The sequence below is a fragment of the Bacteroides sp. 43_46 genome (assembly GCF_001915455.1).
Classification (GTDB): Bacteria; Bacteroidota; Bacteroidia; order Bacteroidales; family Bacteroidaceae; genus Bacteroides; species Bacteroides caccae.
Genome location: NZ_MNQN01000113.1, coordinates 1 through 57,671, shown reverse-complemented (window position 1 = coordinate 57,671; position 57,671 = coordinate 1). Strand labels below are relative to the sequence as shown.

General features: G+C 43.0%; 38 protein-coding genes, 2 pseudogenes and 1 riboswitch (1 of these 41 running past the window's edge). Of the genes and pseudogenes, 12 read left to right on the top strand and 28 right to left on the bottom strand.

Translation table 11 applies throughout. The features are described 5' to 3' along the window. The 7 genes from BHV72_RS11350 to BHV72_RS11320 all read right to left on the bottom strand — a co-directional run. Positions 1-1,089: the 5' end (the start) of a TonB-dependent receptor gene (locus tag BHV72_RS11350; RefSeq protein ID WP_195414482.1), read on the bottom strand. 1,326 nt of this gene lie to the left of the window's left edge; the window shows 1,089 of its 2,415 coding nt (coding positions 1-1,089); its start codon is at positions 1,087-1,089; its stop codon lies beyond the left edge, outside the window. A gap of 183 nt (positions 1,090-1,272) precedes the next feature. Continuing rightward, a complete protein-coding gene (locus tag BHV72_RS11345; RefSeq protein ID WP_286856001.1) occupies positions 1,273-2,124 on the bottom strand; it encodes an SDR family oxidoreductase in 852 nt (283 codons plus the stop codon). After that, entirely contained in the window at positions 2,121-3,344 is a 1,224-nt protein-coding gene (locus tag BHV72_RS11340; protein WP_022042890.1) for an NADH:flavin oxidoreductase, read from the bottom strand. The genes BHV72_RS11345 and BHV72_RS11340 overlap by 4 nt, the downstream gene beginning before the upstream one ends. A gap of 32 nt (positions 3,345-3,376) precedes the next feature. Further along, positions 3,377-4,138 (bottom strand): DUF1295 domain-containing protein, encoded by a 762-nt coding sequence (locus tag BHV72_RS11335; RefSeq protein WP_005678865.1) that lies wholly within the window; start codon positions 4,136-4,138, stop codon positions 3,377-3,379. Between the two features lie 194 nt (positions 4,139-4,332). Then, entirely contained in the window at positions 4,333-5,676 is a 1,344-nt protein-coding gene (locus BHV72_RS11330) for a citrate/2-methylcitrate synthase (RefSeq protein ID WP_005678864.1), read from the bottom strand. A gap of 25 nt (positions 5,677-5,701) precedes the next feature. Beyond that, positions 5,702-6,892 carry an NADP-dependent isocitrate dehydrogenase gene (icd, locus tag BHV72_RS11325; RefSeq protein ID WP_005682746.1) on the bottom strand — a complete coding sequence of 397 codons (1,191 nt, stop codon included), beginning with the start codon at positions 6,890-6,892 and terminating at the stop codon, positions 5,702-5,704. 47 nt (positions 6,893-6,939) lie between these two features. Further along, a complete protein-coding gene (locus BHV72_RS11320; RefSeq protein ID WP_122295374.1) occupies positions 6,940-9,183 on the bottom strand; it encodes an aconitate hydratase in 2,244 nt (747 codons plus the stop codon). A 66-nt stretch (positions 9,184-9,249) separates the two neighbouring features. Between BHV72_RS11320 and BHV72_RS11315 the strand changes: the two genes are divergently transcribed. Beyond that, positions 9,250-11,193: an AAA domain-containing protein gene (locus BHV72_RS11315; protein WP_182426374.1), complete on the top strand. Its 1,944-nt coding sequence runs from the start codon at positions 9,250-9,252 to the stop codon at positions 11,191-11,193. Positions 11,194-11,607: 414 nt separating this feature from the next. Here the strand turns inward: BHV72_RS11315 and ilvC are convergent, their stop codons facing one another. From ilvC to ilvD, 5 genes are all read right to left on the bottom strand, one after another. Further along, the gene (gene ilvC / locus BHV72_RS11310) at positions 11,608-12,651 is read right to left on the bottom strand and encodes a ketol-acid reductoisomerase (protein WP_005678860.1); all 1,044 of its coding nucleotides are present in this window, start codon (positions 12,649-12,651) and stop codon (positions 11,608-11,610) included. Between the two features lie 65 nt (positions 12,652-12,716). Continuing rightward, on the bottom strand, positions 12,717-13,460 hold the full coding sequence (locus BHV72_RS11305; RefSeq protein ID WP_022042887.1) for an acyl-[acyl-carrier-protein] thioesterase: 744 nt from the start codon (positions 13,458-13,460) through the stop codon (positions 12,717-12,719). Further along, positions 13,460-14,023 carry an acetolactate synthase small subunit gene (ilvN, locus tag BHV72_RS11300; RefSeq protein ID WP_022042886.1) on the bottom strand — a complete coding sequence of 188 codons (564 nt, stop codon included), beginning with the start codon at positions 14,021-14,023 and terminating at the stop codon, positions 13,460-13,462. Before ilvN ends, BHV72_RS11305 begins: the two co-directional genes overlap by 1 nt. A gap of 35 nt (positions 14,024-14,058) precedes the next feature. Then, entirely contained in the window at positions 14,059-15,756 is a 1,698-nt protein-coding gene (gene ilvB, locus BHV72_RS11295) for a biosynthetic-type acetolactate synthase large subunit (protein ID WP_005678856.1), read from the bottom strand. A 25-nt stretch (positions 15,757-15,781) separates the two neighbouring features. Next, positions 15,782-17,584 (bottom strand): dihydroxy-acid dehydratase, encoded by a 1,803-nt coding sequence (gene ilvD, locus BHV72_RS11290; RefSeq protein WP_005682741.1) that lies wholly within the window; start codon positions 17,582-17,584, stop codon positions 15,782-15,784. Between the two features lie 481 nt (positions 17,585-18,065). Here ilvD and BHV72_RS11285 point away from each other — a divergent pair, with 481 nt between their 5' ends. Beyond that, a complete protein-coding gene (locus BHV72_RS11285) occupies positions 18,066-18,659 on the top strand; it encodes an FKBP-type peptidyl-prolyl cis-trans isomerase (RefSeq protein ID WP_005682740.1) in 594 nt (197 codons plus the stop codon). Positions 18,660-18,760: 101 nt separating this feature from the next. On the opposite strand, the gene BHV72_RS11280 is transcribed toward BHV72_RS11285, so the two are convergent. After that, entirely contained in the window at positions 18,761-20,047 is a 1,287-nt protein-coding gene (locus BHV72_RS11280; RefSeq protein ID WP_005682739.1) for an L-cysteine desulfidase family protein, read from the bottom strand. A 134-nt stretch (positions 20,048-20,181) separates the two neighbouring features. Here BHV72_RS11280 and BHV72_RS11275 point away from each other — a divergent pair, with 134 nt between their 5' ends. Genes BHV72_RS11275 through BHV72_RS11265 form a run of 3 tightly spaced genes read left to right on the top strand, consistent with a single transcriptional unit; the run spans position 20,182 to position 22,323 of the window. Next, on the top strand, positions 20,182-21,273 hold the full coding sequence (locus BHV72_RS11275) for a PCMD domain-containing protein (RefSeq protein ID WP_022042884.1): 1,092 nt from the start codon (positions 20,182-20,184) through the stop codon (positions 21,271-21,273). Positions 21,274-21,302: 29 nt separating this feature from the next. Then, positions 21,303-22,088 carry a porin family protein gene (locus BHV72_RS11270; protein WP_022042883.1) on the top strand — a complete coding sequence of 262 codons (786 nt, stop codon included), beginning with the start codon at positions 21,303-21,305 and terminating at the stop codon, positions 22,086-22,088. Next, on the top strand, positions 22,078-22,323 hold the full coding sequence (locus BHV72_RS11265; protein WP_122295372.1) for a hypothetical protein: 246 nt from the start codon (positions 22,078-22,080) through the stop codon (positions 22,321-22,323). The genes BHV72_RS11270 and BHV72_RS11265 overlap by 11 nt, the downstream gene beginning before the upstream one ends. A gap of 2 nt (positions 22,324-22,325) precedes the next feature. On the opposite strand, the gene BHV72_RS11260 is transcribed toward BHV72_RS11265, so the two are convergent. After that, positions 22,326-22,886 carry a calycin-like domain-containing protein gene (locus tag BHV72_RS11260; RefSeq protein WP_005678849.1) on the bottom strand — a complete coding sequence of 187 codons (561 nt, stop codon included), beginning with the start codon at positions 22,884-22,886 and terminating at the stop codon, positions 22,326-22,328. A 158-nt stretch (positions 22,887-23,044) separates the two neighbouring features. Between BHV72_RS11260 and aroC the strand changes: the two genes are divergently transcribed. Then, positions 23,045-24,121, top strand: coding sequence for a chorismate synthase (aroC, locus tag BHV72_RS11255; protein ID WP_005678848.1), 1,077 nt, complete (start codon positions 23,045-23,047; stop codon positions 24,119-24,121). Between the two features lie 13 nt (positions 24,122-24,134). Continuing rightward, on the top strand, positions 24,135-25,499 hold the full coding sequence (locus BHV72_RS11250) for a dipeptidase (protein ID WP_005678846.1): 1,365 nt from the start codon (positions 24,135-24,137) through the stop codon (positions 25,497-25,499). 104 nt (positions 25,500-25,603) lie between these two features. Here the strand turns inward: BHV72_RS11250 and BHV72_RS11245 are convergent, their stop codons facing one another. Next, positions 25,604-26,662 (bottom strand): linear amide C-N hydrolase, encoded by a 1,059-nt coding sequence (locus BHV72_RS11245; RefSeq protein WP_005678845.1) that lies wholly within the window; start codon positions 26,660-26,662, stop codon positions 25,604-25,606. Between the two features lie 199 nt (positions 26,663-26,861). Here BHV72_RS11245 and BHV72_RS11240 point away from each other — a divergent pair, with 199 nt between their 5' ends. Continuing rightward, positions 26,862-27,761 (top strand): formylglycine-generating enzyme family protein, encoded by a 900-nt coding sequence (locus BHV72_RS11240; protein WP_050396696.1) that lies wholly within the window; start codon positions 26,862-26,864, stop codon positions 27,759-27,761. A gap of 132 nt (positions 27,762-27,893) precedes the next feature. On the opposite strand, the gene BHV72_RS11235 is transcribed toward BHV72_RS11240, so the two are convergent. The 7 genes and pseudogenes from BHV72_RS11235 to mutA all read right to left on the bottom strand — a co-directional run bounded on the left by BHV72_RS11235 (position 27,894) and on the right by mutA (position 42,702). After that, a complete protein-coding gene (locus BHV72_RS11235) occupies positions 27,894-28,907 on the bottom strand; it encodes a BT_3987 domain-containing protein (RefSeq protein WP_005678842.1) in 1,014 nt (337 codons plus the stop codon). A gap of 31 nt (positions 28,908-28,938) precedes the next feature. Further along, the gene (locus BHV72_RS11230; RefSeq protein ID WP_005682726.1) at positions 28,939-30,954 is read right to left on the bottom strand and encodes a RagB/SusD family nutrient uptake outer membrane protein; all 2,016 of its coding nucleotides are present in this window, start codon (positions 30,952-30,954) and stop codon (positions 28,939-28,941) included. 11 nt (positions 30,955-30,965) lie between these two features. After that, positions 30,966-34,046, bottom strand: coding sequence for a SusC/RagA family TonB-linked outer membrane protein (locus tag BHV72_RS11225; RefSeq protein WP_286855987.1), 3,081 nt, complete (start codon positions 34,044-34,046; stop codon positions 30,966-30,968). Positions 34,047-34,067: 21 nt separating this feature from the next. Further along, complete coding sequence (locus BHV72_RS11220; protein ID WP_005682724.1) at positions 34,068-35,348, bottom strand: IPT/TIG domain-containing protein; 1,281 nt, start codon at positions 35,346-35,348, stop codon at positions 34,068-34,070. Between the two features lie 986 nt (positions 35,349-36,334). Continuing rightward, on the bottom strand, positions 36,335-38,509 hold the full coding sequence (locus BHV72_RS11215) for a DNA topoisomerase 3 (RefSeq protein WP_022042877.1): 2,175 nt from the start codon (positions 38,507-38,509) through the stop codon (positions 36,335-36,337). Between the two features lie 164 nt (positions 38,510-38,673). Beyond that, positions 38,674-40,821 carry a methylmalonyl-CoA mutase gene (gene scpA / locus BHV72_RS11210; protein ID WP_005678836.1) on the bottom strand — a complete coding sequence of 716 codons (2,148 nt, stop codon included), beginning with the start codon at positions 40,819-40,821 and terminating at the stop codon, positions 38,674-38,676. A gap of 1 nt (position 40,822) precedes the next feature. Continuing rightward, positions 40,823-42,702 (bottom strand): annotated as a pseudogene (mutA, locus tag BHV72_RS11205) (methylmalonyl-CoA mutase small subunit). 269 nt (positions 42,703-42,971) lie between these two features. On the opposite strand from mutA, the pseudogene BHV72_RS11200 reads away from it, so the two are divergent. Continuing rightward, positions 42,972-44,563: pseudogene (locus tag BHV72_RS11200) on the top strand (putative transporter). Between the two features lie 94 nt (positions 44,564-44,657). Here BHV72_RS11200 and BHV72_RS11195 read toward each other — a convergent pair. The 6 genes from BHV72_RS11195 to BHV72_RS11170 form a co-directional block, all read right to left on the bottom strand. After that, entirely contained in the window at positions 44,658-45,293 is a 636-nt protein-coding gene (locus tag BHV72_RS11195) for a cytidylate kinase-like family protein (protein ID WP_022042874.1), read from the bottom strand. A 52-nt stretch (positions 45,294-45,345) separates the two neighbouring features. Continuing rightward, a complete protein-coding gene (locus BHV72_RS11190; protein WP_022042873.1) occupies positions 45,346-48,102 on the bottom strand; it encodes a TonB-dependent receptor in 2,757 nt (918 codons plus the stop codon). Between the two features lie 251 nt (positions 48,103-48,353). Further along, positions 48,354-49,658: a DUF5074 domain-containing protein gene (locus BHV72_RS11185; protein WP_055173180.1), complete on the bottom strand. Its 1,305-nt coding sequence runs from the start codon at positions 49,656-49,658 to the stop codon at positions 48,354-48,356. 31 nt (positions 49,659-49,689) lie between these two features. Beyond that, positions 49,690-51,006, bottom strand: coding sequence for a PKD-like domain-containing protein (locus BHV72_RS11180; RefSeq protein WP_022042871.1), 1,317 nt, complete (start codon positions 51,004-51,006; stop codon positions 49,690-49,692). Positions 51,007-51,022: 16 nt separating this feature from the next. Then, a complete protein-coding gene (locus BHV72_RS11175; protein ID WP_005678829.1) occupies positions 51,023-52,183 on the bottom strand; it encodes a YncE family protein in 1,161 nt (386 codons plus the stop codon). Next, entirely contained in the window at positions 52,180-54,186 is a 2,007-nt protein-coding gene (locus BHV72_RS11170) for a TonB-dependent receptor plug domain-containing protein (protein WP_286855981.1), read from the bottom strand. Before BHV72_RS11170 ends, BHV72_RS11175 begins: the two co-directional genes overlap by 4 nt. A gap of 210 nt (positions 54,187-54,396) precedes the next feature. Beyond that, positions 54,397-54,608, bottom strand: a riboswitch (cobalamin riboswitch). Positions 54,609-54,735: 127 nt separating this feature from the next. Between BHV72_RS11170 and BHV72_RS11165 the strand changes: the two genes are divergently transcribed. From BHV72_RS11165 to BHV72_RS11155, 3 genes are read left to right on the top strand one after another with little or no spacing between them, the layout of a single operon-like run. Beyond that, a complete protein-coding gene (locus BHV72_RS11165) occupies positions 54,736-55,869 on the top strand; it encodes an ABC transporter substrate-binding protein (protein WP_286855980.1) in 1,134 nt (377 codons plus the stop codon). Continuing rightward, positions 55,866-56,882, top strand: coding sequence for a FecCD family ABC transporter permease (locus BHV72_RS11160; RefSeq protein WP_005682715.1), 1,017 nt, complete (start codon positions 55,866-55,868; stop codon positions 56,880-56,882). Before BHV72_RS11165 ends, BHV72_RS11160 begins: the two co-directional genes overlap by 4 nt. Continuing rightward, entirely contained in the window at positions 56,879-57,640 is a 762-nt protein-coding gene (locus tag BHV72_RS11155) for an ABC transporter ATP-binding protein (RefSeq protein WP_005678824.1), read from the top strand. The genes BHV72_RS11160 and BHV72_RS11155 overlap by 4 nt, the downstream gene beginning before the upstream one ends. Positions 57,641-57,671: the final 31 nt, after the last annotated feature.

The following is a 57,671-nucleotide window of genomic DNA, read 5'->3' as shown; positions in this document are numbered from 1 at the left end:
ACCGAACACGACATCTTGATAAACACCAGTTTGTATCTCTTTATAGAAATAGGAATAATTGAAGCTCAGAGCCAATCTGTCCGCCCATTTTTTTCCAACCACACCGATTTTTCCAATCACAGCTTCATTATGGTATTGGTCATTGAAACGTTTCAGATGGTAAATCTTACTTTTGTCGAGTGGCGGAAAACGCACACTTCCATCTTCTCTGATTTCAAAGTCACGTACATACGTATCTACATAATAATCATTATCCGAAAAATTCTGAAAAGCGTTCACTTCATACATAAAACCATTCTTGAATATTTGTCCGAAACGTACGTATGACTTATGAGTGTTAAATGAACCGTAAGAATAAGAAGCATCCAGAAACCACTTCCCGGGTTGTTTGTTAGTGACAATATTAACCACTCCCCCGATAGCATCCGTACCGAATCCTACGGGAACCACACCTTTGTACACCTCTATGCGATCTGCATAATTAATAGGAACATTATTCAAATCGAATGCAGCACCGGCCCCTTCTTGCGGTATTCCGTCAATAAAGATTTTCACATGCCGCCCGCTAAAACCGTCAATATACAACTGCATATCCGATCCTACTCCGCCTGACTCACGGAGTTTTACCCCCGGCACCTTAGTCAGTGCGCCGGCTAAAGTCTGTGTACTGTTATGCAACTTCTTCGCGTCAACGGCTACCGCATTAAAGGCTGACTTATTTACCCGGCCAACTCCGGAAGTTGTTACTACGACCTCTCCCAACTCTTTCACTTTCGGTGCAATGGTGACATTGACCTGTATCCTTTCTCCTTTAGCTAATTTAACCTTCTTTTCTACTGTTTGATAACCTACAGCCGAAACGACAAGTATATATTCACCTTCCACAGTTTTCAAGTGATAAATTCCCTTTTCGTTCGTATAACTGCCATAGTTCGTTCCTTTCAGATAGACCGTCGCAAAATCTACGACCTCCTTTTCTGTAGATATCACTCTGCCCGAAATCATACTAGTATAATGACGCTCGTGCTGTGAATATGCTGATACAGAAAATAAGAATACTAGAAAAACCAAAAAACATTTATTAATCATCTCCTTTTTACTTTATACCTATTCATTTACTTTAAAAGCGATGCAAAGGTAAGTAGAAACAGGAGTGCAAAACAATCCCTATCTATTGGTAAAAATTAGACAACAAAAACTAAACATATAGATATACACAATACCTATATATAAGTAATTACTAGATAAATTAAATAAAAAGAGAAAAAAATCCTACTCCAACCATTGCGCCAGCAAACGCTCCGTTATTTCCCACAACTGCTCTTTCCGTACATGGTTCACATACTTATCGGATAAGCTTTTCCGGTGATTATTGACATAGAGTTGCCCTGTCACACCGGCTTCTTTTTTGTCCAGCAACAGACCAATTGCCGTAGAAGCTCCTTTCTTCGGCTTACGAATAAAAGGACGGAAGAATATATCTGTCAGAGGGTCGAACCACTTATGCATCGTGATGATATCAGTAGAGACAATTCCCGGATCGGCAGCATTGACGGTGATTCCTTTCTCCCGAAGTTGCTCGGATAGTTCGAAAGTAAATAATAACAAAGCCAATTTTGTGTTACTATAAACAGGTATTCTCCAAAAGTTTCCCGTTTTCCCCCTGTGAAAGAAATCAGGAAAATCAAGACGGCCGATTGCATACGTACACGAAACCATATTTACAATACGTGCTCCGGATGCCATAGTCGGAACTAATTTACGAGTCAGCAGGTAAGGACCAACATAATTTACACTGACCGTCCGTTCAAATCCATCGTTCGTAATAGAAAATCCGGTTTCCATTGTCCCGGCATTATTCATCAACAAGGAAATGGAAAGTTTACGTTCCAAAATCCGATCAGTAAAAGAGGCTACGGAGTGCATCGAAGACAGATCAATAGCGAGTACTTCCAAATTCGGATTTCCGGTTTCTTTCATTAAACGTTGGCACACGTTTTCCGCTTTTTGCGGGTTATAACAAGCCATTATGACATGATAGCCGGCTGTGGCCACGGCACGGGTTATCTCCGTTCCCATGCCTCCGTCAGCTCCGGTAATGATCGCCCATTTCACTTCATTCATTGTTTTTCCAATTTTTCAATCTCCTTTTGCAGACAAGGAGGCAGTTCTTCATTCAAATGTTTATGACAAGCCATTTCGATCGTGTACATACGGCCAATGCAATAATTGCTATGCCCGCAATTACAACGTGCACGGTCTTCACGTGCCATACGGTTCACAAATCCCGGTTCATTCAGCAGGGCACGTGCCATTTGAACAGCATCAAAGCCGGCATCCAGCACTTCATCAATTTTCTCACGAGAAACAAGGCCGCCTACATAAATTAACGGAGCACCCGGAAGGGCCTCACGGAACTTCAGCGCATCTTCGAGAAAATATGCCTCTTTGAAAGGAACAGTCGGAATCATCCATTTTCCGAACATCCGAATGCCATATTTCAGCCACCAGCAATTCATATAATAAGCCATAGAACGGATAGGCATCGCCCCTCGCATCACATACATCGGCGCACGACTGACGAAACCACCGCTCAATACCAGCCCGTGAGCACCCAGTTCGAGCAGGCGTCGGGCTACTTGTATCGTTTCCTCCGACTCCATTCCACCTTTGAAACCGTCGCGCATATTCATTTTCACAAGAACCGCCATATCGCTACCGGCAGCTTTCATCACTTCTTTCATCACTATATCCATAAAACGCATCCGGTTTTCCAACGAACCTCCGTATTCATCCTTCCGGTGATTCGTGTAAGGGGAAAGGAACTGGCTAATCAGATATCCATGTCCGGCGTGAACCTCAACAGCGTCGAAACCAGCTTCTCTAGCCAGATTGACAGCCTTTCCATAAGCACGCGCCATTTCAGGAAGTTCTTCTTTCCTCATTCCGCGCACAAAGGTCGGAGAGTAAAGATTGAAACCGGAAGAAGCAGAGATAGGAGTTACTCCACAAATGTTCTTGTGGGACATATTACCGCAATGACCGATTTGTATACCTGCTGCGGCACCCTCATCGTGTATGGCGTCGGTCACTTCGCGTAAACCGGGAATTATGGAAGATCGTAACCATAATTGGCGGTCAAAAGAAAGCCCGCTTTGTGTCACGGCAGCATAAGCAACCGTCGTCATGCCAACCCCGCCTGCGGCTACCGAACGGTGATAATCCAACAACATTTGTGAAGGGGCGTTTCCCGGACACATACTTTCAAAAGCTGCCGAACGAATGGTCCGGTTGCGAAGTGTCAAAGGTCCAAAAGTGACCGGGGTAAATAACTTTGATTTCATAGTAGTATGATATATTTTGTCAAAAGATAGCCTTAATACAGAAAAGGGAATACACGTTTCCTATTTCCCACCTCATCACCGAATTCCTCGCGGTAACGGTGCCAGATTGCGTTGGCACGCGGGACAAGGTTAGCGATCGTCCACCAAAGAAACACAAGTCCGGAAAGTGAACAGGTGAGTATCGCCCAGCCTGCCCACTCTACTATTTCGCCGAAGTAATTGGCGGAAGTAACGTAGCGGTACATCCCTTTTTGAGGCAGATAGTGGCGGGTATCTCCCGGCTTTCGCAAATGCCGGATGATATAATCCGAGTGCCAGTTCACCAGCATACCAGTAAAAAAAAGCAGAGTTCCGAGAATAAACCATGGTGACATAAACCAATCAATGCCGTACATTCCTTCAGGCGCAAGATGAAATATCCATTGTCCTTGCATATATCCGTTCAACAAATTAAAAAGAATGCCCATTGACATAATAGCTAACGGCATTTTACTCTTTCCGGTCAGCAATAGAGGAAAAACGAATGCACGCTGGAAATAATGAATCTGGAAGAATATGAAGAACATCAGTATGACGGGATCAAAACGGCGTTCCGAATGCACCCACATCCAACACATAACTAAAAATACAGGGGCCTCCATTAATATCCAAGCCAACTTATTGGAAATAGCCACACCCCACGAAGCGGTACGAAAAATACCATATCCGGCTTTCACAAAGTAAAGGGCAATAAAAACAATCAGAGCGATCAGGCTCATTATGCCCAAAAACAGATTAAATGCATTCATAGTCATACAGATATTCTTTTACAATGTGCAAAAGTAACAAAAAAGAGGAAAATTGCAACGCAAAACTCCTTAAATAAAAACTCGATGACACACAGAAAGTTTTCTCTAAAAAACACTTATCCCCAGGCATACCTCCGGAAATGATCGGAATATACACCTGGGGACTACACTTATCTATTCAATAAAAGGATTGTTTCCTGTCAGCGTTTCTTTATTGGGATATAAGCCAGATCATCAAGCACGTTCTTATAAGCCGGACGGATAATACGTTTGCCTTCGAAGTTCAATTCTTCATTGCGGTGGGCACACCAGCCTACGATACGTGCCATTGCAAACAAAGGAGTGAAGATTTCCTGCGGCAATCCGATCATTTCATACACAAAGCCCGAATAGAAGTCAATGTTGCTCGATACTGTCTTGCCGTTATTCTTGATGCGTCCGAAAGTCGCGATCGCCCGTTCTTCCAAAAGTTCGAGGAAGGCAAACTCACGTTCCTTGCCTTTTTCACGTGCCAGATCACGTGCCAATTCTTTTAGTAAAAGTGCACGCGGGTCGGAAATCGTGTAAACGGCATGACCAATACCATAAATCAATCCGGTCTTATTATAAACCTCTTTATTCAGCATACGAGTAAAGTAGGTGTCAATCTCATCAACATTTGTCCAGTCCTTGATGTTCTCCTGCAAATGATGGAACATATCAGCAACCTGAATATTTGCACCTCCGTGAAGCGGGCCTTTCAGAGAACCGATACCTGCGGCAATGGCCGAGTAAGTATCTGTTCCGGTAGAAGAAGTGACACGGACAGTAAAAGTCGAGTTATTACCACCACCGTGTTCTGCCTGAAGAATCAGAAGCAGGTCAAGAGTACGTGCATCCAGTTCGGTATAGTCTTTTTTCAGCATATACAGGAAGTTTTCAGCGATAGAGAGTTTCTCCTGCGGATGTCGGATATGCAGCGAACGTCCGAAAGTAGCATGACGCAGCATATTATAAGCATAAGCAATAATGGTAGGGAATTTTGAAATAAGGTCGATACTTTGACGCATCAGGTTATCACGAGAAGTGTCGTCCGCATCCGGATCGAAGCGATACATTTCGAGTACGCTGCGTGCAAGGATGTTCATAATGTTGTTACCTTCCAACTCGATGATATTCATCTTCGTTTTCTGCTCCAGTGCCATATTATCATTAATCAGTTCGCAGAATGAAGCTAGTTCCTCCTTGTCCGGCAGACGACCGGAAAGTAACAGGTACGCCACTTCCTCAAAACCGAAACGTTTCTCTTTGATGATTGCATGAGAAATATCTTCCACATCATAACCGCGATAGAACAGTTTGCCGGGAATCGGTTTCAGTCCGCCGCCCGGAATACGTTCGTAGCCTACTACATTACCAATTCTGGTCAGACCTACCAGTACACCTGTGCCATCTTCATTACGTAGCCCGCGTTTCACGTCGAACTTGGGGAACAATGCTGTATCAATCCGGGTAGCTTCCTTCATTTCTTCGGACAGCTTGTAAATCAGGTACTCTTTCTTCATATTCGTATGTTTTTAATCATTATTCTTATTTTTCGATTCTTTCCACTATTTCACGGGTGAAATCTGTGGTTGAGAGAGAGGTTCCATTCGGCATAAAACGGGCAAGATCATGAGTGGCACGGGCTTCCAGAAAACTATTTTCAAGAGCTTTTTCGATAAGAGCGGCAGCTTCCGTCCAACCGAAATATCCGAGCATCATCACTGCCGAAAGAATGATCGAACAAGGATTCACAACGTTTTTACCTGCAATGTTAGGAGCAGTCCCATGCGTTGCCTCAAAGATAGCATGGCCGGTTTTATAATTGATATTTGCTCCCGGAGCAATGCCTATGCCACCTACCATTGCAGCCAACTGGTCAGAAACATAATCTCCGTTCAGGTTCAAAGTGGCTATTACCGAATATTCTTCGGGAATGAGCAGTGTATTTTGCAAAAATGCGTCGGCAATGCAGTCCTTTATCACTAGCCTACCATCCGCCAAAGCGTCACCAAACTCACGTTGCGCCAACTCATAACCCCACTTTTTGAATCCTCCTTCAGTATATTTCATAATGTTTCCCTTATGTACCAATGTCACGGAAGGCAGATGATGATCGAGCGCATATTGACATGCAGCACGCACAAGACGTTCCGTACCTTCGCGTGAAACAGGTTTCACACCGAAAGAAGACGTTTCGGGAAAACGGACTTTCGTCACACCCATTTCATCTTTCAAAAACTTATAAAACTTCTTTGCCTCCGGAGTACCTGCTTCCCACTCAATACCTGCATAAATATCTTCCGTATTCTCACGAAACACACACATATTCACCTTCTCGGGAGCTTTCACCGGAGACTGTACTCCCTGATACCAACGAACAGGACGAAGGCAGACATATAAATCAAGTGTCTGTCGCAAAGCAACATTCAACGAACGGATTCCACCGCCAACAGGTGTAGTCAACGGACCTTTGATTCCTACCAGATATTCCTGAAATGCCTGCATCGTTTCTTCCGGAAGCCACGAACCTGTTTCATTGAAAGCACGTTCTCCAGCCGGCACTTCCAGCCATTCAATATGACGTTTACCCCCATAAGCTTTCCGAACGGCTGCATCTACTATAATCTGCATAGAAGGAGTCACCTCAGCCCCTACCCCGTCTCCTGTAATGTAAGGTACGGTAGGCACATCAGGCACTAATAGCGTACTATCTTTTTGTATGGTTATTTTGCTCATTTCTTTTTTCTTTATAAATAACAGTTTTAAAAAGATTTACTTCAATTTTATCTCGCATTCAAGGCGGAACCAGCACGGAACCAACCTATCTGTTGTTCGTTGTATGTATGTTGCACTTCAAAACTTTCTTTTGTTCCGTCTTCGTGGTGAAGAACGACTGTCAGATTATGTCCCGGCATAAAGTCTACCAAACCAGTGACGGAAAGCATATCGTGTTCCTGAATTTTATCATAATCCGCCTTGTCAACAAAAGTAATGGCAAGCATTCCTTGCTTCTTCAGATTCGTTTCGTGAATACGGGCGAAACTCTTGGCTAGGATCACACGGACATTCAGAAAGCGCGGCTCCATTGCTGCGTGTTCACGACTGGAACCTTCTCCATAGTTTTCTTCAGCGACTACAATAGAAGAAATCCCTTCGGACTTATACATCTTTGCCGTTCCGGAGACTGTTCCATAAGTATTTGTAGAACGGTTCCAGACCTTGTTCGTTTCGCCATTGAAGACATTGACAGCTCCCATTAACATATTATCCGAGATATTTTCCAAATGACCACGGAAACGGAGCCATGGTCCCGCCATAGAAATATGGTCGGTTGTACATTTACCCTGGGCTTTTATCAACAGAGGCATATTAAGCAAATCAGTCCCGTCCCAAGCGGGAAAAGGTGTTAAAAGTTGCAGGCGCTGTGAGTCCGACTTCACCTTGATTTCCGTTTTAGCTCCACCCGGCGCGATATATCCGACATTACCCGGCGTAAATCCTCTCATCGGGAGTTCGTCTCCCACAGGTTCGGATAGTTTCACTTTCTCACCGTCATGATTGACTAATCTGTCCTTCAAAGGGTTGAAACAGAGGTCGCCGGCAATAGTCAGTGCCATTGTCAATTCAGGAGAAGCAACAAAGGCATAAGTATTCGGATTACCATCCGCACGCTTGGCAAAGTTACGGTTAAAGGAAGTCACGATTGAATTTTTCCGTGTCGGGTCATCGGTATGACGTTTCCACTGACCAATGCAAGGACCACAGGCATTTGCCATAATCGTTGCACCGATCTGTTCAAAAGTCTCAATCATTCCGTCTCTTTCGGCGGTAGCGCGAATCTGTTCTGAGCCCGGATTTACAATCAACGGAGAAGCAACACTCAGTTTTTTTTCCGCTACCTGTTTTGCCAAAGAAGCAGCACGACTCAAATCCTGATAAGAGGAGTTAGTACACGAACCAATCAGTCCGACTTCCATTTTACGAGGATAACCGTTCAACAATACTTTTTCCGCAAACTCGGAAATAGGAGTAGCCGCATCCGGCGTGAAAGGTCCATTAATATAAGGTTCAAGTTCGGACAGGTCGATTTCAATGACACGGTCGTAATATTTTAAAGGTTCATCCGTCACAACTTCGTCGGCACGGAGATCAGCTTCCACAGACTCTGCCAAATCGACAATACGATCTCTTCCGGTAGCTCGTAAATAAGTCGCCATACGCCCGTCGAAAGGGAAAAGTGAAGTAGTAGCTCCTACTTCCGCTCCCATATTACAGATAGTAGCTTTTCCGGTAGCGGAAAGTGATTCGGTTCCCGGACCGAAATATTCAATGATTGCATTAGTACCTCCCTTTACGGTCAATATTCCTGCCAGCTTCAAAATAACATCTTTCGGAGATGTCCATCCGTTTAGTTTTCCGATCAGACGAACACCTATAATTTTCGGCATTTTCAATTCCCACTCCATACCTGTCATTACGTCTACGGCATCTGCACCGCCTACACCGATAGCCACCATACCCAAACCACCGGCATTAGGTGTATGTGAGTCTGTTCCTACCATCATGCCGCCAGGAAAAGCATAGTTCTCGAGTACTACCTGGTGAATGATACCCGCTCCCGGTTTCCAAAAACCAATGCCATAACGGGAGGATACGTCGCGGAGGAAATCATACACTTCTTCGTTTGTTTTAGTCGCAGTAAGTATATCCTCTTTTGCGCCCTTATAGGCCTGTATCAAGTGGTCACAGTGTACGGTAGAAGGCACAGCCACCTTTTCCTTGCCCGCATTCATAAATTGGAGCAAAGCCATTTGGGCAGTTGCATCCTGCATAGCCACGCGGTCAGGACGAAAGTTTACGTAGTCTTCTCCCCTCTTGTAGTCTTTCACATCGGCGGCATCATAAAGATGCGCATACAGAATTTTCTCGGCTAACGTCAGGGGGCGTTTCAAGATCCCCCGCACATGCTCTACTTTCCCTTTATAGGCTCTGTAAAATGCTTCTAGCATAGTCATATCATATACCATATTACTTTTTGTTTTTTTAGTCTATCTATTAAAATAACGAACGGCGTTCGAGGATTGTTTAACAAAATGAAATATTTTTTCTATCCAAAAAGAAGATTCGTTACCTTTGCACTTATTATGAATAATAATTCGAAAAGCCCGGTCTCCGACCTTCAGTACCAGCAACTCCTGCTACGCATGGAGTATGAATACGAGAAAGAGGAATTCAAGCGACAAACCGAAACAATGGGTATTGCCCGTAAAGTGAAACGCGGTCTGTGCTGGTATCCCGTCTCTCCCGGTCGAAGCTACTACAATTCTCTGAATCAACTTGTAATAGATATTACACGGACCGAAAATAAAGAGATAGAACACTCTTTCGAGTTTGGTCGCCCCGTCTGTTTTTTCCACCAGTCTTTCGATGGAAAAGTGAAATATATGAATTTTATTGCTACCGTCAGTTACGCAGACGAAGAAAGAATAGTAGTGGTTTTACCTGGTGCAGGGGCAGTTATAGAGTTACAAGCGGACAGTTCATTAGGTATACAACTTTATTTTGATGAAACATCCTACCGGACAATGTTCGAAGCATTAGAAGATGCAATCCGCGCCAAAGGTAACCGCCTCTCAGAACTGCGTGATATCTTGCTGGGAACGCAAAATCCCGGATTCCGTGAATTATACCCTGTCCGTTTTCCATGGCTGAACAGTACACAGGAGACAGCCGTCAACAAAGTATTATGCACGCGTGATGTCGCCATTGTCCACGGCCCTCCGGGAACAGGAAAAACAACCACGCTCGTCGAAGCGATTTATGAAACGCTGCACCGGGAACCGCAAGTACTTGTCTGCGCTCAAAGCAACACTGCTGTAGACTGGATAAGTGAAAAACTGGTAGACCGTGGCGTACCAGTTCTCCGCATCGGCAACCCTACACGAGTAAATGATAAAATGTTATCATTTACTTACGAGCGCCGTTTCGAAAGTCATCCCGCCTATCCCGAGCTTTGGGGAATCCGAAAATCAATCCGTGAAACGGGCAGCCGGATGCGCAAAGGTAGTTATTCCGAACGGGAGGGTATGCGCAGCCGCATGAGCCGCCTCCGTGACCGTGCTACTGAACTGGAAATACAAATTAACACCGACCTTTTCGACAGTGCCCGTGTAATTGCTTCAACATTGGTCAGTAGTAACCACCGCCTACTCAACGGCCGACGTTTCCCTACCCTGTTTATAGATGAAGCTGCCCAAGCACTCGAAGCAGCCTGCTGGATTGCCATTCGCAAAGCTGACCGAGTGATTCTTGCCGGAGACCACTGTCAACTCCCTCCTACTATCAAATGTATCGAAGCCGCCCGTAGCGGACTGGATCACACACTAATGGAGAAAGTGGTACATAAGAAACCTTCTGCTGTCTCACTGCTCAAAATGCAATACCGAATGCACGAATCAATCATGCGTTTTCCATCCGAATGGTTTTACCACGGAGAATTGGAAGCTGCACCGGAAGTGCGTTACCGGAGCATTCTCGATTTCGACACGCCTATGAACTGGATAGATACCTCTGAAATGGATTTTCACGAGGAATTTGTAGGTGAGAGTTTCGGACGCATCAATAAACAGGAAGCCAACCTGCTTCTCCAGGAATTGGAGGCATATATCAACCGGATCGGAAAAGCAAGAATATTGGACGAAAAGATTGATTTCGGATTGATTTCGCCTTATAAAGCACAAGTACAATATCTAAGGAGTAAAATTAAAGTAAGCAGCTTTCTACGTCCTTTCCGTAGCCTTATCACGGTCAACACAGTAGACGGCTTTCAAGGACAAGAACGGGATGTTATCTTTATCAGCCTTGTTCGTGCAAACGAGGACGGACAAATAGGATTTCTGAACGACCTGAGGAGGATGAACGTGGCTATCACCCGTGCCCGTATGAAACTGGTCATTCTCGGAGATGCCGTCACACTTACCAAGCATCCTTTTTATAAGAGATTGATGTCATTCATAAAAAAAGAGGATTATGAGTAATCCTCTTTTTATCAAAGCCCCTTTTCTCACGAGAAAGAACTTTTTTAACACAAACAAAACAAACAATGTTTTCTGTCTTATATACCCTTTTTATCTTTCGCCACATCAGACTCAAGTCTTGGAATTAAAAATTCGAGATATTCTATCAATCGGCTTTTTCTTACCAGCAAAGGACTGTTGGTCTAACAGACACTTATAAACAGATATTGGGATATAGGAAATATATATATTTTACGTTCTTATTCCGGTATTTCATTTTTATAGTAGTTCTTCATTATTACAACTTGTTTTATTTTGTTGCCACAAAGATAACAACAAACTTGCATTATTTCTCTATAAAGACGGGGATATTTTGAAAAAAAGACGGAAAGAGTGTTTCTTCCCGTCTTTTTACGACATATATATTCAATCTGATTAGTTATTTTCAGGGCGAAGTTTGCGTACTGTTACAGCAGTCTGCCACATCTCGCTTTCGCGCAATGCTTTCAGTTCCACTTCCAGTTTCTCACGATAATCCGGTTTAGAGTTGGAATCAATAGAAATCTGTGCTTCGTTACCAGTCTTAACACTGTGATACAACTTTTCAACTACCGGTTTGATAGCATCGTGGAAGGGCCCCATCCAGTCGAGGGCACCACGTTGAGCAGTAGTAGAGCAATTAGCGTACATCCAGTCCATACCGTTCTTTGCAAACAACGGCATCAAGGACTGAGTCAGTTCTTCCACTGTTTCGTTGAATGCTTCAGAAGGAGTGTGACCGTTTTCACGTAATACTTCGTATTGTGCCAACAGCAAACCTTGGATTGCACCCATTAGCGAACCACGTTCACCTGTCAAATCGGAAGTAGCTTCTCGTTGGAAAGTTGTTTCGAACAGATAACCAGAACCGATACCAATGCCCAAAGCGATTGTCTTTTCATAAGCTTTGCCCGTAGCATCCTGATAGATAGCGTAAGAAGAGTTCAGGCCACGACCTTCGAGAAACATAGTACGCAATGAAGTTCCTGATCCTTTAGGTGCGACCATGATTACATCGATATCAGCAGGAGGAACTACACCTGTACGATCGTTCCAAGTGATAGCAAAACCATGAGAGAAATAAAGAGCTTTTCCTGCAGTCAGATAAGGCTTGATAGTAGGCCATACAGACATTACTGCTGCGTCAGACAACAGACACATTACGATAGTACCTTTCTCGCAAGCTTCTTCAATGCCGAACAAAGTCTCTCCCGGAACCCAGCCGTCTGCTACTGCTTTATCATATGTTTTTCCCGGACGTTGACCAACGATAACATTGAAACCGTTATCACGCAGGTTCAATGCCTGACCGGGACCTTGTACACCATAACCGATTACAGCGATTGTTTCATCTTTCAATACTTCACGAGCCTTTTCCAAAGGAAATTCGTCACGGATTACTACATTTTCAATAGTACCGCCAAAATTCAACTGTGCCATTTTCTTTTTTGTTTTTAGTTTTGGGGACTTACGCCACCCGTTATTAATTGATTTTATATTCTATGTTATTCAAATATCACTTTCGAACGACAAACGACTTCACTACCGTTTTTCTTCACTTCTACATGAAACTCGTTTGAATTAGCCTCGTCGCAGAAAAAAGAGAGTTCATCACCGAAATAACTTTCGGCTACGTATGCCATTTCAAAGCGGCGGATTCGTTTCGTCTTGTACAAGTCAATCGGAAACAAATCGAGGATATGCTCGATATAGCGGATACTATTTACATGACCGTTAATGTCAATGTCACTGTACTTTGCCGTCAGGGTAGCTACCGGTCGGTCGCTCGTCACTTTGATGCGCGAAGGTTTTTCAATAGGGCAAGGTTCGTCACATACGTAGTCTACGATACTTCCTCCGTGTAAGGTCAGCAAATCTGCCGGTTTGCGGGTATTGAGACTAATCATTGCCCATACGGAACGTGCGTATCCGATCTTTTTCCCATCTTTATCAATAATAGCGAAATTACGGTCAGTAAACAGACGATAGACATTTTCCACCCATGTCTGAACCGAGAAGTTCTCGTATTGATAAGGCATTTCGTCTAATTCTACAGCCAGGCGCGAGAGCACCCATGTGTAGTTATCTTCGTTCAGTGTCGCAATACCAAAGCCACGGTCACTTGCATGAAAACCTGCACAATTCAGTAGATGATTTCCCAACACCCCCATAGTCAGGCGACCGTTAAAGTCTACATGGAAAGGTTCCGCCACAAACTGATAAGTTCCTATTTTATTTTCTTCACTCATTATTCCTGCAGGTTTTTACTTTCGTTATATTTTGCCTCCCGTCCGTCGAGGAACTCATTCACCCGTTCAAAACAACTGGTGGTAATCGCCACACGCCCCGAACGAACAAACTGCAAAACACAATTCAATACCCGGAGTTCACCGTAAAGCGAGGTTATATCTTCACTCATCCCGTTCTTCTCAACAATGGAAAACACCGGGTTTACTTCCACTATACGAGCATTGTATCGACGGATTAACTTGGACGCTTCCGGATTCTCCTGAAAAGCAGGAGTAGACACCTTATATAATGCGATTTCATGGAAATATATTTCATCTTCCGTGAAGTAATGCGCCTGAATCACGTCGATTTTCTTCTCTATCTGTTTCACTACCTTCTCAATAGTGTCCTTATCTGTCCAAGCTGTGATTGTATATTTATGCACACCTTTGATAGATGAAGCAGAAACATTCAAACTTTCGATATTGATCTGCCGACGGGTAAATACAGCCGTCACCTGATTCAGCAATCCGGCAATATTCTCAGAATGAACAATGATTGTATATAATGTTTTATCACTCATAACTTTAAATTTTAAATACGAACTCTCAACTTCCCCTAACATTCCAACAACATTTGATTCACCGAACCGCCCGGAGGAGTCATCGGCAATACGTTGCCTTCTTCTATTACGCAGGCTTCAAGCAGGAACGGTCCGTCCGTTGCCAGCATTTCATCGATAGCCACTTTCAATTCTTCACGGGAATAGACACGTTTGGAAGGAATGTCATATGCGGAAGCTATTTTCATGTAGTCCGGATTCAACATCGGAGTAAATGAATAACGGCGGTTGAAGAACATAGCCTGCCACTGGCGCACGTTTCCGAGGAAGTTATTATTCAGGCAGATGATTTTCACCGGAGCTTTCTGTTCCATGATAGTTCCGAGTTCCTGGATATTCATTTGAAGTCCGCCGTCTCCCATAAACACGCAGACGGTACGCTCCGGTGCACCGAAAGTGGCTCCGATAGCTGCGGGAAGTCCGAACCCCATTGTTCCAAGCCCTCCGGAAGTAATAATACTGCGTTCTTTCGAATATTTAAAGTAACGAGCAGATATCATCTGGTTCTGACCGACATCCGTCACCAATACTGCTTCATGGTGGGTTGCCTCACTTACGGCACGTGCTACTTCGCCCATGGTCAGTGAATCCGTAGCCGGATAAAGTTCGGGACGAATTACTTTTTCTTCCTCCACCTTCTCATATTCTTTAAAACTATCGTTCCATTCGGTATGCTTGTTCTCTTTTAGTAATCCGGTTACGGCAGCTAATGTATTTTTGCAATCTCCCAGAACAGCGATATCTACTTTCACGTTTTTATTTACTTCCGCAGGATCTATATCAAAATGGATTACTTTTGCCTGTTTGGCATAAGTAGCCAGATTACCTGTCACGCGATCATCAAAACGCATACCGACAGCAATCAGGACATCACATTTGTTGGTATTGATGTTCGGACCTAAATTACCATGCATTCCCAGCATACCTTTATTCAAAGGATGATCGGTAGGCAAAGCGGAAAGTCCGAGCAATGTACATCCGGCAGGCATATCAGCTTTTTCAATAAAGGCTCTCAGTTCACTTTGTGCATTTCCGAGTTCTACCCCCTGTCCTACCAATACAAGCGGACGTTCGGCATTATTTATCAGTTCGGCGGCTTCCTTCACAGAATCTTCATCGGTATCAGGCACCGGAACATAACTACGTATAAAATCCAGCTTCGCCGGCTCGTATTTTGTCTTTGCATTCTGTGCATCTTTGGCGAAGTCCAATACTACCGGACCGGGACGACCGCTACGGGCAATATAGAATGCACGTGCCACCGCCCAAGCTACATCTTCTGCACGGCGAATCTGATAACTCCATTTAGCGATAGGCTGGGTGATACCTACCAAGTCGACTTCCTGAAAAGCGTCTGTTCCGAGAAAACCCGTCCCTACCTGTCCGGCAATAACTACGATAGGTGTACTGTCTATCATTGCATCGGCAATACCGGTGATTGTATTCGTTGCTCCGGGACCGCTTGTCACCAGACAAACACCTACCTCACCCGATACGCGGGCAAAACCTTGCGCTGCATGAGCAGCTCCCTGTTCGTGGCGAACCAAGATATGGTTCAATGTATTTTGATGATCGTACAAAGCATCGAATACCGGCATGATAGAACCTCCGGGATAACCGAAGATAGTAGTCACTCCCTGATGTTCCAAGGAACGCATCAATGCTTCCGCACCTGTTATTAAGTCTTTACTCATTCTTTATTTATATTGAAGATGAATATCAGTCGATGATTCTCACTGCTCCCTTATCGGCGGAACTTACCATGCTGGCGTATGCTTTCAGACTCTTTGGCACGTAACGGTCGCGAGTGACGGGAGTCATCGGGCGTGCAACCAGTTCTTCATCTGTTAGTCGCACGTTAATCGTCCGGGCGGGAATGTCAATTTCGATAATATCTCCGTCTACAATTTTTCCGATATTACCTCCGGCAGCCGCTTCGGGAGATATATGTCCGATACTCAATCCGGAAGTTCCACCACTGAAACGTCCATCGGTAATCAAAGCACATTCTTTGCCGAGGTGACGAGATTTTATATAAGAGGTAGGATACAACATTTCCTGCATACCGGGGCCACCCTTCGGACCTTCGTGCGTAATGACGACAACATCGCCACTGACGACTCGGCCCCCAAGGATACCTTCACAGGCTGCTTCTTGCGAATCAAAGACTTTGGCAGGTCCGGTGAATTTCCAGATACTTTCGTCCACACCTGCTGTTTTTACTACGCAACCATCTTGTGCTATGTTTCCTTTCAATACCGCCAGTCCGCCATCTTTGCTATAAGCGTGTTCGAAATCACGGATACACCCATTAGTGCGGTCTGTATCCAACTCTTTATAGTACATACCTTGCGAACCGAGTACAAGATTAAATTTATTTGCAGCTGCACTCGAATATTTCCTGATTGCTTTTTCGCTCACATTCGGGCTGGTGATTGAATATTCGTCGATAGCTTCCCCCAGCGTCATTCCATCTACCCGGCGAACGGAAGTATCCACCAAACCGGCTTTCGCCAGTTCATCCATAATAGCGATGATACCACCGGCACGGTTTACATCCTGAATATGATATTTCTGTGTATTCGGAGCTACTTTGCAGAGACAGGGAGTTTTGCGTGAAAGCATATCTATATCATCCATTTTAAAATCAACTTCCGCTTCGTGAGCTACCGCCAACAGGTGAAGAACTGTATTGGTGGAACCTCCCATTGCTATATCCAATGTCATAGCGTTCAGGAATGCCTGCCGGGTGGCAATGCTACGGGGAAGTATACTCTCGTCTCCTTCTTCATAGTATTTCATAGCGTTTTCTACAATCAGTTTGGCTGCATCTTTGAAAAGCTGTGTACGGTTTTCGTGAGTAGCTACAATAGTTCCGTTGCCCGGCAACGCCAAACCGATTGCTTCATTGAGACAGTTCATAGAGTTAGCAGTAAACATGCCGGAACAACATCCGCAAGTAGGACAAGCATTTTGTTCGATATTCGCTACTTCCTGATCGCTTACGCTTTCATCGGCCGATTTAATCATCGCATCAATCAGATCGAGGTGCTGACCGTTCCATTCGCCAGCTTCCATTGGCCCGCCTGATACGAACACGGTAGGAATATTCAGACGCATAGCCGCCATTAACATACCCGGAGTGATTTTATCACAGTTGCTGATACATACCATTGCATCCGCCTTATGTGCATTGACCATATATTCCACGCTGTCTGCAATGATGTCACGTGAAGGAAGTGAATAAAGCATTCCGTCATGCCCCATAGCAATACCATCATCGATAGCTATTGTATTAAACTCCGCAGCGAAGCATCCCAGCTTTTCAATTTCCGCCTTCACCTGCTGACCGATTTCATGTAGATGTACATGCCCCGGAACAAACTGTGTGAATGAATTTACGATCGCTATAATGGGTTTTCCCATCTGACTCTTCTTCATACCGTTGGCTGCCCACAATGCACGGGCTCCCGCCATCCGACGGCCTTGCGTACTAAACGAACTGCGTAATTGCTTTTTCATTTCAATCTATCTTTTAATTAAAGAGCCTCTCTCACATCAGTGAGAAAGGCTCTAAATTCTATCTTTTATGGTACGAACACATACAACACAAAACCTTTCTCACGCTCTTGATGGGACCACCACGACGCGAATAATATGCAAAACTGCTAGGTTAATAGATGTATGTAACATATTCATATCTTCTTTTCTTTATTTTCGTGATGCAAAGGTAAGGGCTTTTTTATTATCTCCAAACAAATCGAAGAAAAAAATCACTCAAAAACTAAAAATTGTAAGATAAGAGCGGCATTATTTCTCTATTTTATCACTTAACAGTTGAATTTGCAACTATTATCCAACCGTACACTTCTTCCCGTCTTTCTGACAAAAGCACTTAATAATCTGAAATTTACCTTCCCCATACCGGAGAGCAAGCAAATAATTCGTATCTTTGCCCACCTATCTTTTTAGGAATTTATTAATTTAGAAATAAAAATATCAAATGGAAACAGCAGAAAACAAGTACATTACCGTTGCATACAAACTATATACAATGGAAGATGGAGAAAAAGAATTGTTCGAAGAAGCAAAAGCTGAACATCCTTTTCAATTCATTTCAGGCTTAGGTACAACTCTCGAAGACTTCGAAAACCAGATAACTTCTCTTGCCAAAGGTGATAAATTCGATTTTACCATTCCGGCAGATAAAGCATACGGACAATATGACGAACAACACGTTATCGACCTTCCGAAACATATCTTCGAAATTGACGGTAAATTCGATAGCGAACACATCAAAGAAGGTAACATCGTACCTTTGCAGACTGGCGATGGCCAGCGTGTGAACGCCAGCGTAGTGGAAATCAAACCGGACGTTGTAGTAGTTGACCTCAATCACCCGTTGGCCGGTGCCGACCTGATTTTTGAAGGTGAAATCATCGAAAGCCGTCCTGCTACTAACGAAGAAATTCAGGAACTGATTAAATTGATGAGTGGCGAAGGCTGCGGTTGCGGATGCGACAGTTGCGGTGGCGGCTGTGGTGACAATGAATGTGGCGACGACTGTGGCTGCGAAGGCGGCCACTGCCATAAGTAAGAATTCACCGCCATTACCCAATGGTAAATAAATAAGAAATGGAGAATGAACTCATACAGTTTCATTCTCCATTTTTCTTTTCTAATGATCTAATTTTCCATTCAACATCCCTTATGCGTCATGATATCCAACACCATTTTATCCGTCTCATTCATGGCTTGCGAACCGATTCTTGTTAGATTACGGATACTCTGATCTACATCTTCGTCGATAATTCCTTCAACGGAAGTCACGCAACGGTCTTCCATTGCCATAATTGCTGATAATACGGCTGTTGAAACTCCTGTGGTTACTTTCAGAGCGCAGCTTGGCTTCGCCCCGTCACAAATCATTCCTGTCAGATTGGCAATCATATTTTGGACAGCGAAAGCTACTTGGTTGTAGTTTCCTCCCATCAGCCACGTAATCCCGCAACTGGAGCCGGTGGCAGCTACCACACAACCGCACAGGGCAGAAAGACGTCCCAAACTTTGTTTGATATAAATTACGGTGAGGTGACTTAACATTAAAGCACGAATAAGTTCTTCTTCTGTCTTACCATTCTCCTCGGCAAAGACAACAACGGGAAGTGTGGCGGATATTCCCTGATTGCCACTGCCTGAGTTACTCATTACAGGGATCATTGCACCTGCCATACGTGCATCACAAGCAGCCGAAGTATAAGAAAGAATATGGGAGAAAACACTGTCACCCATGACTTTATGTTCATAAGTTCCACGCAGCATCTTTCCGAGGGAGTGTCCGTAGTTGCCTTTAAAAGCTTGTTCGGCTGCCGCTTTATTGAGGCGGGCTGTATCGAGGATAAAGCGTATTTCATCCAGAGGAGCTGTCAGGGCAAAATCATAAACTTTGCGAAGATTCAGTTCGGGAGAGGTTTCTTCTTCCTCCTCGGCGGTAGCCTGCTGCTTGTCGAGCAGTACATTTTCGTTCATCGCTATATATATAAAGGTAGTATGTCCGCCGGAAATCACGGCTTTCGCAGTTTTGTCACCGGACTTACAAATTACTTCGATATACAGTTTTTCCGTAATATCTTCCTTTAAAGAAATACGAATTCTTTTTTCTGCAATAAATTGTTTACCCTGTTCCACCGCTTCCGGAGTACAGTCTCTCAACACCTCCAGTTGATAAGCTGACCGACCGATCAATGCACCCAAAGCAACGGCAATAGGAAGTCCCACCATGCCTGTGCCGGGAATACCTACTCCCATTGCATTTTTTAAGATATTGGCACTCAATAACACTTCAATTTTTTCGGGCTTCACGCCCAATGTCTCTGCTGCTTTGGCTACACAAAGTGCCACAGCAATAGGTTCCGTACACCCAATAGCCGGAATTACTTCTTTTTTTATCAGCTCTATAATTTGCTGTCTTTCAGATTCAATCATGCACTTCTTTAGTTTTGTTCCTACAAAAATAGGAAATTCTTTTTTATCATACATTCAATAATGAACAAATAAATTTCCATATTGTTATTACTCCTCGTGAGAACCAAACTTTAACTGAAAGAATAAGTAGAAAAATGAAAGCAAAACACGTGATTATCTATTTGCTGCTGGTTATTGTTACATCTTCTTGCATTCGCGACGAAGCTCCCAATGCAGAGGCAGACATTCTAAGTTGCCGGCTACCGGGAATAACAATGACGACTAGTCCTATCATCAATAATAATTCCGTAACCCTCTTTGTCACTCCGGGAACGAATATCTCCGCCCTTGCACCGGAATTTACACTTACTTCGGGAGCTACGATCACACCCGCCAGTGGTACAGAACGCAATTTCAATTCGCCGCAGGAATATCAAGTGACAGCCGCTGACGGAATTTGGAAAAAGACTTATGCCATATCAGTCATTGATACGGAACTTGCTACAATTTACAATTTCGAAGATACCATCAGCGGAAAGAAATACTACATATTTGTGGAAAGGGAAAATGATAAAGTCATCATGGAATGGGCCAGCGGCAACGCCGGTTACGCCATGACCGGAGTAGCTAAAACAGCCGACGACTACCCTACTTTCCAAATAGCAAACGGGAAAAATGGAAAATGCCTTTCGCTCGTGACACGCAGTACCGGATTTTTTGGCGGATTGGTCGGAATGCCTATTGCCGCCGGCAACTTGTTTATCGGTTCATTCGACGTGAACAATGCCATGAGCAATCCCCTGCAAGCAACGAAGTTCGGCCTTCCTTTCCGGCACGTGCCGACTTATCTGGCAGGTTACTATAAATACAAGGCGGGAGACCAGTTCACCGAAGGCGGCAAACCTGTCGAAGGGAAACGTGATATATGCGATATATATGCTATCATGTACGAAACGAGCGTATCCGTCCCCACTCTCGATGGGACGAATGCATTCACCAGTCCTAACCTGGTTTCTATGGCACGTATCAAAGACGCCAAGGAAACAGACGAATGGACTTACTTTAAACTCCCGTTCACAACCCTTCCGGGAAAATTCATCGACAAGGAAAAATTGACAATGGGAAAATATAATATATCTATCGTATTTACATCCAGTCTGGAAGGAGACCACTTCAACGGAGCTATCGGAAGCACCTTATTAATTGATGAAGCTGAATTGATTTACCGCTCGGACTTGGACCATTAAACCATAACGACTTTATACCGACAATGAAGATGAAAATTTATCCATACCTATTTAGTTTGCTTGCCTGTATCGGAATAACGCTACCCGGCTATTCACAGGTCGATAGAAACAAGACCCTTATCCGTTCCGCCCTTCACGGACTGGAATACGAAATAAAAGCGGGATTCAGTATTGGCGGCACAGCTCCGTTCCCTCTTCCGGTGGAGATTCGCTCTATCAATGGTTACAATCCGACACTTGCTATCAGTATCGGAGGAGAAGTAACAAAATGGTTTGCCGTTCAGAACAAGTTAGGTGTTATTGTAGGACTACGGCTCGAAAATAAGGCAATGACTACCAACGCCACCGTAAAGAACTACGGTATGGAAATTCTGGGACAGGGAGGCGAAAGAATCAGCGGCGTATGGACAGGAGGCGTAAAAACAAAAGTACACACTGCCGGACTCACCATTCCTCTAATGGCTACTTATAAACTGAACAATCGCTGGAATATAAAAGCCGGTCCTTATTTCTCATACATCCTTTCAAGAGAATTTTCGGGACATGTATACGACGGTTATTTACGTGAAGACAACCCGACGGGACCTAAAGTAGAGTTTACCGACAACAAGGTTGCCACTTACGACTTTTCGAACGATTTGAGACATTTCCAATGGGGATTACAGGCAGGTGCCGGATGGAGAGCCTTCAAACACCTTAATATATATGCTGATCTCACCTGGGGACTGAATAATATCTTTAAAAATGATTTTCATACCATCACTTTTGCAATGTATCCGATTTACCTCAATATCGGATTCGGATATGCGTTTTAATAAACAAGTAACAGTTATTGCTGAATTACATTCCCAAAAGAATATATCAGAAGAAGAATGCCTGAAGTTACTACTGGATTTCCGACGAAAGCACCTATGCATCAACCGGACTAACTATTGCAGTATCACCGGAGTAAACAAAACACATGCCATACTCCAATTGAACTCTTTCATCGAAAAAGGAATGATCCATAGACATGGAAGCGGAAAAGCAGTAGTATATATTCAGAGATAAAATTAGTCGTTACCGGATTCTTCCACCTGCTTCACTCCGGAATAAGTAACCTTTACGGTCTGTTGCAATGTAGCTACTTTTACATTGATATTCATAGTGAGAGCTCCACTTTCCACTGTTCCTTCTACTGTGGTGGCACAAGTGCCGAGAGCGGCAGCATCTCCCGAAAAAGTCAAATTCTGTTGACCTGTGAAAGTCGAGGCGTCAGTCTCTTTTTTCACCGTACATTTGTCTATTACAATATCGCCGAACTTCATGATCGTTCCGTTGAGAAACAATTCAAATTCTTTCAGTTCCATTTTTACTTCCGTATCGCTGACCTGGGAAATGGTGATAAACTTGGCTATCCCATTGCCAATCACTGTTTCCTGATCGGAATTATCCGGCTTCATTGATATATCCAGATTACCCCAATAAGTGCCCACTACATCAGGAGCTGTAACAACTGCTTCTTCTTCAGGAGGATTATTACCACTTATATCATTATCATCATCACTGCTACAAGCTGTAAAGAGAGCGACTGAACAGATTAATGCCCATAAATACAATAGATTCTTTTTCATACATTGTTGGTTTAGTTATTAAATAATCGTCAATTATAAACTAAAAAGGAGAAAAAAGGTTCAATTTGGTTCGTTTTTTGAAGATATTTTGAGATCGCAACATTCTTACCGAAAACTTTGTTATATTTGCATAGAGTAATTTTAAAAAAGCCACAACTATGTTTAATTCATTTGGCAATATCTTTCGACTCACAAGTTTCGGTGAGTCTCATGGCAAAGGAGTTGGTGGAGTAATTGACGGATTTCCCTCCGGAATTACTATCGACGAAGAATTTGTACAACAAGAGTTGAATCGCCGCCGTCCGGGACAATCTATCCTGACCACCCCACGTAAGGAGGCTGATAAAGTCGAGTTCCTTTCCGGCATTTTTGAAGGAAAATCAACCGGATGTCCCATCGGTTTCATCGTATGGAATGAAAATCAACATTCCAACGACTATAATAATCTGAAAAACGTATACCGCCCTTCACACGCCGATTACACTTACACCGTAAAATACGGAATACGCGATCATCGCGGCGGCGGGCGATCATCGGCACGCGAAACGATTTCGCGTGTGGTGGCCGGTGCGCTGGCTAAACTGGCACTTCGTCAATTAGGAGTCAGCATTACCGCTTATACCTCACAAGTAGGCGCTATCAAGTTGGAAGGCAGTTATTCAGATTACAACCTCGACCTGATAGAAACTAACGACGTGCGTTGCCCTGACCCTGACAAAGCAAAGGAAATGGCAGACCTTATATACAAAGTAAAAGGCGAAGGTGATACAATCGGCGGTACGCTGACCTGCGTTATCAAAGGATGTCCTATCGGACTGGGGCAACCCGTTTTCGGTAAGTTGCACGCTGCACTGGGCAATGCTATGTTAAGTATCAATGCCGCCAAAGCATTCGAATATGGCGAAGGATTCAAAGGACTGAAAATGAAAGGTTCCGAACAGAACGATGTTTTCTACAATAACAACGGACGGATTGAAACACATACCAACCACTCCGGAGGTATTCAAGGAGGACTCAGCAACGGACAGGATATCTACTTCCGTGTTGTATTCAAACCGATAGCCACTCTGCTAATGGAACAGGAAACGGTCAATATCGATGGAATCGACACAACACTGAAAGCCCGTGGACGCCATGACGCCTGCGTACTGCCCCGTGCCGTGCCTATCGTCGAAGCAATGGCCGCTATGACTATACTTGATTATTATTTGCTGGACAAAGCCACCCAGCTTTAATTATTATCTTTATATGAACGAAATTCAGAAATACATCGCAGCAAACGAACCTCAAATAATGGAGGACTTGTTCAGCCTCATCCGTATTCCCAGTATCAGCGCCCTGCCCGAACATCATGACGATATGCTGGCATGTGCCGAACGCTGGGCACAGTTATTACTCGAAGCGGGAGTGGATGAAGCATTAGTAATGCCCTCCCAAGGCAATCCGATTGTCTTTGCACAGAAGATTGTGGACCCAGACGCAAAAACCGTATTAGTTTACGCACACTATGACGTGATGCCTGCCGAACCACTCGAATTATGGAAAAGCCAACCATTCGAACCGGAAATACGGGACGGATATATCTGGGCACGCGGAGCAGATGATGACAAAGGACAGTCTTTCATCCAGGTGAAGGCTTTCGAATATCTCCTTAAAAACGGGTTATTGAGGAATAACGTGAAGTTTATCTTCGAAGGAGAAGAAGAAATCGGTTCTCCCAGCCTAGAGGCATTCTGTGAAGAACATAAAGAGTTGCTGAAAGCGGACGTTATCCTTGTTTCGGATACCAGTATGTTGGGTGCCGACCTTCCGTCATTAACCACCGGCCTGCGCGGACTGGCTTATTGGGAAATCGAAGTAACAGGACCGAACCGCGACCTGCATTCCGGACACTTCGGAGGTGCGGTAGCCAATCCTATCAATGTGCTTTGCCGGATAATCAGTAAGGTGACGGATACAGACGGAAGAATCACTGTCCCCGGATTTTACGATGACGTGGAAGAAGTACCGCAAGCTGAACGTGAAATGATAGCCCATATTCCTTTCGATGAAAAGAAGTATAAGGAAGCAATCGGCGTAAAAGAACTTTTCGGAGAGAAAGGATACAGTACACTGGAACGCAATAGCTGCCGTCCGTCTTTTGATGTATGCGGCATTTGGGGCGGGTATACGGGAGAAGGTTCAAAGACCGTGCTCCCTTCAAAGGCTTATGCCAAAGTATCTTGCCGACTGGTTCCGCATCAGGATCATCATAAGATTTCGCAAATGTTCACTGATTACATTCTCAGTATTGCTCCAGAAACAGTTCAAGTGAAAGTAACACCGATGCACGGCGGACAAGGTTATGTCTGCCCGATTTCACTTGCAGCCTATCAGGCAGCCGAAAAAGGTTTTGAAATAGCTTTCGGGAAAAAGCCGTTGGCAGTACGCCGTGGCGGCAGCATTCCTATCATTTCTACTTTTGAACAGGTACTGGGAGTGAAAACCGTACTCATGGGATTCGGTCTGGAATCAGACGCTATCCATTCGCCGAATGAGAACTTCTCACTGGATATTTTCAGGAAAGGCATTGAAGCTGTGGCCGAATTTCATCAGGAATATGCCGGACGGTAAAGTGGACACAAGAACCATTATTATAAACGGTATAAACAAAACGGCGGGCAGGCTTACAATCAAGCATCTGTCCACCGTTTTATTTTATAGATAACAAGAAACTACTACATGAGCGGAGTCTCAAAAAGGAACGTAAATGACTCACTATCTTTCAAATCCTTCACCGCATCTCCTGCATAAATCTCTCCCTTCGTCAAAGACAATTTCTTTATACCGGCTTTCGGGCTAAAGTCTATCTTTTTCAAATCAAGCCAAAACAAATTCGGCGTCAATGTGGATTCAAAATAATAGACCTTATTCTTCTGGTCGGAGACGGAACGCCAACGGGTAGAAGAAATATGAGGTTTCTCCGGAGTATTAATGCCAAATGGAACTGAAACATTACGCATCACACTCAGCACACTGGGAACAGCAATTTTTGCATCGGCAGTCTGCGGAATGGCATGAATGTAGAAAGAGGCACGGACAAAACGGTCGCTCGAACGGTTCGTTCCCGGCAACATCTGCAATCCGCCGACTTCTTTCCAGTAATCGTTGATAGCTAACTGGTATTCATACCGAGGAGAATTTGTCATTACCTGATATTCTTTCCCTTCGTGAATGCTTAACTTTCCATCCAGATATTCCAGCACAGCCGTATTGCCTGTTTCGTCGGTGATGGCCATGTGCAAAGTAGATTCCGGTCCTCCATTCGGCATACGGGGAGCGTCAATCCGGAAAGTCTCCTTTTTCAGTTCATCAACGGCCTCACGTACAGTGGCAAAGTTATCAAGCACGTATTGCGTCCAAATACTGATTCCCATTGCCGGACGGATATCACCGGGAAGCGAATAAATAGATTCGGGCAAGAAAAGTAGACTAGCCACCAAGCCCTTTTCATTCATACCGTCGCAAGTTCCTATATCATAACCGGTTGCAATCACACTTCCATACTTGGAAGTCCAGTTCACCGTTTTTTCCTTATTATGCCCAACACGCTGAATGCCACGCGGGAAAACATAGATATTCGACATAATGTCTTCTTTCCAGTCCATTGTACGCCCCGTTATCACCAACTGTTCCGGGCCGAGGTAAACGGCACGTGTACACGCCTCTACCGGCTGTATACTCATCAAAGAGAGAGCAGCCAACATCAATATAACCCCTGTCTGTTTCTTTTTCATATTCTTTTCAAATTAAATAATTGATACTCTTATCTATAATAACAAATATATAACGATTATTGCCGAAAATAAAGATGATTTTAATGAAAATAAGGGATTTGTCCAAAGAAGACTCCCAAAGAGATATTAAATAAATTTAAGACTAATGATTGCAGTTATTCTCATCTTCTATCGTCAAAAAGATAAACATAGAACTATCATGGAAAGAAAACAAACTAAGCGGATTATAATATTCCTTCTTCTATTGCTGGGTATTATATTACCCAATATGGCACAGAAACAAAAGATATGGAAAGCATTTTGCGATAAATGCCGGAGAGAAAAAACCATTGTCGGTGCGCTTCCTTCGCAGTTAGAGAAAGCTCTACGCTGGTCGCCCGGCATTAGTAATGAGCAAAAAGAAGTGATACGTTACATATTATGGAATATGGTTTACGTAGAAGGAGGGACAGCCAATCTCGGAGAAAACAACGATTATCCTGTGAATGTGGGCTCTTTTTTCATCAACCGCTATGAGGTAAGTCAGGATGAATGGTACGTCATTATGGGGGAGAATCCTTCCAACCAACACAGACGTAACTATCCCGTAGATCAAGTTAACTGGTATGACACTCAACGATTCACCCGAAAACTCTCTCAGTTATCCGGCCTCCCCTTCCGTCTGCCGTTCGAAGCAGAATGGGAATATGCCGCACGTGGAGGCTTGAATACCCAAAACTACATTTATGCCGGTAGCGATGACCCGACACAAGTCGCTTGGTTTAAAGAAAAATACTCCAATGAAAACACATATGTATCCAACGATATAGGAACCAAAAAACCCAACGAACTCGGACTTTATGATATGAGCGGAAACATCTACGAATGGTGCATGGACTGGTATGATAAAAAAGTTCCTTTCACCGGAAATATTGATCCTGACCTGAAGGGGATTGATCTACATAAAGTGCTACGCGGAGGAAGTTATTATACTATCGCCAAATACTGCAAAATCACCAACCGTTATGGAGTCAATCCACTGCGTTGGGACATTGACTACGGATTACGGCTAGTAATATCCTTTCAGGATAACACGGAGGAAAAGAGAGTAGCCCAATAAAAATATTCTACACTAATCATACACATAAAAAATCCCGTATACGTTGTTTTGAATACTCAAACTATCACATATACGGGATTTAAAAGAACAAGCCTTTACCTTGTTTAAACTAATCGTTCATTATAAACAAGCTTAATCGTCAGTAGGAACTTTCATGTTCTCATAAACCTCAATCCATGAGTTCCATTCGGCAGGTGCGTCATTGGTCGCAGCAGTTTTCAGTGTACGATATTTATAGGAAAGATAAAAACGGGTGACTCCGTCTACGGTGATGTATCTGTTTGCCTGCTGGACAGACAATGCTTCATCATCATCAGTTGTACCGGGTAATTGTACTACCTCTATCAATTCTGATTTATAAGGTTTTAGTATAAGAGTATTATATTTGGTACCATCGATATAAGTCAGTTCCTCCTCACCGATTTCCATGATAAGGCTCGACTTGTTTATTAATTCCTCTTCTGCTTTATTGGCACTGTTTTCAATGCCGGCATTCAATCTCACACCCCGTTTCGACAAGGGATATAGAATCTTATTCGCTGATATCTGTGTAGGCTTTGTATCATCTTCCCGCAGCTGAGTACCCCTCATAAATAATGTCAAAGGACTTTTCTGACTGGTAAAATCATTCTCAATATACACCTTATACAACACCCGCGACTTATCTTTATTCACTTCATAAGGAGTGCAACTGGCAATCCGTAAAGGAATCAGATAAGTGGAATCGGGAGACAATCCCTCGGTCCTAACTTCAATAGGCAACTTTACATAGGGGTCCTGATCGCCAACTTTCATCACCGCAGTATAACTTTTAATCGTATATCTGGAAGGATCCAGTTCTTTCGCGTACTTATCCTCATCCAAGTCAAAGTTATCATGATTATACTTATCAATCAAGTCAGGATCTTTTTCCAACGTTACGGTCACGTCCTGGTCAATAGCCCGTGTACCACCTGCGTAAATGGTTATATATCCAACGGAAACCGGAGTATTCAGCGAATGAGTGACCGGAAACGTCAAGTCCGTTTCACTCAACACATACACCACCTTCTTGTATAGCTCACCTTCAAATATTGAATTTTCATTGCACGCTGTCAATCCCATTAACACGGCACAATACATCATATATTTTGTTATTGATTTCATTCTCATATCAAATTTTAATTTATAGTTCCCGTTAATTATCCCAACCCGGATTCTGATCCATTAATGGCACTTTCCGCAATTCAGCACGGGGAATAGGCAAGAAGACCATTTTCTTATCGGCCACTCTGGTACGTGCAAAAAGATGATTGACCGTTGTTCTTTGGAAAAATTCATCTTCAAACCCGTCCGTATTCATACCTACAATCGGTTCTTTTTCCGTATCCAAATAAATACCCCAACGACGGACATCATAAAAACGTCTGTTCTCGTGAAGGAACTCAATCATGCGTTCTCTCACAATGATGTCAAACATTTTATCAGCAGAACTTAACTCATCGGTAGTCAAGCCCGGCAAACCCGCCCGATAGCGAACCATATTAAAGTATTTCGCCATTTCGTTCATATCGCGAGTATAAGTGCCCGTGCTTTCATCGCTGAAAGTCACCGTATGAGATCCGGTCAGATTATTCAATGCTTCTACATACGAAAGTAATATTTCCGCATAACGGATAATGGGGAATGATTTAGGTAATACGGTTGCATCGGTACCACTCCAAGCATCATCATTATGGACATATTTCTTCATCACATACCCGGTCACCGGATAATTGTTGGCGTCACCGGAACCTACCGCTTTATCCTTTCCGGAAGCCCCATAGCCACTCGCACCTTTCCAATAATAGACATAGACATTTTTCTTCACAGCTTCACTTGTAGAAGCACAAGGCCAGAAACAACCGCTAAAACCAATCGATGCATAGAAGCGCGGTTCACGGTTTATATACATATTATAAACACCGCTCTTTAACTGGTATCCGGAGAAAGACTTCACTTCAGAAGTGAATCCGTCTTCCAGATATGGATATTCATCGCTCGAATTGGTACGATCTCTACCATCAACCATATAGTAAGCATCAATAAACTTCTGAGGGACAGCCATTCCATTATATCCTCCCATTAGCCCCACCGGAAAAGCGTGCCGGGTATAACTACGAAGACTACCGGATGTTCTTCCCCATATATATTCCGGATTCTTAGTAGCGGTCGATTCGCCCGTAAACATATCGCTATAAGATTTATAGGGATCAATCCCCACAGCCCCTTCCGGGAAAGTTTTCGTATAATAGTTTACGTCTGATACATTGGTCGGCAATTCCGGCGTGTACTTGTCACTTTTTACGGTATGCAACTCATACATATCCATATCAATTACCCGTTTGGCAGCATGCGCAGCTACCGCCCAACGTTGCTCGTCATAAGTCTGGCTAACATAGGGAACATTGTCCGATTTACGTATCCAACCTCCGAAAGTCGTTTTCGCTGCACTTCCTCCATTGAACAAAGGACTTGCCTGTTGCAACCGTAAGCGAGCAATCAGCGCATACGCAGCTCCGCGTGTAGGACGCCCGAACTGAGATACCGTAACCCGCAAAGGAATATAATTTGCAGCAATTTCCAACTCGTTACAGATATAATCTACTGATTCATCATACGTTGCTCTTTCCTTATTATAGTATGCAGGAGATTCATTGGTATTCATCGGCTCATCTCCCACAAGAACGACAGGACCAAAGTTTTGAAGCAAATTATAATAAGCATAGCCTCTCATAAAATGTGCATAGCCCAGAATCTCGCGTTGTTCTATATTTGTAAGGTCTTTACATTCATTGATTCTACTGAAAATAATATTAACCTTACGAATGATTTTATACATCTGTGCCCAGTTATTCATCGTTCCCAAGTTATCGGGAGTCGTGTGCCCCAAAACAAATGTTACTCCGGGAAATTCGCCCGTGTTCCATTGCACAAAGGCTTCATCCGAACCGGTAACACCCGGTGTATAAGCACCACCCCAGATAGCGCCCTCATCGGGGAAGAAAGCAGCCGTAGCCCATAGATATTTCTGAAGATTCATTTTATTCTGAAAAATAGAATCGTATCCCAATGTATCAGCAAAATACTCATCCACATTCAAGTAATTGCAGGAGGACAGGCAAAAGTAGAACGCTGTACATAGCGTTATCATTAATCTTTTAAAATATTTCATATCATGCATATTTAGAAATGGATATAGGTTTGAAATGCGTAACGGGCAGGAATAGGATAAACACGCCCCATTTTCTGTGCTTGTTCCGGATCTACTGTTTTCACACCGCTCCAGACTGCCAGATTATATCCCACCAATTGAAAGTCGAATGACTGTATACCCAGTCTTTTTACAAATCCCTTGGTCTTCAGGTTATAGGTTAAGCTAATTTCCTGTAAACGTAAATAGCGCGCATTGTCTTTCCAGAAAGTAGATTTCTTAGTATTATTTTCATTCTTACCATAGGATAATCGAGGGAATGCTGCATTAGGGTTTTCCGTAGAGGGATCTCCTGAATACCAGGCTGGAGTCCAGCGATTTGCCTGAACGCCGGCTTCCACAGGTACATTACCTGTCTTTTCACCATGGAAAGGAACATATCCCATTTCATATCCATTACCGACTTTAAAATAGGTTGTATTTCCCGTTCCTTTGAACAGACAAGCCAGTGTAAACGATTTGTAACGGAACTCTCCGCCGAATCCATACATCAATAACGGATAGTTAGAGTAGGCCAACGGCACTTGGTCGTCTTCCGTTATACGTCCATCACCATTCACATCTTTATATTTAATATCACCCGGACGGACAGTTCCAAACTGCGACGGACTGCTCTCCACATCTTGGTCATCTCTGAACAATCCCAATGCTATGTAACCACGTTGCACTCCATACGGCATACCGCTTATCTGCTGATAGGGATATTTTGGATCAGCCTGTTCCCAGTTCTGCACATCATTCTTCGAATAGGTAAAGTTTCCTCTGATCGTAAATGAGAAGTCTTTGCCTATATCCTGCGAATAAGAAATATTTCCGTCAGCTCCGTAGCTACGCATCTTTCCCACATTACCATAAGGCATGGTGATAATACCCGCGAAATCAGGAACCTGAGTTCTCTGCTGGAAAATACCATTTCGCTGGTCATTGAAATAATCGACCACTAAGGAGAGTTTTTCTTTGAAGAATTTCGCTTCAATACCCACATCCGCTTTGGTTGATTTCTCCCAAGCCAGATTGTCAGCACCTACGATAGACTCGTTCACACCATTGGAATCGCTTCCCCAGCCCGTAGCCGCATTAGAATTAATAATAGTCAGATAAGGGAAGCGTTTATTGGAAATACGGTCGTTACCTACTTGTCCATACGAGAAACGGATTTTAAGAAAATCCAGCCAAGGCACCGCTTTCCGCATGAAATCATAGTTTGTCGGCACCCAACCGATAGCTCCCGAAGGAAAGAAACCGAATTGCTTACCCGGCTCGAAGTTTTCGGAACCTGTATAACCGAAGTTTGCATCAATGAAATAGGTATCTTTAAAACTATAAGTAATTCTTCCGGATACTCCCTGATAACGTTTGGGAATAGCGCTCATACTGTCAGTGATGTCTTTAGTCGCCTTCTCGTCACTCATGTAATAGTAAAGCAAGGCTGTTGTCCTGTGTTTATCATTGAATAACCTTTCGTAATTGGCAGTAAACTCGAAATGATATTTACGCCAATGATTCAATGTCTTACTGAATGTAGCTGCTTGAGCGTCAACTTTCTTTGCCAATTGAAGTTCTCCGGAAGTCGTTCGCCCGATAGCCGAATACATCTCCGGCATTACAAAACGAGTCTCATCATAATATACGTCGCTATTCAACGCGCCCTGTACTTTTACTTTCAATCCTTTCAGAAGAAATGACAAATCCTGGTTCAGAGCGAGAGTCACCATATTTTTGTAAGTCTCGCGGGTAGCCATTCCCGTATGATTAAGCATTACATAAGGTGAATAGGCATCATTGACACCATAAGCCGGAAGTTGTCCTGTTGAAAACCTAGTAGGAATAGTCAACGGTGTCAACATTGACTGAGCATTCCAAAGTAAATCTGTGTTAGCCATTCCCGGCTCTTTTTTATTGGATATAAATCCGTCCAACCCCAAATAGAGGGTGGTTGACTTAGTAACATTGATATCCAAATTGGTTCGATAATTATATGTGTTGTATCCTGTGTCTGCCTTGTAACGGCTGTCAGGGCCTTGAATATATGCTGCCGACTCTTTCGACATACCCATACTCACAAAATAACGGGCAATACTACCACCTCCCTGTGCACTTACATAATAAGTCTGCTGGAAAGAAGTCTTATGCAGAATTTCGTCTTGCCAGTTTACATCCGGATACAAATCCGGGTCCAATTGATATTGGATTAAATCCATTTCCATAGGAGAATAGAGTTCTTTCTCTCCTGAAACGACTCTGGCTTCATTGGCCAGCTTGGCGTAATCATAAGCTCTCAAATATTTAGGTAACCGCTTCAACTGTGAAATAGTAAAATTGGCACGGGCTGTAATTTTGAGTTTTTCTACTGTTCCCCGCTTGGTCGTTACAAGAATTACTCCGTTAGCACCACGAACACCGTAAACCGCCGTTGCAGAAGCATCTTTTAAAACAGAAAAGCTCTCTACGTCAGCAGGATCAACCTGACTCAAATCGCCTTCCAAACCGTCAATCAACACCAAAGCCGAACTATTAGCACCAAATGTTCCTATACCGCGAACCCAAAATTCCGAGATATTTTTACCCGGTTCACCACTCGACTGGATAGAGATAACTCCCGGCACTCTACCTCCCAAAGAGTTATTCAGTGAAGTGGCCGGAACAGCAAGGTCACCAATATCCACGCTTGTGATAGCTCCTACTACGCTCACTTTACGCTGGGTTCCCATACCCACCACTACTACTTCGTCCAAAGCAGTAGCAGAAGGAGTCATTTTAAGAACCAGGTTTGTCTGGCTATCGGTAACGAAATACTCTATCTTATCATATCCGATATAATTAACGATCAGTACATCGCCTTTATGTGCCTGAACTTTAAATCTACCATCCAAATCGGTCGTTGTACCTACGCCCGGACGGTCTTTCAAGAATATATTAGCGCCGATAATCGGTTCCTTATCGGACGACTTATCGACAACTATACCCGAAATAGTCAGCGATTTCCCCGCTTTTTGAGCCATGACGCCCAAACAGCATAAAAGTAAAATTTGAATAATATATAATTTTCTCATGTTGAATTAGTGATAAACAGGTTACTGAATAGCAAGTTTTCTAATACACTTATTTTTAGTATCTGCAATGTAAATTGTACCTTCTTCATCCACAGCTACTCCCCAAGGCTCATCAAATAAAGCGTCATCCGGCGTACCGTCTACATAGCCGGCTCTGCCCGGGACACCAATTACAGTACTTACTGCTCCTTCCCGGTCAATCGAACGAATACAATGATTACTGGAATCTGCAATATACATGATTCCGTCTAAGTCGAAACATATCTGTGAAGGGAAATTAAATCGTGCGTTCAAACGTTTTCCGTCCTCATAGCCAGGATCTTCTCTTGCTCCTGCATACAATTCATAATTTCCGGTAGAAAGTTCATAGCGATAAATACAATGCTTGCTCCGATAACAAATATAGAGCACATCCGGATCGAGACTATCAAAACAACAGATAGCATCATAAGTCCAACCCGCATCCAGCCCCGTAGTAACTAGTTCTGCTTCCTTACTCTTAGGATCCATTTTAGCCAAGTTTCCATTTAATGCCTTTATATACACCAGTTTATCTTCCGGATTAACAGCAGCGGATATATATTGGTCTAATGTTACATTCTGTGGCTTCACCTGTTTTTTAGCCCATTGTGTTTCCGGATCAAATTGTAACAAATTACCTCCTTGTACCCAAAGCGGTAAAAAGACTTTCTGCCCTTCTGTTTCAACCATTGGAATAAATGGAGCTGTAATATTTGTAGCTAATGTAGTTACCATATTTTGTTGCTCATTTATCTGGCGTAAACGATAACTGGACCTTTCGCAAACAAATATATTTTTCTCACGATCTACGCAAACAAAATGAGTCAATCCGAACTGAGCTGCCGCCAATGTTCCGTCAACTGCATTTACTTCCGTTCGCGGCGTTCCCGTAATCGTACTTACAGTAACCTGTGTCTTATACGAAAACTGCTGTTCAAAACTGGCTTTATCTTTACCTACTTCTACTGTAATAGTGCAATTATCTCCCGGTTGCCGAGGAGTAATGACATAAATTTTAGTTCCTATGGAACGTACCACTGCCGCTTGTTTTTCATTGTAGAATACTTTTATCTGCGAAAGATCAGTTCCGAAATTTTCTCCATTAATAATAACTTTCGTTGCCATTCCCCCATTTTCAGGGTAAAAAGAGGTTAGTTTAATCGGTTGATTTGGATCATAAGGTTTGCCTGTTGTGCCACCTTCTTCTGAATCACTTTTACATGCTGAAAGAAAGGTTATCAGCATTGCAAATAAAATAGTTACCAAAGATGTTTTTCTCATTACTATTATTTCATTTATTAAATTAATGATCCTATTTAATAGTTTATCAGTTTTTTATCCTATGAAAGGAAGATCAAATAAACTTTTAAACCAAGATCAAAGGTTAACGATTAATCGAAATCCATCAGTTTTTTGGGGACCTGACTGGAATCAATTTTAGAGAATAAGCCTGTTAACACTCCTTTGAAGTATCAACATGTTTGCCTTTGTTTTTGAATTTTCATTTCCAAAATTCATAATTCATAAGATAAGCGGAGGTTTTCTTTTCATAAGCATTTCTTGATTTAGTTAATAAAAAATTAGTCGAATATCCTTTGCTTGTTACTAAGTTCTACTTGAACTTAGGTAAAAGGTAATAAATAATAAAAAATAAGTACCTTAAATATTATTTGGATGTTTAAATGTACTTTCTCTGTATTTATTTTTATATAGCCTTCTTGTGTCTTGTGCAAATATTTAATATTCTCGAATGCAAATATACAATATTTTATTATATAACAATATATAATAAATTGTTTTATTATTATTTTTTTTCTTTTGTGAACTTTGCCAGTGATTTTCATGCCTAAAATAGTCCATGACTATATTTCGATCTAATATATCTACCGTATTATTCAAGTGAGAGTAGCACAGGGCTTTCTTTTTCAGTTTATAACCTAAGTTCAAGTAGAACTTAGGCATTTTTTAGCATTTGATTCAGTGTACTCGATCAAAGTTTCATAGAATCGCGTTATCTTTTTGAATACCAACAATATACATTACGCGAACGTCTTAATCTTAATAATTACAAATATCAGAAATTAGTTACATTTTCCCTAAATGCTTCCACTATTATGAAAAAAAGTTCTCACTGTAGTGAGAACTTTTTTCCTTATCGCGACATTTTTTTCTTATTATGATGAAATTTACAACAACACACTATAATTTAGTAATAGTATTGGCTACAACTGAAACTCGTCTTTTACTTAAACCTTATAAGACTAAAACTATTCAAATGTTTTTCGGTATGTACATCCATTTTTCCATTCCGAACACCCGTAGGCTGTTTTTCCTTTTATGATAATTCCCTTACCACAAACCGGACAGGATTGTCCTACTAATGAGTCCGGAGTATTATTCAGAGAAGAAATAGGGGTAGCAACAGGAGACGGTGATACTTCTGTTTTTGACTCTTTTGATTCTCCTGCTTCGGAATTCTTTTTTTTCTCTTTCGGCGGCGTACTTACTTTCCGTTCACGTTTTTTAGGTTCCTTCTTTGCCTTCTCTTCGGTCTTGGCAGCTACCGCATCTTGAATAGTGATACGACGATTGGTATTATCAGAAAGTACACTCATTACAATTTCCGAAACCATTTGTTTCAGTTCTTCAAGAAATTGGCGAGCATCGTATGTTTTCTTTTCTATCTCACGCAACTTCTTTTCCCAAATACCCGTCAACTCCGCTGATTTCAAAAGTTCTTCGTGGATTAGCTGCACCAATTCTACTCCTGTCGGTGTAGCGATCAGATTCTTTCTCTCCTTGCGGATATAATTTCGTTTGAACAGCGTTTCAATAATAGCGGCACGGGTAGATGGGCGACCGATACCATTCTCTTTCAAGGCATCGCGAAGTTCATCATTATCGACTAGTTTTCCGGCGGTTTCCATAGCCCGGAGCAAGGTCGCTTCCGTAAAAGGTCTTGGCGGCTGCGTCCATTTTTCATTCAAGTCGGGGATGTGAGGACCACTCTCCCCTTTTGCAAAGGCAGGAAGGACATTTTCATCGTCATCGTCCTTTTCTTCAGTAGTGTCTTTCACATCTTTAGCGAATACCACACGCCAGCCTGGTTCTAAGATTTGCTTACCGGTGACTTTAAATTCTATTTTATCCACTTCACCCATCACGGTAGTAGTCGAAATCTTACAATCAGGATAGAACACTGCTATAAAACGGCGCGCTATTAAGTCATAGACACGACGTTCCATATCAGTAAGGTTTTGAGCATAAACTCCGGTAGGGATAATGGCGTGGTGGTCCGTCACTTTCGAATTATCAAATACCTTTTTTGATTTAGGCAACGTAGAACCATTCAACGGGGCAGTCAATACTTCGTAATCACGAAGCCCTTTCAGAATACCAGGACATTTCGGATAAATATCGTCGCTCAGAAAAGTGGTATCAACACGTGGATATGTAGCAACTTTCTTCTCATAAAGAGATTGGATCAGTTTCAGTGTTTCATCGGCAGAATAGGCGAATTTCTTGTTACACTCTACCTGAAGGGAAGTCAAGTCAAACAAACGCGGAGCATATTCCTTTCCGTCTTTCTTACCAACACTGGTTACCACAAAAGGAAGGTCTTTGATACGTTGTACCAAGGCTTCACCTTCTTCACGATTGGCGATAGGATCGATACCCGGATTGTCTATTTTCTTTTTTCCACCGTTTTTTTCTTCTTCTGCCGCTATTTCTTCATCACTTTTGCGGATAAGTGCGGAGAAAGTAGTATCTCGATAGTTTGTTTTTAGTTCCCAATATTGCTTGGGTTGGAAATTGGCAATTTCCAACTGACGGTTGACAATCAATGCCAAAGTAGGTGTCTGCACACGTCCGATAGAAAGCACCTGTTTGTTTTGACCATATTTAATAGTATATAAGCGTGTGGCGTTCATTCCCAGCAGCCAGTCACCTATTGCACGAGAAAGTCCCGCCTCATACAACGATTGGAAATCAGACTGATCTTTTAACTTGGAAAAACCTTCACGAATAGCCTCTTCCGTCAAAGAAGAAATCCACAAACGCCTCACCGGACAGCGTGCACCCGCCTTTTGCATCACCCAGCGCTGAATCAATTCTCCTTCCTGACCGGCATCACCGCAATTGATAATCTCATCTGCATTCTGCATCAACTGTTCGATAATATGAAACTGTTTCTCAATACCCGGGTCATGTCCAATCAGTTTGATACCGAAACGTGGGGGGATCATCGGCAAGCTACCCAAGCTCCACGATTTCCAATTGGGTGTATATTCATGCGGTTCTTTCAAGGTACAGAGATGCCCGAATGTCCAGGTCACCTGGTATCCGTTCCCTTCTATATATCCCTCTTTCCTTGTATGAGCGCCGAGTACCTCGGCTATATCGCGTGCAACAGATGGCTTTTCGGCTATGCAAACTATCATTCTTTCTCCTCTTGTTTTTATACTATCAGTCTACAAAGTTACATGATTATTTCTCACTGACCGCATGAAGATAAAAAAAAGTCTATCATAAGAAAAAAGTGATTGCCTCTATTATAAAAGACAATCACTTCGTTAACGTTCTAATCTAGATATATCAACTACAATTATTCTTCATCCATAAGAATTTCCAGAATTTGACAAGCAGCTTTCGCTACCGGAGTACCCGGACCGAAAATAGCGGCCACACCTGCCTTATACAAGAAGTCATAATCCTGTGCAGGGATAACGCCACCGGCAATCACTACAATGTCTTCACGTCCCAGTTTCTTCAACTCTTCGATAATCTGCGGAACCAATGTCTTGTGTCCGGCAGCCAGTGAAGAAACACCTACTACATGAACATCGTTTTCTACCGCTTCGCGAGCTGCTTCCGCAGGAGTCTGGAACAGAGGTCCCATATCCACGTCGAAACCACAGTCCGCATAACCTGTTGCTACCACTTTAGCACCACGGTCGTGACCGTCCTGTCCCATTTTGGCAACCATAATACGAGGTTGACGCCCCTCTTTCTTCGCAAACTTCTCAGCCAGTTCACAAGCACGCTTGAAGTCGCTGTCGTTTTTACTTTCTGATGAATACACGCCTGATATAGTTCTAATTATTGCTTTATAACGTCCTACTATCTGTTCGCAAGCAAATGAGATTTCACCCAATGTCGCACGAACACGAGCCGCTTCCACAGCCAGTTCCAGCAAGTTACCCTTACCGGTCTTCACACATTCGGTAATTGCAGCCAATGCCTTGTCCACTTCAGCCTGGTTGCGTCCTTCTTTCAAACGTTTCAGGTTTTCAATCTGTTCAAGACGAACGGCAGTATTATCAATTTCAAGAATATCAATCGGAGCTTCTTTATCCAGACGGTACTTGTTCACACCCACAATAGTCTGCTGACCACTGTCGATACGAGCCTGTGTACGTGCGGCAGCTTCTTCGATACGCATCTTCGGAATGCCGGTTTCGATAGCTTTCGCCATACCACCCAGTTTTTCGATTTCCTGAATGTGCTCCCAAGCCTTATGAGCCAATTCGTTCGTCAAAGACTCTACATAATAAGAACCGCCCCACGGGTCAACATTCTTACAAATGTAAGTTTCTTCCTGAATATAAATCTGAGTATTACGTGCAATACGTGCGGAGAAATCTGTCGGAAGAGCGATAGCCTCATCCAATGCATTGGTATGCAGAGACTGAGTATGTCCCAAAGCGGCAGCCATAGCTTCGATACAAGTACGTCCCACGTTGTTGAACGGGTCTTGTTCGGTCAGTGACCAACCGGAAGTCTGTGAGTGAGTACGCAATGCCAGTGATTTCGGGTTCTTCGGATTGAACTGTTTCACAATCTTCGCCCACAACATACGTGCGGCACGCATCTTGGCAATTTCCATAAAGTGGTTTGTACCGATTGCCCAGAAGAAAGACAGACGCGGAGCAAACGCATCAATGTCGATGCCTGCGGCAGTTCCGGCACGAAGATATTCCAAACCGTCAGCCAATGTATAAGCCAACTCGATATCCGCCGTAGCACCTGCTTCCTGCATGTGGTAACCGGAGATAGAGATAGAATTGAATTTCGGCATCTTCTGTGAAGTATATTCGAAGATATCGGAAATAATCTTCATAGAGAATGCAGGCGGATAAATATAGGTGTTACGCACCATAAACTCTTTCAGAATATCGTTTTGGATTGTACCTGCCATTTCTTCCAGTTTGGCACCTTGTTCCAGTCCGGCATTGATATAGAATGCCATAATAGGAAGTACCGCACCGTTCATTGTCATAGACACGGACATCTTGTTCAAAGGAATGCCATCGAACAGGACTTTCATGTTCTCTAAGGAACAGATAGACACACCTGCCTTACCTACGTCGCCCACAACACGTTCGTGGTCGGGGTCATAACCGCGATGAGTAGCCAAGTCGAATGCTACCGACAGACCTTTCTGACCGGAAGCCAAGTTACGGCGATAGAAAGCATTTGATTCTTCAGCAGTGGAGAATCCGGCATACTGGCGGATAGTCCAAGGACGAAGCGTGTACATTACTGAATACGGACCACGCAGATAGGGCGGAAGTCCGGCAGCATAGCCGAGGTGTTCCATTCCTTCGAGGTCTTCTTTTGTATAAACAGGCTTCACTTCAATGTGTTCCGGCGTTTTCCAGTCAGCGGAGATACCGTTAGCCTTTTGCCATTCAGCACCGTTAGCAGGCTGAAATGCGGCATATATATCTAAGTTTTTAAAATCTTTTCTCATCTTACTTCAATAGTTTGGCGTTAAACTCTTTCAAGGTATCCAGTACGTTGACACGGACATGGATGAAGTTTTCGATACCCGCTGCTTTCAGTTCGTCCATACAAGCAGGAGCACCGGCAACGATAAACATAGCGCGGCCGTCCAATGCCTTGAATGCAGGAATTGCATATTCCGCATATTCATCATCACTTGAACAGATTACGACAATATCAGCTTTGGCAGCCATAGCTGCTTCTACTCCGGCTTCTACCGTTTCAAATCCGAGATTATCAACCACTTCATAACCGGCACAAGCCAGGAAGTTGCAAGAGTACTGCGCACGTGCCTGACGCATAGCCAGATTACCGATAGTCAGCATGAATGCTTTCGGACGTTTGCCGGATGCTTCCGTTTCGAGACGCAATGCTTCAAACTCGCTGGCAGCACGGTCGAATACCAATGTATCCACGTCTTTCTCACAAGTATGGTCTTTTCCACCACAGCAGCATTTTGCTTCAACCGGTTGCTTATCTCCGGCCTTTTCATTGAAGTTCGGGAATTGGTTAGTACCCAGCAATACTTCACGACGTTGGGCCACCGCTTTATGACGGGCTTTATTACTTTCGTTGACAGCAGCCTGAACAGTCCCCGCCTTCAATGCTACATAGAAACCACCGGCTTCTTCTACAGACAGGAACAAGTTCCATGCTTGCTGTGCAATAGAAATTGTCAGGTTTTCAATATAATAAGAGCCGGCAGCCGGGTCAATTACTTTATCGAAATGAGATTCTTCCTTCAACAATAGTTGTTGATTGCGTGCCAGACGTTCGGAGAATTCATCCGGAGTCTCGTATGTCTTGTCAAACGGAGTCACTGTCATAGAATCCACACCACCTAATGCAGCGCTCATCGCTTCAGTCTGTGTACGGAGCAGGTTCACGTGTGCATCAAACAAAGTCAGATTGAAAGTGGAAGTTTCGGCATGAACCGCCATTTTTGCCGCGCAACGACATTCACCGTTAGCACCTTTGTTATCACAGTCGCGCAAACATTCCGGATTGTAAGAAGCTACAATATTCGCCCACAACAGACGTGCTGCACGGAATTTAGCAATTTCAAGGAAATAGTTGGAACTGATACCGAAGTTAAATTTGATTTTTTTAGCCACTATAGCAGCAGGAACACCGGCATCGGTCAGTTGGCTCATGTATTCATTACCCCAAGCCAATGCATACCCCAATTCCTGAGAAATATAAGCTCCGGCATTGTTCAGCGATAATGCGTTCACATTCAGTACGCGGTAGAAAGGAAGCGGTTGGATAGCTTCAATCAGTGCTTTAGCAGTTTGCACCATATCACCCTTTTCCTTGCCGCGGGTCAGCATTTTATTGAAGAAATCATAGTTGATAGAGCCTTTCAGCTTCTTCACATCATAATCCTTCTTCCGGAAATAAGCTACCAGCAGATTAGCCAGTTCAACAACGTGTCCCTGACAAGTAGAGAAGTTCAGTTCAACACACTCAGCTTGAATATCATTCAACAGAGTCTCAAGATATTCCGCATTGAGTTCTTTTGCCCTTACATGGAAAGAAAGTGAATCGACACCTTTATTCAGGATATCCAGTGCTTTCGCATTGGCCTCTTTAGGACATTCCACTTTGATTTCCTGACGTACCAGCCATTCATTGTTGTCCTTCTTGGTTCCTCTTAAATAAGGGAATTCTCCGGGAAGTGCGTCTGTCGTCTTCAACCCTTCCAAGTCCTCCATCCGGTAGAAAGGTTTCACTTTGAATCCTTCGTTCGTCTTCCAGCACCTTTCAAGTCGGCTGTAACCTTCTCCATCCATTGTTCGGTGGAGACAGGAGAAAAGTCTGAGAAGAGTTTTTCTTTTTTGTCTGCCATAGTTTATCTAAAATTAAAACAAGAATTAATATTGTCTCTATTTTTATCTGTCTCTTTCCAAATGTCTGTTGTTCGACTTGCAAATATAATTAATAAGTTCAAACGAAACTTCTTTTTATAGAAAATTCGCACACCTCCACTTTGTATAGAATCTGTATGGAAATTCTTCTTTCCCGCAATTTTTAGTTCTTCTTTTATTTGATTAGCTCCAATGTTATGACTAATTTTGCACCCGTTTTTAGAAAAGACATTATAAAAACTACTAAATTATGGATTGGTTACAAAGTTTATTGTGGGACCCCAGTTCCGTGGCACACATCGTGTTCCTCTACGCATTCGTAGTGGCAGCCGGCGTGTATCTCGGTAAGATAAAGATATTCGGTGTATCTTTGGGCGTCACATTTGTTTTGTTTGCCGGCATCCTAATGGGACATTTCGGCTTCACGGGGGGCCGTCTTTCTTCTCTTCTTTCAAAAAGGGGGGAATGACATTGAACCTGTTGGCTGTAGGCATCGTAGTGTTAAATATTGCTGTTGCATTGGGGCTCTATTACCTTTGGAACGGTCGTGTTGAATTGCCGATGATGGTAGGTATTCTCTACGGAGCTGTGACGAACACTCCGGGACTTGGTGCTGCCAACGAAGCACTGAACCAGTTGAGCTACAACGGCCCGCAGATCGCATTGGGTTATGCCTGTGCTTATCCGCTCGGCGTAGTAGGTATTATCGGTTCTATCATCGCTATCCGCTACATCTTCCGTGTCAATATGGCAAAAGAAGAAGAAAGCCTGAAAATGCAGAGCGGAGATGCACACCATAAGCCGCATATGTTGAGCCTTGAGGTACGCAACGAGTCTATCAGTGGAAAGACACTGATTGAGATTAAAGAATTTCTAGGACGTCAGTTCGTTTGCTCCCGCATTCGTCACGAAGGACACGTAAGCATTCCGAACCATGAGACTATTTTCAATGTAGGCGACCAGCTATTTATCGTCTGCTCTGAAGAAGATGCACCCGCCATTACCGTATTCATCGGTAAGGAAGTAGATATAGACTGGGAGAAACAAGATCTCCCAATGGTATCCCACCGTATCCTGGTCACCAAACCGGAAATCAACGGAAAGACGCTGGGTTCTATGCACTTCCGCAGTATGTACGATGTCAATGTAACCCGTGTCAATCGTTCCGGTATGGACTTGTTTGCTGATCCCAACCTGATACTGCAAGTAGGCGACCGTGTTATGGTAGTAGGCCAGCAGGACGCAGTAGAGCGTGTAGCAGGTGTCTTAGGTAATCAATTGAAGCGTTTGGATACTCCGAATATCGTAACTATTTTCGTAGGTATTTTCCTGGGTATCCTTTTGGGTAGTCTTCCTATCGCATTCCCCGGTATGCCGACACCATTGAAACTTGGTCTGGCAGGTGGTCCGCTGGTAGTTGCAATCCTTATCGGACGCTTCGGTCATAAACTCCACCTGGTGACTTATACCACCATGAGCGCCAACCTGATGCTTCGTGAAATCGGTATTGTGCTGTTCCTTGCCAGTGTGGGTATAGATGCCGGCGCCAACTTCGTACAAACGGTTGTCGAGGGTGATGGATTACTTTATGTAGGTTGTGGTTTCTTAATTACCGTCATTCCGTTACTCATTATCGGTGCTATCGCCAGACTATATTATAAAGTAAACTACTTTACCCTCATGGGATTGATTGCCGGTAGTAATACCGACCCTCCCGCATTGGCGTACGCCAATCAGACAACATCCGGAGATGCTCCGGCAGTAGGTTACTCTACTGTTTATCCATTATCTATGTTCCTCCGCATTCTGACGGGACAAATGATATTACTGGCAATGATGTAAATCAAGCTTAGTTTATATAAATGATAAAGCCGGCCAACTCCATAAAAGGAATAGCCGGCTTTATTTTATTTACTACCTAGTCAGTTTCTCCGAATCAAAACCTTAATTGTAACTTCTTAGCCACAAATTCTTCTACAAACCGTACTGTTTCTTCAATCCCTAAAGAAGACGAATCAATACACAGATGATAAGTAGCTGCCGCTCCCCATGTCTTATAACTATAATAATTATAATATTCCGAACGTCTTTTATCGGCTTTCTCTATCATCTCTTCCGCCACTTCTTCATTCACATTATGAATCCGGCAAAGACGCATGATACGGTCTTCTTTGGAAGCCGAAATAAAAATATTGGCACAACGGGGATGTTCCCTTAAAATATAGTCAGCACAGCGTCCTACAAACACACAGGATTTTTCTGCCGCCAAACGACGGATAACGTCACTCTGTACCTTGAACAGTGCATCATTACTCAAACAATTGTTACAAGGCATGGCTCCCTCACTGATAAAGGGGAAACGCATACCAAATAATCCGCCGATAATTCCCTGCGAAGCTTTCTCGTCCGCCTTCTCAAAAAACTCTTTGCATAATCCGCTCTCCTCAGATGCCAGATTAATCAATTCTTTATCGTAAAAGTCAATGCCCAGACGAGCAGCCAGTTTCTCTCCTATTTCTTTTCCGCCGCTACCTAGTTGGCGACCGATATTAATGACATAATTACCGTTCATAGTAAACTTAATTTTATGGTTGTGTAGCAAACATACGACTTTTTTCTAAAACTCACATCATCAAACGAAAGTTATATTTAAAAGTGACGATGAAATATCCCTTTATTTCCTGCGTACGATACTCATAAAAGCCATCAGAAGTAGCCATACGCCCATAACTTTTTTTCTTTCCCAGAATATCCGCCCAATAAGCCGACAATTCCGCTTCCTTCTTCTTCAGGAAACGCCATGTAGCACCGGCATTCCACAATATTTCATCATCTTCCCCTTTCTGAATATTCGTTCCGCTACGAAGATTATACGTAGCATCTGTGCGCAACTGCAACCCGAAAGGAAAATCAACATAACCATTCAGACCGAAATTATAATAACGCGTATAGGTATCATTATCGTTCAAAGAATTAAGCGAGTATTGGTAATTCCAAGAAGTAGATAAGTCAATGCCTCCCCAAGAAGGTTGATAAGATGCCTGTGCCTCACAATTCAATCCGGTATCACGGGTTGTACTCTTTTCCGGCTGTAAGCTTTTATCTTCATTAATCATACCTACACGGTTACTATGATTACCGGACATATCCAATCTTAAAGAGAAATGTCCAAAACGTTTCCACCAGCTAGCCCCTCCAAACAAATTCCAATTACCGTTTATATTGACCGGATACGTTTCGCGTCCACCGGTCTGCACGTCATATATCATGACTTGTGTAACACTGTTTTGCTCCACCTGTCCGCCTAGGTTTGCAGATATACCTTTAGGTGAGTTCTGAAAATTCAGACGTATATTATGACTAAACATCTGCTTCAAGTCAGGATTTCCACGGGTGATATACAGCGGATTGCTATTATCCGTCAACGGCATCAAATCCGACAAAGAAGGCTGCCGGGTGTTACCGTTATAATTCAGGCTGACACGCATCTCTTTCTTCCGCCAGCTCATCCATATCATAGGTTGGAAATCAATCATATTCATGGCAGTATCCGCATAAAGTTTCCCTACTTTCCGGTCAATGGTACGCCTTTGCGGCGTAACCCCCAGTGATGCGTTAAACATCCATGTGTCATCCGAATAGTTGACTCCTACATTCAGATCGTGCCCATTACTGCGGCTGTGGCTACGGTTGCTCAAACTATCTACATACCCCGCCTCGTAACCGGAAGGTAACTCACCGTAAATATCCGAACTCGCCAGGGAAGACAATTCATAAGTATCGCGGTTACTCCGTTCATACCGGGTACTCCAGTTATATGCCACCCGCAGACGTACCTTCTTTCCGACAGGTTGAGTAAACGAAAGTCCCACCCTCCAGGAATTATTGCGCTGGGGTGACTTCAAATACTGGTTACGATAAAGTACCGAGTCATTCCCATTCTTATCCTTCAAGCGAAAATAGGTAGTCTCGGAAAGAGAGAAACTTTCATTATTTCCCCACGAATCGGAATTCTGAATATTCAGTCCCAGAGTTGTTCCTTTTTCGTTCAGGCGTCTCATCACTCCCATTGCCCAATGGTAGCGGTAGGATTCATTTTCCGACCGTGACCGATTCTCACTACGGTTCACCTTTATATCCCGGGGAACAGACTCAAAATCACTGAACAAGTTCTCATGGTTTACGCCGGGAGGAGCGTCAAAAGAAGCACTCTGACTGTTACTTTCATTTTGATTAGGAGTATACCCGAAATTTCCACTGAAGTTGACACGCGTGCTTTTATCTACTTTCCACTCTCCCATCAAGCTGGAATTGACCGACCGTCCTTTAGAGTTTCCTTCGTTGGCAGAGGCCGAATATTGGTTGCCACCAGTCAAATACTGCTCCTGATACATAGAAGATATATTCCCGTTCCTGTTAAGATTATAATTCACATGGCCATTCAAAGAAAACTTTCCGCCAAATTTATGTGCCATATTCAATCCCAGCGAATTATTGATATTATCTTTGTATGTACTGTTCTGATATCTATTAGTAGAACGGGCTATAAAAGACAGGTTTTCCCCATTCTTACGGAAATAATTCACTTGTGCCTCCAGATCCTTCTTCTTATTATTGCCATACCCTACCGTCGCATTTGTCAGCCAAGTCTTATTCAGTTCATCCTTGGTTTGCAAGTCAAGCACATATTTCTTTTCTCCCGAACTGATTCCCGTAAATTCTTCCTCTTTTGATTTCTTGTCGTACACCTTTAACTTGCTAATCAAGTTTGCCGGCAGATTCTCAAGCGCGGTCTTTTTATCTCCTGAAAAGAAAGACTCCCCATTTACATTAATTTCGCTGATAGGCTGACCGTTGTAAGTCAATGAATGGTCTTTTTTGTTATACACCAGTCCGGGAATACGTTTCACCAAGTCTTCCAGATAAGCTCCTTCGGGAGTTTTGTAGGCAGAAGCATTGATAACAGTCGTATCTCCTTCCATAACCACTTCCCTCAATTTTCCGGTCACTACCACCTCATCAATCTGAAGGTCATCATCCTTCAGTACGATAGTGCCCGCATTTATAGATACGGAATCTCCCAATGCACGGTAGAAAGACTGCATTCCCATAAATGAAACCTTCAACAGATATTCTTTCTTTTTCTGTGGCTGATAAGTTAGAGTAAATCGACCGTTTTTGTCACTTGCCGTACCTTTTACAAAAGCAGAGTCCATCTTTTCCAAGACGACAATACTGGCAGAAGGCAAAGATTGTTTCTTTTCACTTCCGGTATCCAGCATTTGTACCCTTCCCCTGACAGTCCTCACCTGTTGCGCATACACTATTGTATGCATACAAAATAACAGTAAAAGTAATCCGCCCAGTCTGCAAATTTTCATGTCAATAGCAGTATAAGTCTATATTTTAGTTTGAGTCTTAGTAAACAATGTAAAATTAAGGAGTTTCTTTAGAAAGCTTACTATTTTATTCATTTTATTAAAACAAATTACATTCCAATCACACAAGGTCACAATATAAACTAACAAAAAGACTTCCTCCACATATAAAAATATACTCTTTGAGAAGAATATCCTTTTTATAGAGGAAGAAGTCTCCCTATCAACAAAAACTATCAATTAGAAACTCATAATCACTTAAAATTCTCCGTAAAGAAAACTCCTGCCGGAAAACTATTCTTATTTTTTATATCAAACTGTAAAGCTGGTGTTTTATTGAAATCAAAAATAGCAATATCATTGGTTTTATAATCTGCATATCCTTTCAGAGTGGCAAAATAAACTTCCCCGCTCACCGGATCAACTCCCAAACTATTATAATAGATCCCTGCATCCTCCACATACTCTTTTATATCAGCAACTTCTTCCGTCTCATTCTGAGAAAAAATATGCCGATATAGCTTAAAGCCGGCATTACTGAAATAGATAATATCATCTTTAGCAGAAAAAGCAGGGGCAACTCCCCACCCGGCACCAATACTGACATTCAAAGTATGAGAATCAATAGTCTTATAATCAACCGGACTGACTTTTATAATACTCGCAGGCTTTGTACATGAAACCCACAAATTTCCATCATATGTTTTAGCAACACCGGATAAAGCGCTTTCAAAAGAAACAGTATGTATAACAGTCCCGTTTTGAATAACAAAAAGTTGCTTATTGCCCATCACAAAAGCTTTGTCTCCAACCACAGCCATACGATTTTTCAAAGCGCCCTTCGTCCCCTCAACAAAAGTCAGAACTTCGGTGGAAGTATCCAGCATATAAACTCCATTATTATCACGAATATAAAGATTCTCTCCGACTACAGCCAAATTGGACGGCCAGGACAAAGTAGTATTATCATAAACCTTTTCTTTCTCCAAACTAGTAGCATTCGCAATAGTCAGCAGCCCTTCACCACCATTTTTGGCTCCATTTTGAGAAAGTATATACATCTTATTATCACTGATAAACAGGTCTTGACAGACATTACCAAGCAAAGTTTGATTTACCCGATAATATGCACTATCTACCGCTATGCCTTTTGAATCCACAAAAGTCAAAGTTCCGGTTTCATTCCCCATATTTCCTTCATTCAAAATAAAGGCACCTTTGCCAAACCGCCCTTCCACCTTGGCTGTCATAGTCGTTTGAAGGTTTTCTCCCTTATCATCCGATACCGCCAGTCCTATAACATACTCTCCAGTCTTAGGCTGTGAAAACTTATATGTTGAAGCGGTTGAAACTTCCTTTCCGTCTACTGTCCACAAATATCTCATCGCCCCAGACAGATTTTCAATCCGGGCATCCAGATACAATGTATCTAACTGCGCAATCACATTACTTTCCGATTCACTCCCGATCCATACAGATGAGTTCAAATTTTCCTCCTCATCACATGCTGTAAAAACCAGTCCCAAGGCAACAACTGCCAATACAAAATACCTTTTCATTTCAAATTCTTATTATCAATTATTTCTTAACTTATTTGCGGGTATCGATATCAACTCCTAAAACATGCAAATCCTCAACCCCTGATATCTCAGTGGAACATTCACCTAACCAACCATTTTCCTGATTGACACCGGTATATATCTTTATGAAATCAATTCCCGGCAAATGTACCTTCTGACCTTTTGAATTTACTGCCCAATCTATATCAATAGCAGACTCATCTTTAGTGTTCACCTCATTATCAGCATAACCATAACGGAATTTATACAAAACAAAATAATTACCTTGTCCACTTTCATCAACAGCATTTTGAGGTAAACAAGTCCCTTTAAATGTTATCTTATCTTCTTTTATCCATTCCGGAAAATAACACTGATTATGAAATGTATTTTTCACTTTATATCCCGAATTTCCCCGGTTATCTTCCCACCGGATATATTTCTCTCTTTCTTCCGAAGTTTCCGGTTCTTTTTCCGGACGATAATAAGTGATTTCATAGTTTCGATAAGTCTCCACATCATTTCCCGCAGCTACAGCCTTGTCATACCATAATTCCAGTGCAGCGTCTTCATGAGCACTACCGGCAATCTCATACCATTCGTCCTCATCCGGCATACCATTCTGATTTTTATCATAAGCTACCATGATCACTCCCGGCTCACAACTTCCTCCCTCCGGTGCATCAGAGTCTGGATTGGCCGCAGAATAAAAAGCATTGCCAAGTACCCGGAAATCACGTTTTCCGGTAACATTAGTTATTGTATGGTCAAAACCTACTACGACATATCCTCCGAACCCTCCTAAAGAAATCATCCCCTTTTTATTGTTACCGATAGCTGCCAATACTTTTTCGTTCATAACCTCTTGTGTGTCTCCTTCGTCATATGCCGGCAACGCATTAGTAAATTGTCCCACGGCCGGAACAAAATCAAGAACTTTAGTGATATAAGCCGTTGCTCCTTCAGGAGCCGGTTCGATATTATCAAAAGTTACTGTGACCGCAAAAAGATAATCATAATGATTCTCACCTTGTGACGCACGTAGAATCAGTTCGTATTCTCCTACCTCCTCAAACATATACTCCAAATCTTTTGTCCGGGCAATTTCACTGCCGTCCAGCAACCATAAATAAGAGATCCCTTCATCCGACTCACTTTCAACCCGTACCTTCAACAGTTGATCAACAACAACCGCAAAGCCACCCTCCGGTTGCGACACACGGATGTCTTCCTTTTTCAGTAGGTAAGGCTCCGAAGCATCTTCTCCATCATTACATCCTGTGAATACAGTTCCTACAAACAAAGAAACTGCAATGACTAATGCTAGTCTTAAAATTTTCCTGTCCATTTTTATTCATTATTAGTTATTGAAATGTTTTCGTTGTAAAAGCAAAATGAGCCGGTATATCCCCCGCCCTGACTTTCCATCTTTTCTTTCCTTCAGGACTGAAACAGTAGAGATAACCGGGTACAACATAACTTTTTGCATCCGTTACAAATATTTCTTTGGTCTCGGGATTTACAGCTATCCCATACGGAATTGTTATTTCTGTTTCAGTTCCATCAGTAATAAAATTGCGGGATACTATTTTATTTTGTTTCACGTCATAGAGGGCGTAAGTAATAGTATTACTTTCCGTCACATAACTCCATTCTACACTTGTCATGTAAATCGAATCTCCACTCAAACACATTTCACTGGCAGCAATTCCCAAATTTCCTGTCACACGATCTGTCTGAGTATCTATAATAAAAACATCCGATCCCGTTCCATAATAATCTCCTCTCGAACTCACATATATACGGCCGTATCTATCCAGTTTCATACGGTGAAGATTTATAGCTACATCAATTGTTTTAATAACTTGAAAAGTCTTCAAGTCAATCACCGATACCGTCCGGTCATAGTCCGGAAAACGATAACCGCCGGAATTGGCAACATAAAGTTTTCCATCTTTTATTACCATTTCTTCCGGTTGATAGCCGACTACCACTTCACGGGTTACAGCCAAACTTGTCGTATCCACTTCAACCACTTTTCCCGGACGCGCATTGGGATCTATTCCGACAGGGCCTGCATAAGAACTTACATAAGCCTTTCCATCATTAAAAGTGATATACCGGCAATTTGTCACATTTATTTGCCCCAGATGTTGTGCCGTTTCCACATCCATCACCTCTATAAAATTCGAGCAATTGATTACGGCATACAGCTTATCTCCATAAATCTGCAAATCATTTCCAACATCCCCCAGTTCTTTCACTACGGACGGATTCCGCTCGGCATAAATATTACGATGATACTTACCGGTAGTGCTGTCATAAAAATCAAGCGTACACTTATTACTTCCCATATTTCCTTCATTGAGAAGATACATTCCTTTAATACTGACGCCCCCTAAAGGATCCTTGCCAACATCTATCTCGTCAGAAGGTAGAACCGGAAGCTCGCCCCGACAAGCCAGTAAACAACAGCCTGTTAATATACCAAGCAAGACACGCGAAAGAATATTATTCACAATCATATCGTTAAGTTTAAAATGAATTTAAAGTTAGTTCCGGGCATCGGATAAGACCTCACCACCTCATATTGTTGATTAAAAATATTGTTTACTTCCAAGGTCAACTTGAAATCATACTTTCTCCAACTGAATTTCTTTGCCAAAGAAAAATCACTTGTATACCAAGGAAGACGATAATTCTCCGGAGTATTGGCCGAAACGTCATAGCGCTCTCCCGTATATATAAAGCTATAATTCAATTCCCATGATTTATATCCGGCATTTAATATAGCCGAGCCACTATGCCAGGGAATATACGATATTTGTCCCCCATACGTATCTTTATCCGACTTATCAGTAAAATCCTGTGCTTTCTGATACGTATATGATAACCGGCTGTCAAATACCCAATCGTTACCAAACTTCCAAAGTCCTTGCAAAACGACATCCACTCCTTTTATTTTAACAAGTCCCATATTAATCATTGTCCAACGAAAGAAATTATTGGTAGGAGTAGCTATTATTTTATTTTCCACCTCATTATAATACGCATCCAATTGCACATTCAGTGCTTGCAGCCAGGTTCCGGAAGATAATTTCTGATAAGTGAATCCTACGTTATACTGATTAGTATACTCAGGTTTCAGCTTTATATTCCCTATAAATGTATAATACAAATCGTTCAAAGTCGGCATACGAAATATCCGTTTGTAAAAAGCACGCAGACTTAAATCAATATTCTTGAAAGGTTTATAGGAAGTGATAACGGTAGGAGTAAATTCCATTTTATTCCCGGCCGAAGTAGTATCTGAAGCTACGTTCTCATTTACAAAAGTTCCCAAGACACTGGCCTGCAACTTAAAACGCTCAAAATGTAAAGAGGTAGCTGCCGCTACCAACGCCGTATTTCTCCGGGGATAAGGAAAATCAGTCAAATTAGCGTTCAGTTTATTCCATTGGTAGTCCGCTGAAATATTTATATCCCAAAAAGGAAAAAGAGTAACCCTGTTAGCCATTGACAAGTAAACTTCCTGTTGGCGATATGTATTATTTACATACATGGTAGCCTCCTCCTTTTGGGGATCTGCCAGATAATGCAGATAATCATACGCGTATTTGGCATTCAACAACAGACTGTACACATCACCGAAATCTTTTTTGAAAGAAGATTGGAAAAAGAAATTTGTATCCCATTGGCGATCCTCATGTGAGAAACGATTCCGCACAACAGCACCGGGATATCCACGTTCTGAATTATAAAAATAAGCTTTCGTACGCCAGTAACCACTTTTTATCTTGCCATATAAGCCACTCTCAGCACGCAATGCATTGACATCCCCATTACGGCGTACTGCCGTAGTATCATATCCTCCATCCACCGCATAAGTAAATTTATACTTTCCGGTTGTATACATATATTCAGTACTAAGTGACGCACTCACATTCTCACTCAGTTTCTGTTCCCAAAGCAAAGAAGGATTGACAACTCCGAAAGAGCCCGTCTTAAAAGTCGCTTTCACATGATAAGCCCTATCCTCCCGAAAAACGGGTGTTCTCGACTGGAGATAAATAGAACCTGCAGAACCAAAATCTTTCGCCGGTTGGAAAATGGCACTTTTCTGACCATTATATAAAGTGACAGCTTCCATATTATCCAAAGAGAAACGTCCCAAATCAATCACTCCATTCTGCGCATTACCCAGTTCAATACCGTCATAAAACACTCCCACATGATTCGTTCCCATACTTCGGATATTAACGGTCTTCAGCCCGCCTATTCCACCATAATCTTTTATTTGTACTCCGGAAAAATAACGTATAGCGTCCGCTACCGAATGTGCAGCCAGTTTCTCCAACTTATCCCCTGATAAAGATTGCACCGGAATTACCTCCTTATTAATTCTGGCAGTAACCACTACTTCATTAAGATGATGCAAACTGTCCAGTTTGCTTTGTGCTGACGACAATAAAGCCATACTCAAAAAGCATCCTATCCCCAATACCCTAAAATAAATCTGCCCGAACATAATCCTCCTGTTTATTAATTAAAATAATAAACTTTCATAGGGTTACAGTGAGGATGCAATTTTCCATACACTCAAACATATACACGTGCTTCTCCCCGCATAATGGAACACTCAAAAAGGCATATTCCTCCTTCCTGAAACTTCACATCACCAATCAAAGATGTATTTTGAATAAAAAACTGCACTCTTCAAACTCTAATCCCGGAAAGTTTCAAGAATTCAATTTTGGCAGGTCTTCTGACTTACTCCATTTTCCTAACGCCCTTCCCATTCCTCCAAAGCGGAACAGTGGATTTGAGTATTGTAGGAAAACTTTTGGCGGAGCTTACAGCAGCGGGTCTGTTCAGGATTTACACCTGATTCCCTTTTCACCACTCTTTCCGTAGAATCGGAAAAGTGACACCAAAATTTCTGGGGACAAAGATACACAAATAGGAACAAATCGAAAGAAAAATCCAACTAAAATAAAAACAAACTAATAATTAAGTCCTATCTTTGCCGTTCAAAAGGACCCACTATTATTTTTTTCTAATTAAACATCTTATAAAAGTGAAATCTCCTGCTCCGACTATCACGTTACTTTGCCTGCTCTTTTTGGCAAGCTGTATCACCCGTAATAAGACATCTCTGGAAGCATTCAACCAAGATGTATATACCCCTGAATACGCTTCGGGATTTAAAATCCTGGGTGCTGAGAACGCCGCCAGTACGCTTATACAGATTACCAACCCGTGGCAAGGCGCCAACGACGTAACAATGTCTTATTTTGTTACACGCAACGGCGAGCAAGCGCCTGCCGGATTCAACGGTCCCGTCATCCCTGCCGGAGCCAAACAGATTGTATGCATGTCTTCTTCCTATGTTGCCATGCTCGATGAACTGGGAGAAGTCAACCGGATTGTCGGAGTTTCGGGCATTGATTATATCGCCAATCCCTACATCCTTGCCCACAAAGATTCAATCAAGGATATGGATCCTGAAATGAACTACGAACTGCTGATTGGATTAAAGCCCGACGTAGTCTTGCTCTATGGCATAGGTGACGCCCAAACCGCTGTAACGGACAAACTGAAAGAACTTTCCATACCTTATCTATATATGGGGGAATATCTGGAAGAATCACCGCTCGGCAAAGCCGAATGGATGATTGTCCTTTCCGAACTGACAGACAAACGGGAAAAGGGAATAGAAATATTCCGGGAAATTCCCCAACGTTATTACGCACTGAAAGCCCTCACGGATTCCGTCAGCCAGCGTCCTACCGTTATGTTCAACACTCCGTGGAACGACAGTTGGGTAATGCCTTCCACCCAAAGTTATATGGCACGACTGATTGCCGATGCAGGCGCAGAGTACATTTATAAAGAAAACAGTTCCAACAGTTCAACCCCAATCGGACTGGAAACAGCCTATGGCCTGATACAAAAAGCCGATTACTGGATTAATGTCGGTTCGGCGACTACACTTGAGGAGCTGAAAGCTGTCAACCCTAAATTCGCAGACGCAAAAGCCGTGAACGAAAAGACTGTTTATAACAACAACTTACGGTTGACGCCGACAGGCGGAAACGATTATTGGGAATCGGCAGTTGTCCGTCCCGACGTTGTGTTACGCGACTTGATTCATATTTTTCATCCGGAGCTTGTATCCGATTCACTTTATTATTACAGGCGTCTGGAATGAAACAACCCCGCAAACATACTGCACTTTTATTTATCGCGCTAGGCATAATCGCCCTGCTATTGCTAGTCATAGATATGGCAACCGGAGACACGTATATCCCTGTCTCCAAGGTATGGGCTGTGCTCACCGGAGGCGAATGTGATGAAATGACACGTAACATTCTTCTTTCTATCCGGTTCATACGGGTAATAGTGGCGGCACTGATAGGCGTGGCACTCTCCGTAAGCGGTTTGCAGATGCAGACAGTTTTCCAAAACCCATTGGCGGATCCCTATTTGCTGGGAGTAAGTTCCGGTGCAGGATTAGGGGTTGCCTTGTTTATACTGGGAGCTCCACTGCTCGGCTGGTCTGAATTTCCACTGCTCCAGTCATTGGGCATCGTCGGTTCCGGTTGGATAGGAACGGCTGTCATTTTACTGGGAGTAGCTGTCATCAGCCGGAAAGTAAAAAATATCCTCGGTGTATTGATTATGGGAGTCATGATAGGTTATGTGGCAGGCGCCATTATCCAGATACTGCAATATCTGAGTTCTGCCGAACAGTTGAAAATGTTCACGCTTTGGTCAATGGGTTCTCTCGGACACATCACCACTACCCAACTGGGAATCATGACGCCTATGTTATGCCTGGGACTGCTCATTTCCATAGTCTGCATCAAACCGTTGAACCTGTTGCTTCTTGGAGAAAACTATGCACGGACAATGGGAATGAACATCAAGCGTTCACGTACTCTCATCTTCATCTCCACCGCGCTGCTGACAGGAACGGTGACCGCATTTTGCGGTCCGGTAGGTTTTATCGGGCTGGCAGTGCCGCACGTCACACGGTTGCTGTTCAACAACGCCGACCACCGGATACTTGTCCCCGGCACTATGCTGACGGGACTTATCAGCATGCTTCTTTGCGACATCATCGCCAAGAAATTCCTGCTTCCGGTGAACTGTATCACCGCCTTGCTCGGTGTTCCGGTCATTTTATGGGTAATAGCTAAAAACTTGCATGGATTCAAATGATTGAACTTAAGGAACTGACATTAGGATACGGACAGCGCACGCTGTTGAAAACGGTAAACGCCCGAATCACAGGCGGACAACTCGTTGCACTGCTAGGACGCAACGGAACAGGAAAAAGTACTCTCCTGCGTGCCATAATGGGGCTGGAAAGTCCTCAATCGGGAGAAATCAATCTGCAAGGAAAAGACATTGCTTCACTGAAACCGGAAAAATTAGCTCTGAGCATTAGTTTCGTAACCACCGACAAAGTGCGCATCGCCAATCTTCGCTGCAAGGATGTGGTAGCGTTGGGGCGTGCTCCCTACACAAACTGGCTCGGTCAGCTTCAACCGGAAGACCGGAAAATAGTGGATAATGCCATTCAGTTGGTCGGTATGTCCGGTTATGCAGAAAAGACAATGGATAAGATGTCCGACGGCGAATGCCAGCGAATTATGATTGCTCGTGCGCTTGCGCAGGACACCCCGGTAATCCTGCTCGACGAGCCGACTGCCTTTCTTGACTTGCCCAATCGTTATGAACTCTGCCTGCTACTGAAAAAGCTGGCACAAGAAGAAGGCAAATGTATCTTATTCTCCACACATGACCTTGACATCGCATTGTCGCTTTGTGACTCTATCATGCTGATAGATAACCCATATATGTACACTTTGCCCACTTCGGAAATGATAACCAGCGGACATATAGAAAGACTTTTCCGTAATGAATCAGTGACATTCGACGCTCAGGAGATGAGGGTGCGCATCAAATCAGTATAGTCTCAAACTTTTCTTTATATCAAAATAATTG

Bases quoted from the DNA above. Each gene is read 5' to 3' on its own strand.
- ilvD (WP_005682741.1), bottom strand. From the start codon at position 17,584: ATGAAAAAGCAATTACGCAGTTCGTTTAGTACGCAAGGCCGTCGGATG.
- BHV72_RS11160 (WP_005682715.1), top strand. From the start codon at position 55,866: ATGAAACAACCCCGCAAACATACTGCACTTTTATTTATCGCGCTAGGC.
- BHV72_RS11155 (WP_005678824.1), top strand. From the start codon at position 56,879: ATGATTGAACTTAAGGAACTGACATTAGGATACGGACAGCGCACGCTG.
- BHV72_RS11185 (WP_055173180.1), bottom strand. From the start codon at position 49,658: ATGAAAAGGTATTTTGTATTGGCAGTTGTTGCCTTGGGACTGGTTTTT.
- BHV72_RS11170 (WP_286855981.1), bottom strand. From the start codon at position 54,186: ATGTTCGGGCAGATTTATTTTAGGGTATTGGGGATAGGATGCTTTTTG.
- ilvN (WP_022042886.1), bottom strand. From the start codon at position 14,023: ATGAGTGATAAAACATTATATACAATCATTGTTCATTCTGAGAATATT.
- BHV72_RS11320 (WP_122295374.1), bottom strand. From the start codon at position 9,183: ATGGTATATGATATGACTATGCTAGAAGCATTTTACAGAGCCTATAAA.
- BHV72_RS11215 (WP_022042877.1), bottom strand. From the start codon at position 38,509: ATGATAGTTTGCATAGCCGAAAAGCCATCTGTTGCACGCGATATAGCC.
- BHV72_RS11195 (WP_022042874.1), bottom strand. From the start codon at position 45,293: ATGAACGGTAATTATGTCATTAATATCGGTCGCCAACTAGGTAGCGGC.
- BHV72_RS11180 (WP_022042871.1), bottom strand. From the start codon at position 51,006: ATGGACAGGAAAATTTTAAGACTAGCATTAGTCATTGCAGTTTCTTTG.
- BHV72_RS11265 (WP_122295372.1), top strand. From the start codon at position 22,078: ATGCGTTTTAATAAACAAGTAACAGTTATTGCTGAATTACATTCCCAA.
- BHV72_RS11305 (WP_022042887.1), bottom strand. From the start codon at position 13,460: ATGAGTGAAGAAAATAAAATAGGAACTTATCAGTTTGTGGCGGAACCT.
- BHV72_RS11285 (WP_005682740.1), top strand. From the start codon at position 18,066: ATGGAAACAGCAGAAAACAAGTACATTACCGTTGCATACAAACTATAT.
- BHV72_RS11340 (WP_022042890.1), bottom strand. From the start codon at position 3,344: ATGAAATCAAAGTTATTTACCCCGGTCACTTTTGGACCTTTGACACTT.
- icd (WP_005682746.1), bottom strand. From the start codon at position 6,892: ATGAGCAAAATAACCATACAAAAAGATAGTACGCTATTAGTGCCTGAT.
- BHV72_RS11175 (WP_005678829.1), bottom strand. From the start codon at position 52,183: ATGATTGTGAATAATATTCTTTCGCGTGTCTTGCTTGGTATATTAACA.
- BHV72_RS11225 (WP_286855987.1), bottom strand. From the start codon at position 34,046: ATGAGAAAATTATATATTATTCAAATTTTACTTTTATGCTGTTTGGGC.
- BHV72_RS11220 (WP_005682724.1), bottom strand. From the start codon at position 35,348: ATGAGAAAAACATCTTTGGTAACTATTTTATTTGCAATGCTGATAACC.
- aroC (WP_005678848.1), top strand. From the start codon at position 23,045: ATGTTTAATTCATTTGGCAATATCTTTCGACTCACAAGTTTCGGTGAG.
- BHV72_RS11275 (WP_022042884.1), top strand. From the start codon at position 20,182: ATGAAAGCAAAACACGTGATTATCTATTTGCTGCTGGTTATTGTTACA.
- scpA (WP_005678836.1), bottom strand. From the start codon at position 40,821: ATGAGAAAAGATTTTAAAAACTTAGATATATATGCCGCATTTCAGCCT.
- ilvC (WP_005678860.1), bottom strand. From the start codon at position 12,651: ATGGCACAGTTGAATTTTGGCGGTACTATTGAAAATGTAGTAATCCGT.
- BHV72_RS11240 (WP_050396696.1), top strand. From the start codon at position 26,862: ATGGAAAGAAAACAAACTAAGCGGATTATAATATTCCTTCTTCTATTG.
- BHV72_RS11235 (WP_005678842.1), bottom strand. From the start codon at position 28,907: ATGAAATCAATAACAAAATATATGATGTATTGTGCCGTGTTAATGGGA.
- BHV72_RS11335 (WP_005678865.1), bottom strand. From the start codon at position 4,138: ATGACTATGAATGCATTTAATCTGTTTTTGGGCATAATGAGCCTGATC.
- BHV72_RS11260 (WP_005678849.1), bottom strand. From the start codon at position 22,886: ATGAAAAAGAATCTATTGTATTTATGGGCATTAATCTGTTCAGTCGCT.
- BHV72_RS11250 (WP_005678846.1), top strand. From the start codon at position 24,135: ATGAACGAAATTCAGAAATACATCGCAGCAAACGAACCTCAAATAATG.
- BHV72_RS11270 (WP_022042883.1), top strand. From the start codon at position 21,303: ATGAAAATTTATCCATACCTATTTAGTTTGCTTGCCTGTATCGGAATA.
- BHV72_RS11345 (WP_286856001.1), bottom strand. From the start codon at position 2,124: ATGAATGAAGTGAAATGGGCGATCATTACCGGAGCTGACGGAGGCATG.
- BHV72_RS11245 (WP_005678845.1), bottom strand. From the start codon at position 26,662: ATGAAAAAGAAACAGACAGGGGTTATATTGATGTTGGCTGCTCTCTCT.
- BHV72_RS11190 (WP_022042873.1), bottom strand. From the start codon at position 48,102: ATGAAAATTTGCAGACTGGGCGGATTACTTTTACTGTTATTTTGTATG.
- BHV72_RS11230 (WP_005682726.1), bottom strand. From the start codon at position 30,954: ATGAAATATTTTAAAAGATTAATGATAACGCTATGTACAGCGTTCTAC.
- BHV72_RS11330 (WP_005678864.1), bottom strand. From the start codon at position 5,676: ATGAAGAAAGAGTACCTGATTTACAAGCTGTCCGAAGAAATGAAGGAA.
- ilvB (WP_005678856.1), bottom strand. From the start codon at position 15,756: ATGAGTAAAGACTTAATAACAGGTGCGGAAGCATTGATGCGTTCCTTG.
- BHV72_RS11315 (WP_182426374.1), top strand. From the start codon at position 9,250: ATGAAATATTTTTTCTATCCAAAAAGAAGATTCGTTACCTTTGCACTT.
- BHV72_RS11280 (WP_005682739.1), bottom strand. From the start codon at position 20,047: ATGATTGAATCTGAAAGACAGCAAATTATAGAGCTGATAAAAAAAGAA.